Source organism: Corynebacterium sp. UMB6689 (genome assembly GCF_030215295.1).
GTDB lineage: Bacteria > Actinomycetota > Actinomycetes > Mycobacteriales > Mycobacteriaceae > Corynebacterium > Corynebacterium aurimucosum.
This window is the reverse complement of sequence record NZ_JASOLS010000008.1, coordinates 1-57,054: the sequence shown is the minus strand read 5'-3', so window position 1 is coordinate 57,054 and position 57,054 is coordinate 1. Positions and strand designations below refer to the sequence as shown.

The 57,054-nt window shown below is 60.0% G+C and carries 52 protein-coding genes, 1 tRNA gene and 3 pseudogenes (1 of these 56 only partly in view); 30 read left to right on the top strand and 26 right to left on the bottom strand.

Translation table 11 applies throughout. From position 1 onward, the window contains the following. A protein-coding gene (locus tag QP363_RS06160; protein WP_070646122.1) for an SAF domain-containing protein crosses the window boundary here: on the top strand, nt 1-448 show its 3' portion. The gene continues 197 nt to the left of window position 1, outside the view; the window shows 448 of its 645 coding nt (coding positions 198-645); its start codon lies off the left edge, out of view; its stop codon occupies nt 446-448. A 380-nt stretch (nt 449-828) separates the two neighbouring features. Further along, the gene (gene mscL, locus QP363_RS06155; protein WP_070447230.1) at nt 829-1,257 is read left to right on the top strand and encodes a large conductance mechanosensitive channel protein MscL; all 429 of its coding nucleotides are present in this window, start codon (nt 829-831) and stop codon (nt 1,255-1,257) included. A 91-nt stretch (nt 1,258-1,348) separates the two neighbouring features. Here the strand turns inward: mscL and QP363_RS06150 are convergent, their stop codons facing one another. From QP363_RS06150 to QP363_RS06120, 7 genes are all read right to left on the bottom strand, one after another. Further along, nucleotides 1,349-1,615, bottom strand: coding sequence for a hypothetical protein (locus QP363_RS06150; protein WP_070447232.1), 267 nt, complete (start codon nt 1,613-1,615; stop codon nt 1,349-1,351). Beyond that, nucleotides 1,615-2,208: a molybdenum cofactor biosynthesis protein B gene (locus QP363_RS06145; protein ID WP_010187605.1), complete on the bottom strand. Its 594-nt coding sequence runs from the start codon at nt 2,206-2,208 to the stop codon at nt 1,615-1,617. The genes QP363_RS06150 and QP363_RS06145 overlap by 1 nt, the downstream gene beginning before the upstream one ends. A 109-nt stretch (nt 2,209-2,317) precedes the next feature. After that, nucleotides 2,318-3,763, bottom strand: a complete 1,446-nt coding sequence (locus tag QP363_RS06140; RefSeq protein ID WP_070731063.1) for a S1C family serine protease — start codon at nt 3,761-3,763, stop codon at nt 2,318-2,320. Nucleotides 3,764-3,895: 132 nt separating this feature from the next. Next, a complete protein-coding gene (locus QP363_RS06135) occupies nt 3,896-5,344 on the bottom strand; it encodes a HAMP domain-containing sensor histidine kinase (RefSeq protein WP_246815767.1) in 1,449 nt (482 codons plus the stop codon). A gap of 158 nt (nt 5,345-5,502) precedes the next feature. After that, nucleotides 5,503-6,201, bottom strand: coding sequence for a response regulator transcription factor (locus QP363_RS06130; protein ID WP_010187613.1), 699 nt, complete (start codon nt 6,199-6,201; stop codon nt 5,503-5,505). Nucleotides 6,202-6,458: 257 nt separating this feature from the next. Continuing rightward, nucleotides 6,459-6,632, bottom strand: coding sequence for a 50S ribosomal protein L32 (gene rpmF, locus QP363_RS06125; RefSeq protein WP_010187615.1), 174 nt, complete (start codon nt 6,630-6,632; stop codon nt 6,459-6,461). Nucleotides 6,633-6,647: 15 nt separating this feature from the next. Next, nucleotides 6,648-6,917, bottom strand: a complete 270-nt coding sequence (locus QP363_RS06120; protein ID WP_005530151.1) for a type B 50S ribosomal protein L31 — start codon at nt 6,915-6,917, stop codon at nt 6,648-6,650. Between the two features lie 538 nt (nt 6,918-7,455). On the opposite strand from QP363_RS06120, the gene rpmB reads away from it, so the two are divergent. The 6 genes from rpmB (at nt 7,456) to QP363_RS06090 (ending at nt 10,278) form a co-directional block, all read left to right on the top strand. Continuing rightward, nucleotides 7,456-7,692, top strand: a complete 237-nt coding sequence (gene rpmB, locus QP363_RS06115; protein ID WP_010187623.1) for a 50S ribosomal protein L28 — start codon at nt 7,456-7,458, stop codon at nt 7,690-7,692. A 2-nt stretch (nt 7,693-7,694) separates the two neighbouring features. Then, nucleotides 7,695-7,859 carry a 50S ribosomal protein L33 gene (gene rpmG / locus QP363_RS06110; protein ID WP_010187624.1) on the top strand — a complete coding sequence of 55 codons (165 nt, stop codon included), beginning with the start codon at nt 7,695-7,697 and terminating at the stop codon, nt 7,857-7,859. A 3-nt stretch (nt 7,860-7,862) separates the two neighbouring features. Next, entirely contained in the window at nt 7,863-8,168 is a 306-nt protein-coding gene (rpsN, locus tag QP363_RS06105) for a 30S ribosomal protein S14 (protein ID WP_010187625.1), read from the top strand. A gap of 15 nt (nt 8,169-8,183) precedes the next feature. Next, nucleotides 8,184-8,438, top strand: a complete 255-nt coding sequence (gene rpsR, locus QP363_RS06100; RefSeq protein ID WP_010187626.1) for a 30S ribosomal protein S18 — start codon at nt 8,184-8,186, stop codon at nt 8,436-8,438. A gap of 240 nt (nt 8,439-8,678) precedes the next feature. After that, complete coding sequence (locus QP363_RS06095; protein ID WP_070447238.1) at nt 8,679-9,473, top strand: hypothetical protein; 795 nt, start codon at nt 8,679-8,681, stop codon at nt 9,471-9,473. An 88-nt stretch (nt 9,474-9,561) separates the two neighbouring features. Further along, nucleotides 9,562-10,278: a TetR/AcrR family transcriptional regulator gene (locus QP363_RS06090; protein ID WP_284763395.1), complete on the top strand. Its 717-nt coding sequence runs from the start codon at nt 9,562-9,564 to the stop codon at nt 10,276-10,278. Nucleotides 10,279-10,295: 17 nt separating this feature from the next. Here QP363_RS06090 and QP363_RS06085 read toward each other — a convergent pair whose 3' ends face one another. Together QP363_RS06085 and QP363_RS06080 are read right to left on the bottom strand one after the other, a co-directional pair. Beyond that, nucleotides 10,296-10,976, bottom strand: a complete 681-nt coding sequence (locus tag QP363_RS06085) for a DNA-binding response regulator (RefSeq protein WP_284763392.1) — start codon at nt 10,974-10,976, stop codon at nt 10,296-10,298. Nucleotides 10,977-11,110: 134 nt separating this feature from the next. Then, entirely contained in the window at nt 11,111-12,433 is a 1,323-nt protein-coding gene (locus QP363_RS06080) for a serine/threonine-protein kinase (RefSeq protein ID WP_284763390.1), read from the bottom strand. A 144-nt stretch (nt 12,434-12,577) separates the two neighbouring features. Between QP363_RS06080 and QP363_RS06075 the strand changes: the two genes are divergently transcribed. Then, a complete protein-coding gene (locus tag QP363_RS06075; RefSeq protein ID WP_070646108.1) occupies nt 12,578-13,246 on the top strand; it encodes a hypothetical protein in 669 nt (222 codons plus the stop codon). 23 nt (nt 13,247-13,269) lie between these two features. Here QP363_RS06075 and QP363_RS06070 read toward each other — a convergent pair whose 3' ends face one another. Both QP363_RS06070 and QP363_RS06065 read right to left on the bottom strand, forming a co-directional pair. Next, complete coding sequence (locus tag QP363_RS06070) at nt 13,270-14,196, bottom strand: hypothetical protein (protein ID WP_083308570.1); 927 nt, start codon at nt 14,194-14,196, stop codon at nt 13,270-13,272. Nucleotides 14,197-14,228: 32 nt separating this feature from the next. Then, nucleotides 14,229-15,152, bottom strand: coding sequence for a hypothetical protein (locus tag QP363_RS06065; protein WP_144657524.1), 924 nt, complete (start codon nt 15,150-15,152; stop codon nt 14,229-14,231). A 271-nt stretch (nt 15,153-15,423) separates the two neighbouring features. Between QP363_RS06065 and QP363_RS06060 the strand changes: the two genes are divergently transcribed. After that, on the top strand, nt 15,424-16,257 hold the full coding sequence (locus tag QP363_RS06060) for a hypothetical protein (RefSeq protein WP_284763385.1): 834 nt from the start codon (nt 15,424-15,426) through the stop codon (nt 16,255-16,257). Nucleotides 16,258-16,482: 225 nt separating this feature from the next. Here the strand turns inward: QP363_RS06060 and purH are convergent, their stop codons facing one another. From purH to QP363_RS06045, 3 genes are read right to left on the bottom strand one after another with little or no spacing between them, the layout of a single operon-like run. Continuing rightward, nucleotides 16,483-18,015, bottom strand: a complete 1,533-nt coding sequence (gene purH, locus QP363_RS06055; protein WP_010187644.1) for a bifunctional phosphoribosylaminoimidazolecarboxamide formyltransferase/IMP cyclohydrolase — start codon at nt 18,013-18,015, stop codon at nt 16,483-16,485. A 39-nt stretch (nt 18,016-18,054) separates the two neighbouring features. Next, on the bottom strand, nt 18,055-18,660 hold the full coding sequence (gene purN, locus QP363_RS06050) for a phosphoribosylglycinamide formyltransferase (protein WP_010187645.1): 606 nt from the start codon (nt 18,658-18,660) through the stop codon (nt 18,055-18,057). 41 nt (nt 18,661-18,701) lie between these two features. After that, nucleotides 18,702-20,444: a DUF6350 family protein gene (locus tag QP363_RS06045; RefSeq protein WP_284763381.1), complete on the bottom strand. Its 1,743-nt coding sequence runs from the start codon at nt 20,442-20,444 to the stop codon at nt 18,702-18,704. A 375-nt stretch (nt 20,445-20,819) separates the two neighbouring features. Between QP363_RS06045 and QP363_RS06040 the strand changes: the two genes are divergently transcribed. The 5 genes from QP363_RS06040 (at nt 20,820) to QP363_RS06020 (ending at nt 26,921) form a co-directional block, all read left to right on the top strand. After that, nucleotides 20,820-21,572, top strand: a complete 753-nt coding sequence (locus QP363_RS06040; RefSeq protein WP_070447261.1) for a M23 family metallopeptidase — start codon at nt 20,820-20,822, stop codon at nt 21,570-21,572. A 253-nt stretch (nt 21,573-21,825) separates the two neighbouring features. Further along, on the top strand, nt 21,826-22,368 hold the full coding sequence (locus tag QP363_RS06035) for a PadR family transcriptional regulator (protein WP_284763378.1): 543 nt from the start codon (nt 21,826-21,828) through the stop codon (nt 22,366-22,368). After that, nucleotides 22,365-23,081 carry an ABC transporter ATP-binding protein gene (locus QP363_RS06030; protein WP_070447267.1) on the top strand — a complete coding sequence of 239 codons (717 nt, stop codon included), beginning with the start codon at nt 22,365-22,367 and terminating at the stop codon, nt 23,079-23,081. The genes QP363_RS06035 and QP363_RS06030 overlap by 4 nt, the downstream gene beginning before the upstream one ends. Nucleotide 23,082: 1 nt before the next feature. Continuing rightward, complete coding sequence (locus QP363_RS06025; RefSeq protein WP_284763375.1) at nt 23,083-25,779, top strand: FtsX-like permease family protein; 2,697 nt, start codon at nt 23,083-23,085, stop codon at nt 25,777-25,779. Nucleotides 25,780-26,165: 386 nt separating this feature from the next. After that, complete coding sequence (locus tag QP363_RS06020) at nt 26,166-26,921, top strand: M23 family metallopeptidase (protein ID WP_070710665.1); 756 nt, start codon at nt 26,166-26,168, stop codon at nt 26,919-26,921. A 4-nt stretch (nt 26,922-26,925) separates the two neighbouring features. On the opposite strand, the gene pcrA is transcribed toward QP363_RS06020, so the two are convergent. Next, a complete protein-coding gene (gene pcrA / locus QP363_RS06015; protein WP_284763372.1) occupies nt 26,926-29,451 on the bottom strand; it encodes a DNA helicase PcrA in 2,526 nt (841 codons plus the stop codon). Between the two features lie 122 nt (nt 29,452-29,573). On the opposite strand from pcrA, the gene QP363_RS06010 reads away from it, so the two are divergent. From QP363_RS06010 to pgi, 3 genes are all read left to right on the top strand, one after another. Next, the gene (locus QP363_RS06010; RefSeq protein WP_284763370.1) at nt 29,574-29,936 is read left to right on the top strand and encodes a chorismate mutase; all 363 of its coding nucleotides are present in this window, start codon (nt 29,574-29,576) and stop codon (nt 29,934-29,936) included. 67 nt (nt 29,937-30,003) lie between these two features. Next, complete coding sequence (locus tag QP363_RS06005; protein ID WP_284763367.1) at nt 30,004-30,897, top strand: trypsin-like serine protease; 894 nt, start codon at nt 30,004-30,006, stop codon at nt 30,895-30,897. Nucleotides 30,898-30,998: 101 nt separating this feature from the next. Continuing rightward, nucleotides 30,999-32,633: a glucose-6-phosphate isomerase gene (gene pgi / locus QP363_RS06000; protein WP_284763365.1), complete on the top strand. Its 1,635-nt coding sequence runs from the start codon at nt 30,999-31,001 to the stop codon at nt 32,631-32,633. A gap of 162 nt (nt 32,634-32,795) precedes the next feature. Here the strand turns inward: pgi and QP363_RS05995 are convergent, their stop codons facing one another. From QP363_RS05995 to QP363_RS05975, 5 genes are all read right to left on the bottom strand, one after another. Then, nucleotides 32,796-33,863 (bottom strand): HNH endonuclease signature motif containing protein, encoded by a 1,068-nt coding sequence (locus tag QP363_RS05995; RefSeq protein ID WP_284763362.1) that lies wholly within the window; start codon nt 33,861-33,863, stop codon nt 32,796-32,798. A 52-nt stretch (nt 33,864-33,915) separates the two neighbouring features. Next, a complete protein-coding gene (locus QP363_RS05990) occupies nt 33,916-34,329 on the bottom strand; it encodes a YccF domain-containing protein (protein ID WP_010187667.1) in 414 nt (137 codons plus the stop codon). Nucleotides 34,330-34,339: 10 nt separating this feature from the next. Beyond that, nucleotides 34,340-35,161: a DNA-formamidopyrimidine glycosylase family protein gene (locus QP363_RS05985; protein ID WP_284763360.1), complete on the bottom strand. Its 822-nt coding sequence runs from the start codon at nt 35,159-35,161 to the stop codon at nt 34,340-34,342. Between the two features lie 27 nt (nt 35,162-35,188). Beyond that, nucleotides 35,189-36,457 (bottom strand): alpha-hydroxy acid oxidase, encoded by a 1,269-nt coding sequence (locus tag QP363_RS05980; protein WP_284763358.1) that lies wholly within the window; start codon nt 36,455-36,457, stop codon nt 35,189-35,191. A gap of 87 nt (nt 36,458-36,544) precedes the next feature. After that, a complete protein-coding gene (locus QP363_RS05975; protein ID WP_284763356.1) occupies nt 36,545-41,500 on the bottom strand; it encodes a DEAD/DEAH box helicase in 4,956 nt (1,651 codons plus the stop codon). A 34-nt stretch (nt 41,501-41,534) separates the two neighbouring features. Between QP363_RS05975 and QP363_RS05970 the strand changes: the two genes are divergently transcribed. From QP363_RS05970 to QP363_RS05950, 5 genes are all read left to right on the top strand, one after another. Next, on the top strand, nt 41,535-42,293 hold the full coding sequence (locus QP363_RS05970; protein WP_284763354.1) for a 3'(2'),5'-bisphosphate nucleotidase CysQ: 759 nt from the start codon (nt 41,535-41,537) through the stop codon (nt 42,291-42,293). 36 nt (nt 42,294-42,329) lie between these two features. Further along, nucleotides 42,330-43,136, top strand: a complete 807-nt coding sequence (locus tag QP363_RS05965; RefSeq protein ID WP_284763352.1) for a thymidylate synthase — start codon at nt 42,330-42,332, stop codon at nt 43,134-43,136. Then, nucleotides 43,136-43,681 carry a dihydrofolate reductase gene (locus QP363_RS05960; RefSeq protein ID WP_070447306.1) on the top strand — a complete coding sequence of 182 codons (546 nt, stop codon included), beginning with the start codon at nt 43,136-43,138 and terminating at the stop codon, nt 43,679-43,681. The genes QP363_RS05965 and QP363_RS05960 overlap by 1 nt, the downstream gene beginning before the upstream one ends. After that, entirely contained in the window at nt 43,681-43,974 is a 294-nt protein-coding gene (locus QP363_RS05955) for a mycoredoxin (RefSeq protein ID WP_010187687.1), read from the top strand. The genes QP363_RS05960 and QP363_RS05955 overlap by 1 nt, the downstream gene beginning before the upstream one ends. A gap of 71 nt (nt 43,975-44,045) precedes the next feature. Next, nucleotides 44,046-44,118: transfer RNA gene (locus QP363_RS05950), tRNA-Arg, on the top strand. A gap of 83 nt (nt 44,119-44,201) precedes the next feature. On the opposite strand, the pseudogene QP363_RS05945 reads toward QP363_RS05950, so the two are convergent. Beyond that, nucleotides 44,202-44,417: pseudogene (locus QP363_RS05945) on the bottom strand (IS481 family transposase); the annotation flags it as partial. Nucleotides 44,418-44,557: 140 nt separating this feature from the next. Here QP363_RS05945 and QP363_RS05940 point away from each other — a divergent pair. The 6 genes and pseudogenes from QP363_RS05940 to QP363_RS05915 all read left to right on the top strand — a co-directional run. Continuing rightward, nucleotides 44,558-45,193 carry an MptD family putative ECF transporter S component gene (locus tag QP363_RS05940; protein ID WP_012714931.1) on the top strand — a complete coding sequence of 212 codons (636 nt, stop codon included), beginning with the start codon at nt 44,558-44,560 and terminating at the stop codon, nt 45,191-45,193. Continuing rightward, on the top strand, nt 45,190-45,915 hold the full coding sequence (locus QP363_RS05935) for an energy-coupling factor transporter transmembrane protein EcfT (RefSeq protein WP_010187692.1): 726 nt from the start codon (nt 45,190-45,192) through the stop codon (nt 45,913-45,915). The genes QP363_RS05940 and QP363_RS05935 overlap by 4 nt, the downstream gene beginning before the upstream one ends. Further along, nucleotides 45,912-47,381: an ABC transporter ATP-binding protein gene (locus QP363_RS05930; RefSeq protein WP_012714930.1), complete on the top strand. Its 1,470-nt coding sequence runs from the start codon at nt 45,912-45,914 to the stop codon at nt 47,379-47,381. The genes QP363_RS05935 and QP363_RS05930 overlap by 4 nt, the downstream gene beginning before the upstream one ends. Nucleotides 47,382-47,388: 7 nt before the next feature. Next, a complete protein-coding gene (locus QP363_RS05925) occupies nt 47,389-49,137 on the top strand; it encodes an ABC transporter ATP-binding protein (RefSeq protein ID WP_012714929.1) in 1,749 nt (582 codons plus the stop codon). After that, on the top strand, nt 49,130-50,902 hold the full coding sequence (locus QP363_RS05920) for an ABC transporter ATP-binding protein (protein WP_029158873.1): 1,773 nt from the start codon (nt 49,130-49,132) through the stop codon (nt 50,900-50,902). The genes QP363_RS05925 and QP363_RS05920 overlap by 8 nt, the downstream gene beginning before the upstream one ends. Nucleotides 50,903-51,208: 306 nt before the next feature. Next, nucleotides 51,209-51,463, top strand: a pseudogene (locus tag QP363_RS05915) (DUF1990 family protein); the annotation flags it as partial. A 67-nt stretch (nt 51,464-51,530) separates the two neighbouring features. Here the strand turns inward: QP363_RS05915 and QP363_RS05910 are convergent. Genes QP363_RS05910 through QP363_RS05890 form a run of 5 tightly spaced genes read right to left on the bottom strand, consistent with a single transcriptional unit; the run spans nt 51,531 to nt 55,975 of the window. After that, complete coding sequence (locus tag QP363_RS05910) at nt 51,531-52,325, bottom strand: kinesin (protein WP_284763338.1); 795 nt, start codon at nt 52,323-52,325, stop codon at nt 51,531-51,533. Nucleotides 52,326-52,349: 24 nt separating this feature from the next. Beyond that, the gene (locus QP363_RS05905) at nt 52,350-53,162 is read right to left on the bottom strand and encodes an ABC transporter ATP-binding protein (protein WP_046646995.1); all 813 of its coding nucleotides are present in this window, start codon (nt 53,160-53,162) and stop codon (nt 52,350-52,352) included. A gap of 2 nt (nt 53,163-53,164) precedes the next feature. Then, nucleotides 53,165-54,148: an iron ABC transporter permease gene (locus QP363_RS05900; protein WP_046646996.1), complete on the bottom strand. Its 984-nt coding sequence runs from the start codon at nt 54,146-54,148 to the stop codon at nt 53,165-53,167. Continuing rightward, a complete protein-coding gene (locus QP363_RS05895) occupies nt 54,138-55,100 on the bottom strand; it encodes an iron ABC transporter permease (RefSeq protein WP_049157733.1) in 963 nt (320 codons plus the stop codon). Before QP363_RS05895 ends, QP363_RS05900 begins: the two co-directional genes overlap by 11 nt. Beyond that, entirely contained in the window at nt 55,100-55,975 is an 876-nt protein-coding gene (locus QP363_RS05890) for an ABC transporter substrate-binding protein (protein WP_049157735.1), read from the bottom strand. Before QP363_RS05890 ends, QP363_RS05895 begins: the two co-directional genes overlap by 1 nt. A gap of 251 nt (nt 55,976-56,226) precedes the next feature. On the opposite strand from QP363_RS05890, the pseudogene QP363_RS05885 reads away from it, so the two are divergent. Continuing rightward, a pseudogene (locus tag QP363_RS05885) lies at nt 56,227-56,980 on the top strand (IS1249 family transposase); the annotation flags it as partial. Nucleotides 56,981-57,054 lie beyond the last annotated feature (74 nt).

The window sequence follows — 57,054 nt, the reverse complement described above, 5'->3', positions numbered from 1 at the left end:
CGTCCCCTCCTCCGCTCTGCCCGCCACGGCGTTGGGGAGCAACCCGGAAGATGCAGTAGGGCGTGTTCTGGTGGCAGCGGCTAGCGCCGGTGAAATCCTCACCAGCACCCGCCTTCTCAGCTCTGATCTCATCGCGGATTTCGGGATGGAGGACGGCCACCTCATCCCGCTTACCCTGGCTGAGCCAGAAATTTCCCGGAACCTCCATCACGGCGATACAGTCAATATCGTCAGCACGGTCGACGACAGCGACGACATTTCTGCTCCCACTCGTGGCTCGACAATTGCACGGGGCGCACGCGTCGTATCGGTGGGCACTGACGAAGAAGATGCGCGCACGCACACACTCCTCGTCGCCCTTCCTGCTGAGGCAGCCGAAGCCGTCGCGGCCGCTTCTCTTACACAACCGCTCACGGTTGTCATTGTGGGCGACCGCGCCCACAGTTAAGCCATGTTGTGAAGATCATCGCGTTTGCACTGGTAAACCTCCACAAGATGTTGCCACGACATGAAAACTCTGCCTACTATAGGCACATCCACTCGGGCGCTTTATGCTCTTGCAGTCTCGTGACTGCCGCGCGACCCCCGCGGCACCACCTGCAGGATGGCGCACAGAAGTGGCTTTCGCTATTCCAGTATTTCCACATGCTTCGTCTTCCGTTGGAGTCCCTGCGCATCTAGAGCCTCTCTTAGAGAGCATTATTGCTCTATGCCTGCTTTTCTCCGACTTCTCTGAACAGCGCGCCTGCACACAGTGCGGACTACGCAAAGCAGACGCTTAAGACACAAGAAGCACCTACCCCCCCCGTAGATAGGACAACCACCACCATGCTCAAGGGCTTTAAAGATTTCATCCTGCGCGGCAACGTCATCGAGTTGGCCGTAGCAGTCATCATCGGTGCCGCCTTCACCGCGATCGTTACCTCCATCACCGATCACATCATCCAGCCGCTGATTAACTCCCTCGGCTCCCCAGACTTTGGTGGCTTGGGCTTCGCAATTACCGATAACCCGGAGACCTTCCTGGACTTCGGTGCAGTCATCACCGCCCTTATCAACTTCCTCATCGTTGCCGCTGTCATCTACTTCGTCATCGTTGCTCCGATCAACGCCGTCACCGAGCACGCAAAGCGCCGCCAGGGCGTTGACCCGGAGGAGCCGGCTCCGACCACCGAGCAGCTACTCGGCGAGATCCGCGACCTGCTCGCTGCTGAAAACGGTGGCACGACCACCAACAAGCCTGGCTCCAACATCTAAGCCAGAAGCCCCAAGCCTAAAAATCCCGCAGACCCGGCATTTCGCCGGAGTTCTGCGGGATTTTCTTTTGCCTTCACACGCTGCTCACGCACTACTGTGTGGTGCCAAAATGCGGCGGCATGTTCTCGCGGTAGAAGGCCTCCCCCGTGACCTCGTCCTCGTTGTCACCACCGGGGCCGCCTGCGTCCATATCAAAGCTCACGGTGCGCAGCTCATCGGCCCCTGCGGCGGAAGAAGAGCCAGCGGCCCCAGACATTGGCCCGTGAGGGACATCGAAGCTGCGGTCGTAATTCTTGGCGGTCGACGGACGTTTCACGCGACGGCGCGCCCGCGGGGTACGCGGTGTGGGCTCGGCCATTAGACGCTGGATTTCTGCAGCTGATCAACGAGGTGATGCACCAACGGCGTCAAAGTGGCCATGCCATCGCGCACCGCCGCGCGGGAAGAAGCGACGTTGACGATGACCGTTGACCCAGACACGCCCGAAATGCCGCGGGAGGTGCACGCATCCACCGCGCCACAAGCCTGGCCGGAAGAGCGCAACGCTTGCGCCACGCCCGGAACCATTTGGTCCAACACCGCGCGGGTTGCCTCCGGGGTCTTATCACGCGGGCCGACTCCCGTGCCGCCAATCGTGAGCACCAGGTCTACTCCCCCGACCACGCCGGTTTCGATAGCCTGCCGGATCTTGGACTTCTTCGAGCGGACGATCACTGCACCGTCAACGGTGAACTCGGCTTCAGCCAGCAATTCACCGGCCAAGCGCGATGTGTCCTGGGCCGCTTCATCCGGGTGATCGGTGACGATCACAACGAGCGCGCGGCGCGGCGCTTGAACGCTTTGCTCTTGTTCGCTGGCAATGAGGAAGGCGTCATCGGGTTCGGTAACATCATCGAGTTCGCGTGAGGCATCGCGCCCCAACAGCTCGGTTGCGTCGGTGTTGTCTGCCACGGAGGTTCTCCTTAAAGGTGGGACGGAATCTTCCGGAAGTAGTTTCTTGAAAAGGTGTCAGGGTGCGAGGTTCACGCGGTGCTGGCGCACCGCCCAAGTATTTGTAAACTTACTCGCTTGCCAGCGTTACCTCTACCTTTCTCGCATCTTCGCTGTCGCGACTCTTCACCTCGAGAGTGACGGTTGCACCAAACTCTTGGGAACGGGTTGCCGCGATCAGGGCATCAGAGCTTTCAATGAGGCGCTCATTAACGCGGGTGACCACGTCACCGGACTTCAGCCCTGCCTTATCAGCCGGGCTATCAGGTTCCACGTCGACGATTTCTGCGCCTTGGGTCTCGCTCTGCGCGCGAACCTTAACGCCCAAGGTGGGGTGCTTGACCCTGCCGTTATTGATGAGCTCATCGGCCATGCGCTTGGCAAAGTTCGAAGGAATTGCAAATCCCAAACCAATGGAACCGCCTTCGGAACTCGAGCCCCTCGACAGCGAGGCAATCATCGAGTTCATGCCAATGATGTTGCCCTCCATGTCCACCAAGGGGCCACCGGAGTTACCGGGGTTTACGGCTGCGTCGGTCTGAATAGCGTCGATCAGCGAGGACTCCCCGCCTTCCTGCGAGGCACGAACAGGGCGGTTCTTGGCTGACACAATTCCCGACGTTACCGTTGCGTTGAGCCCCAGCGGGGAACCAACTGCGACTACTTCTTGCCCCACTGCAGCAGCGTCCGAATCCCCAAACTGAAGGTAGGGCAGGTCATTGGCATCATCAATCTTGATGACGCCAACATCCGTCGTCGCATCCGACGCAACAAATGTAGCGCTATGACGCGAGCCGTCATTCATTGTCACCTCTAGGCGCCCTCCTTGGTCCGCACCGGCAACCACGTGATGGTTGGTCAGCACATAGCCATCCGGGGAAATGATGGATCCGGAGCCCTCAGCACCACCCGAGCGGGTTATGGAGTAAATGGAGACCACTGCCGGGAGAACCTTCGACGCTACTTCTTCCACAGAGCCATCAGCCGGCTCTTGGCCGGTGCTATTTGCCACTGGCTGACGTTCCAATACTTCGTTGACGGTCGAAGTGGAAGACTTGTCCTTGCCCGCCGCGCCGACCACCGCACCGGTGACACCGCCAGCAGCGACGGCTGCGACGAGCATCATTGCCAGCGCAGTGCCCAGACCTACTTTGCGCTTATTCTTCTGATCGCGGCCCGGCTGCACGCCGTGCACGCCCGCACCTTGTTGTCCTGCATAAGGCTGCGTCGGATTCTGCAACTGCTGGCTGCTCTGATTGGGTTGGCCGAAGCCGTAGCCCGCTCCGCCATAAGGCGCTTGCGCGCCGTAGGGAACCTGGGAGGGCTGAGCACCAAACAAAGGTCGGTTCCCCTGCCCCTGCTGGCCCCCATAAGGGGCCTGCCCGCCAGACTCCCACGAGTTGGTGCGCGGTTGATTCCAACCATTCGATTCGCTTCCCGCCGAAGATGCCTCGCCGCGCTGTTGCGCCTGCCCCCGTCCATCAGAGTTCAGCGGGTTATCCATGGGACTATCCATGTTCGAATTCCTCATATTCATATCAGGTAGTGTGCTCTTTCAAGCTGGTGCGCATCTGTCTCTGCTCTGCCAGTGTGCTAGGAAAGCCTGGACGTTTCCTGTGTGCTCTGAACTGGGGCGATCCACGGCACGTCAACCTTGATTGAACCACCGCTCGGCAAAGATTCGGCCGCGGTCATTGTGGTTCTCCGAGTATTCTCCGGAAGTCTCCTGCGCCTGTCCCGTCGCTTGTTGTGCAGCGGTCGAATCTAACTGAAACTCGTTCGGCTGCTCTTCCAGGCCGTCCACCATGGCATCGCCCTCGGTAGGATGTCCTGGCAGGATGACTTCCATGCGCGTTCCTCCATCTGCAGATTCCTTGATGGTGATGGCTCCGTTGTGCCGCTCAATCACGGATTTCACGATGGCCAACCCCAACCCAGATCCCGGCATCGCTCGGGCTTCCGCGGAACGGTAGAAACGCTCAAAGACCTTGTCGCGTTCCTCTGGGGCAATACCGGGGCCCGAGTCATCCACGCGCAGGCGCACCTTATCCTGGGCTACTTGCTGCATCGATACGCGGACGGTGCCCGTAGCCGGAGACCACTTCGCGGCATTGTCCATGAGATTGAGCGTGGCTCGGCCCAAAGCAAAGGGATCCCCGTCTAGGACCCAGGGGATAAACCGCACACGGAAGTCGACGTCTGGGCGGCGGCGCTTAGCTCGGTTGAGGGAATGCTCCAAAACTTCATGCAGCTCCACCGGCTCGGGTTCCTTTTCGGTGGCATCCTCACGCGCCAAATCCACGAGGTCACCAATCAAAGTCGACAGCTCGGACATCTGCGCCATCACGTCCTCTTCCAAATCGCGCCGGTCTTCCTCACTGATACCGAAACCGCCACCGGATTTATTCAGCATCATGAGGAGCTCAATGTTGGTCCGCATGGACGTCAGCGGCGTTTTGAGCTCATGGCCGGCATCGGCCACGAATTGCGATTGTTGCACGCGCGCGTGTTGGAGTGCGGACAGCATTCGGTTGAAGGACACCGTCAGCTGCGACATCTCATCGTTGCTCTCGACCGCAATCGGGCGCAGATCATTGGTTTGCGTCACATAATCGACTGCACGTTTCAGCCGAGCAATGGGCTCCATGCCTGTCTTGGACACCACCATGCCCGCAAAGACGGACAGCAAAACGCCAAAGGCCACGATGATAAGCAAAGCCGAGCCTACTGCGGAGACGAGGTCTTCGGTAGACCCCAAGTCCTTAGCTAGGACTACCGTCGCACCGCCTTCTTGGTACTTGGCCAGTACCCGCTCACCGCCCAAGGTACGGATGGAGCTTTCCACACTGTCCCCATCCGACTTAAAATCACCACCCACGGGCAATGCATCACCGTAGGAAAACGCAACCGCAGGCGGAGAGATAGAGACCCGAGTCGAGGGGTTATAGAGCTTAAATGTCGCGATTTCTTGATCGATATTCTCTACAAAGGCTGGGTCCTGAGCTTGCCGCATCAGCACATCCGCTTGTTGCATGATCTGCTTATCGACGCTCGCCGTCATCGACGCTGCAACCAACCAGTAGGTTAAAAAAGTCATTACGGCTACCGCAACGGCGACAACGACACCGGTAACAAGAGAAAGGCGCCACCGAAGCGGCGCCCGCGAAGCCCAGCCACGACGGCCTGAGAGACCCAACCACGCAGTGGTATCTAGGGCTTCAGAAGGCACCGCGTCGGGCGCGGGCCTCCGCAGAATCACGCGATAGCCTCCCTCATGACGTAGCCAACGCCACGCACGGTGTGAATAAGACGCGGCTCGCCACTTTCTTCAGTCTTCTTTCGGAGGTAACCGATGTAGACCTCAAGAGCGTTTCCGGAGGTCGGGAAATCATAGCCCCATACCTCTTCCAAGATGGTATTGCGGGAGAGTACCTTGCGGGGGTTCTCCATGAGCAGGCGCAGCAGGGCAAACTCAGTGCGGGTCAAAGAAATCTGACGCTCGCCCCGAGTCACCTCACGCGTATCGGCATCGAGCTTGAGGTCCTCAAAGCTCAACTGAGTTTCAACTGGCTGCTTCTTAGCAATCGACTCCGCAGCGGCACGGCGGACCAAGGAACGCACGCGAGCTAGCAACTCCTCCAGCGCGAAGGGCTTGGGAAGATAGTCATCAGCGCCCGCGTCAAGACCCGCAACGCGGTCCGACACTCCGTCGCGAGCCGTCAATACCAGAATGGGGCGGTCCCAACCTTCGCTGCGCAGGGTGCGGCAGACCTCCAGACCATCCATGTTCGGCATCATCACATCGAGGATGAGAAGCTCTGGGTGCTCACTGTGCACCATCTCGACAGCCTGTACGCCATCAGCGGCCAATATGACCTCGTAGCCATTAAACTTCAGAGAGCGGCGGAGCGATTCGCGTACAGCCTGCTCGTCATCGACGACAAGAATTTTCATAATCTCAATTATGTCCTATCGGGGCCCTATTCACGAAGTAGAACCCAGCCTGTCGCCCCCTAAAAGCCACCCCTTAAGCACCGCAATAGTTTATACGTGTGCTAAACAATTGTTCCAAGCTACATAAACAGTGGACACGACAACAAAAACAAAAATTTTCAGGCATAACAAAAATCCCCGCAAATCCACTTTTCTTTGTGGATTCGCGGGGTAACAGTCATGGCCCTAAGACCTCAACGCTGAAAGCGCTTCAGACCTTAGAACTGCTCGACGTCTACCAGGCCGAGCTTGGCAGCCTTAACCAGGCGGCGCGGAATGCGCACGGTCTGGCCGTCGATGGTGACTTCCTGGAGGGCGACATTGTCAGCCTTCCACTGGGAACGGCGAGAGTGAGTGTTCGCGCGGGACTTCTTAAACTTAGGAGTTGCCATCTTCTTCTATCCTCCTTACGCGTTCTTCTTCTTGCGGCGAGCCATTGCACCGAAGCGCTGGTTGAACTTCTCAACACGGCCAGCGGTATCCATAACGCGCTGCGCACCAGTCCAGAACGGGTGGGACTCAGCGGTCACGTCAACGACGATGAGCGGGTACTCGTTGCCGTCTTCCCACTCAACGGTGCGATCGGAGGTAGCGGTGGACTTGGTCAGGAAGGAGTGGCCGGTACCGGCGTCCTTAAAGACCACCGGGTGGTAATCCGGGTGGATATCTTTCTTCATATGTCGATTCCCTCAGGGTTGAACTACGGGTCGGTTCCTTCCGCGACGCTTCACTTTTCATACCACCGAGCATCGCCGCGATGACGGCGCTCGATGGCTTGTGGGAGCGTGAAAGGATCGTGCCCGAGTTGGGTCTCTATACTTACAAAATTGTGCGGCTCGCGCCGACAACTCGAAATATCCTACAGGCCAGCGGCATTAAAATCGAAATCGCCGCAGGACGCAGCCCACAGAGTTAGGCGCGGAAACCCGCCTCCAACGCCCCCGCCTGCAGCTTCACCACGGGAGAGCCGTGGGCGAGACACAAATAACAAGCGCCAAAGCCCGACGATAATTCAACGGTGATTAGGTTCTACAGTCCGTGGCATGTAAGATTTCCCCTTGCTGTTGTCAAAGTAATCGTTTTACGCCCTCATCAACTGGTGTTCAACGGATATATGCCTCCTACTCAACCTCACTTTTCGAGCGCCGCGCCTCACCGCGGAATAGGCACTCCGTTAGTCGCTTTCGATGTGGGCGGCTAGGAGAAAGAAGACCCATGTCGGCTATTTGCCAGGTAACGGGCCGCAAGCCGGAATTCGGCAAGCAGGTCTCGCACTCGCACCGCCGCACCTCGCGCCGTTGGAACCCCAACGTGCAGCGTCGTCGGTACTACCTGCCCTCTGAGGGCCGTACCATCACCCTGACCGTTTCCACCAAGGGCATGAAGATCATCGACCGCGATGGCATCGAGTCCGTCGTGGCTAAGATTCGCGCACGTGGGGAGAAGATCTAAAGATGGCACGTAATGACATCCGTCCAATCATCAAACTGAAGTCCACTGCGGGCACCGGCTACACCTACGTGACCCGTAAGAACAAGCGCAACAACCCGGATCGCATCACCTTGAAGAAGTTCGATCCGATCGTCCGCAAGCACGTCGAATTCCGCGAGGAGCGATAATTTATGGCTAAGAAGTCAAAGATCGCCAAGAACGAGCAGCGCAAGGAAATCGTCGCCCGCTACGCGGAGCGTCGCGCTGAGCTCAAGGCAATCATCAAGAACCCGAACACCCCGGACGAAGAGCGCCTCGAGGCGCAGTTCGAGCTGAACCGTCAGCCGCGCGACGCCGCCCGCGTCCGCGTCCGTAACCGCGACTCCGCTGATGGACGTCCGCGCGGTTACCTCCGCAAGTTCGGTCTGTCCCGTGTCCGTATGCGCGGCATGGCTCACCGTGGTGAGCTGCCGGGCGTTCGCAAGTCCAGCTGGTAAAGGGGTACCCATACAATGGCTGTCAAGCGTAATAATCACAAGAAGTTCCGTATGGAGCAGACCCGCCGCCCGAAGAAGAACCCGCTCAAGGCCGAAGGCATTGAGAAGGTTGACTACAAGGAGATCAAGACCCTGCGTCTGTTCATCTCCGACCGCGGCAAGATCCGCTCCCGTCGCGTCACCGGTCTGACCCCGCAGCAGCAGCGTCAGGTTGCTACTGCCGTCAAGAACGCACGCGAAATGGCTCTCCTGCCGTTCACGTCCCGCTAAACACTAGCTGGTTTCAACAGCGCACTTTTGCCGCTGTACTCGTGACACACTAGGACAGGACAAAAGAGCTTTTAGCCGCCGCCTACCTCCCCTACTGAAAGGGGAAAGTAGGCGGCGGCTTTTATTTTCCAACCAGCAACCTTGTGCGCCCGTATCCACCCTGTCATGTTCAACGCGCGCGTGCAGAGTGATAGATTGAAGGGCTAGAACGCCCCTGATGGAAAGGGAAACAAGGACCTTATGCCACTGCACGAATCCCTCACCGATCTCAGTGAACTCGCCACCCATTGCCACTCCCCTGCCCATGCCCGTGGCCTGCTAGAGGAGGCACAGGACCTGCTGCGCAACGCCACAGCCCACCGCGGAGATGGAGTTGAGCTCGCTGCCTGGTTTTCTCGCGTGGTGACCGATATTGTCCGCTCTCCCGGTCTGGCGAGCCCTGTGCGGCTCACCGGCGCCGCTGCCCGCGGCGATCTTCTCCCCTCGCTCCCCATCACGTGGCTGGGCACCGACGAACAGCTGGAGCAGATTATCACTGAAGCCGGTCTATCCTGTGGTGCGGTGCAAGACCTAGCATCGACGCGTGCGGACGCCGGCCTTCCCCTAGGCGCGGGCGGCGAGGAGGAACTCTACGCCGAGGCAGTGTCTCAGCGGCCGGCACCACTGAAGCTCGTCGACGGTCTCCCCGACCGCTCTGCCGACGTGTCCATTCGTCTCTCCTTGCTCGCACCGGTGTCTGCCATCGCCCGTTGGGCAGCTCCCGCGCCCCGCCCCACCCCAGACCGCCTCGCCATTGGCGTCGAGCGTGAGCTTCTTACCTCCGCCGAAGCGGAGGGGCTGAGCCTAGCTTGGGGCACGGGCATCGCCCTCGAGTTGGGTCGGTGGTACGAGGGCGTCGATCAGCACAGCGTTATGCTGGCAGATTTGCCGCCTTTGGACCGCACCGCCTACGGTTCGGCGTGCCGCACTGTCTCTGCTGCTATCGAATCCATCGTGGCTAGGCACGGTAGTGTGGTTAGCTGTAGTGAAAGCTAAGCGTTAACGATCGCCGTTCACGGCGGGGTGTAGGATTACTGACTTGCCGTCAGTTATTACATGAATTTTATCGAAGGGAGTCCGCCTCATGGCAGGGAGCGTTGGCAGGCCACGGAAGAACAGTCCGCGCCGCCGGGGAAACACCGCGCGCGAGGAGATCCTGGATGCTTCATCCGAGCTCTTCACCACCCAGGGCTTTGCGACAACCTCCACGCACCAGATTGCCGATGCCGTCGGTATCCGTCAGGCCTCGCTGTACTACCATTTTCCTTCGAAGACGGATATCTTCCTCACTCTGCTCAATTCCACCATTGAGCCTTCGCTGGAACTCGCGGATGAGCTCGCGGCCTCAGACGCTGCACCGGCACAGCGCTTGTGGTCCCTTGTGGCCGCAGAGTCGCGCCTGCTATTGACCTCAGCGTGGAATGTAGGCCGTCTGTATCAACTGCCGGTGGCCAACTCCCCCGAATTCGGCGAGTATCACGAACAGCGTGACCGCTTGAAAGAGCACTTCCGCACTGCCGCAGCGGGGATTGTGGGCGAGGATGATCCGCGCCTCGAGCTGCCCTTCCACATCGCGCTCTCCGTCATCGAGATGCGCCCCAACGATGGCAACGCGCCATTTGATGCTTCGCAGCGCGTACCGGAGCAGTCTGCCATGCTTGCCGACGCCGCCCTCGCAGTCCTCGGCGCCACCCCGTCTAAGGACGCCGAAGCGACCACCTTAGATCTGCTCAAGAACCGCAACGACTCTATTTCCTCCGCTGCCGCCGCCGCGGCCGACCGGAAGAAGTCGACTCGCTAGCGGCCGTAGCGGATGCCCTAGCGGCCGTGCCGGATGGCATAGTGCGCTAGGAAGGTCTTATAAGGCTTATACGCCTTTTCACCGTCTGCTCGGAGGCTGTCCACAAGGCGGTCCATCTTGTGATTCGTCTTCTTTTCCGTCCACTCCAGCTCCTCGGCGATCTCGCGGACCGAAGGGATATCAGCATCGGTGGAGCCCGGCTTCTTGAGGTAGCTGGCTAGCAGGCGCAGCAACTCTTCTTGTTCGTCATTGGGAACGTGGCGGGTGCGCGTGCGCTCCTCATCGACATCCTGCTCGCGTTTTGTGCGACGCGAGTAGTTGCTGTTTTCCACGTCTATATACAGCTCATAGGGGCATTCGGGAGTCTCAAAGGTAATCCGCGATGGCCCCGGGGGTACAGCCGCTACTGAACGCGGGCCCAAATCGATGCGGGAAAACCCCGTGACACCGCGCAGCTCGATGCGCAGTGGGATATGGCTGCCCACGTTGCAAATCATCCAGCCCTGTCCGCCGAACCACAGCTGAAAAAGCTGGCGGTGCAGGCTGAGGTCCTCCTCGCCTACCCGGAAGTCACCGGCGCGGCCGACAATGACTTCTTGGCCCGGGGACATGACCATCACGCCACCGATCAAATCATCAATGCGCAGCCGCGGCCCCTGAGGAGCGTTCTGCGGTGGGAGTGGCTGCTGCGAGCTCATAGACACCTCCGTAGGGCTGGGAAACGTGCGCACATCGCCATCCATCCCGGCGAGGCGCCTTCAAACAGTGTCTTTCAGTGTAGCGGCTCTCACTTTAGTTCCGCTCGCTAAGTTACTGCCCCACCCCGCTAGCGCTAGGCCACGATAGCCCACGTCACCACAAAGATGAGGATGATGACAACGACGGTCACCGTGATAATGAGAGCGTTTGAATTATCCCTCGCAGGCGGCTTGTTGTTTGCTTGCTGCGGCGTGGAACCGCGTTGGACGGTAGACCCTGGCATCGCCGGCGTAACCGGTGTGGAAGGTGACACAGTCCCTGGGGACGCCATCGGGTTCGAAGGAGCGACGAAACCAGTGGGCCTTGCCCGCTCCACGGATCCGAAGGAAGCGGCAGGTTCCGGCCAGCGTTGGGAGGGTTGAGGATGCCGGCCAAACTGGCTCGGCTGCCCAGCTCTTCCGGCATTTCGCGGTTGCTCCGGCTGTGCCGAAGGCTGCGGCGTGGGCGCTATACGCGGAGCATCGGCCGCCGGTGCCGCCACACGCTGGGCGGGGCGGGACTGGGAGACGTCGCCAAGCGCGGCAATGAAGTCCTGGGCCCGCGCATAGCGCTGCATGGGCACGCTGTTGAGTGCCTTATTCAGTACGGTCTGTACTTCCGACACAACTCGGCTTGTGTCCCCTGCCAGGAATTCGGCGAAGGCATCACTGGACAGATCCGGGATGCGCCGCTGCCCTTCCCACTCGCTGCGCGGCATCGTGTCCTTAAGATGATGCAGCGTAAGCATCTCGAAGGCGATAAGGGCCAAGGAATAGTCGTCCGCGCGCGCCGACATATCATCATCGCCATAAGCATTACCGTTATTTTCCGGGGCCAAGTATTTCTCAGTTCCCACAATGTGGCCGATTTTGGTCAGCCGAGACTGGCCCTCCTCAATGCTGATTCCGAAATCACTCAGCACAGCCGGTGGCAAGCTGCCGGGGTTCTTACGCAATAGAATATTGGCGGGCTTGATGTCCCGATGCACCCACCCAGGGTGCAGCTCATGGTGCATATAATCCAGCGCCGAGGCAATCGGTTTGAGGTAATACACAACCTCCGCCACGCTAAATCCCCGGCCCTGGTGGGCCCGCTCACGGATAGCATGCCCCAAGGTTTTGCCGTCGATGAAGGCCATGACCATCACGTCATCGCCGCGCGGGGTGGACTCCTTGGAATAAAACTGGACTACCCCTGGGTGGCTACCGATCTTCGTGAGCGCCTTCATTTCATTGTGGAAACGGGCGCAGGAGGCTTCATCACGGACGTCATCCAACAGCACCTTGACGGCGAGCTCACGGGAAAGGTCCGGATCCGTGGCATGAAAGACCTGCCCCATGCCGCCTTCACCCAGCAGGTACACGTTGGTGTAGCGCTTCTGCTGAGTCAGCCATTGCACGAAGTAGGAATTAGTCACTGCCCCATTGGACCATATGCACTGGGCAGCATGATGTTGCCATGTCCCATCGCCCCCAAATGGAGGGTACTTAAGCGCGGTTCCGTCCGGTGTTGCCAGGCCGGTTATGCTACGTGTTGTTCTCTACCGTTTTCCAAGGACCCTATGACGACCCCAGGATTTGGCACTAACCATCACGAGCATAAGCCCCCTACACCGGTGTCGGGCCAGTCTCGGCAGCCTCAATCGGAGCAGCGCAACCTCGTTCCGATTATCTGCGCGATCGCAATTCTCATTGCGCTGGTGATTGCAGGCCTCGTTATCTGGTACGACGCCCGCTCCACCAGCCAACAAACGTCCAGCACCAGCGAAAACTCGGAGCAGACAGCCCCTCAGGAGGAGGCTGCCTCCCCGGAGGAGACTGCTGCGCAGAAAGATGAAGAAACGGACGAGGCAGAAGCACCGAGCGAGCAGGCTCCGGGAACTTCAGTGAGCGCCGGGGCTGCCGACGTCCCCGAGGGACTCACTGCCGCCGGTTGGTCCGATTATCCTGAGGCACGCTGCCAACAGGGGGAGGATATGATCTTCGCTGCCCATGGCACCGATCCCGATTCCCACATTGTGGTCTGTGAGAAACAGGACTCCCTCTTTTACCGCGGTGTTTGGTCCAGCGGCGCTGCCTTTGGCCCGGCGCGTGGTGAAGGGGATTCCTTCAGCGCCACGATTCTTGATCCAACCAGCGGGAAAGACACCGGCTCCGTGCTGAACATTCGCGGCACGGACTATGACATCGACGGCGAGGCCGGCGAATTCGAGGACTATTGGCCGCGCTAGCGCCTTTACATCGCTCGTGCTTCTTAAACAGCGCCCTGCTGGCATCGCGCATCGGGCCACTCGACCTCTGCCGTGGCCAGCTGTTTGACCACGCGGCTCAGCATCTGCTGTGCTTCGCCATAATCGCCGGAAGGCGCTGCGGCATAGATCGCCACTGCCACCGTGTGCCCGCCTAGCGTGATTAATCCCATCTGGCGGGCTTCATAAGATCCGTCCTCGGCCGGCCCCCAGCCGCCTTTCATCACCGCGCCTTCTAAAGCCCGAAGACCATAGTTCTGCGCGGGATCCGGCTGTCCCATGGCTGCAAGGATCGGATCCGCGCCTTCGTGGCACCCCAGCGCGGCGATGAATTCTGCTTGCTCAGACACCGACCACTGTGTTTGGCCGAAGGCGCTAAAACCGGGGCGCGGTGGCGTAGCGGGGACCTCAGTTGTGCCAATGATGGCCTGGGTGGCTTGTGCGGCTTGTTCTCCCCCGCCGAGGGCCTCCCAGAGAGAATCGGCCGCGGCGTTATCGGAATAGGTGATCGCCCGGGATACGGTATCGGGATCCGCCACCCCAGCGCGTTCGGCGGCGATGGCCAACGGGACTTTCACGGTGGACCACGCAGGCAGCGGGCCGGTGTTGCCAGCCGCTGCGACGGTTCCTGAGCCGGCCACCGCGATCCCGGTACCGGGGTTGTCTGCAGCGATGGCGTCGACAGCTTCCTGAAGGTCGGTAGCATTAATCACGGTTGGTTCCTTGTCGAGGGCTGAATCAGCGGCGGGTCCATCAGATACCTCTGCCCCGGAATCAGGCAGCGTGGGCTGTGGGCTGCTCGCCGGAGTGCTGGTCTCAGGTGTGGAGACATCACCAATGGTGCAGGCGCTTAGCGACGCCCCCGCAATCCCCACCAGCGCTGCTAGTACTGCCATCCGGCGCCGCAGCTGTGCGGGGCTGTGACGTCGCATTGCTACCTGTTTCATTGTTGACCGCCTGAGCATTAGAGGATGAGCACAACCGCGTTGTTGCCGCCGGTACAGGTGACAAATTCACCGTTGTCGGAACAATCCATGGTGTAGGTGATCTCGGTGACTGGGCTGTAGGCCTTAATGGTGGCATCAAACTCGTGGGTTTCCACGTAGTGCTTGACGTACTCATCGCGCACAACGTTGGCGAAGGATTCCGTCGTTACCACTGTTCCACGGTAGACACTGTTGAAGTTGCCACCCGGTTCGTTGTTGCGCGCGGCGTCGTTCGCCGGAATCGCCCCCTCCGGCAAGTCCGGGTACTCGGGGCGCTTGTGAGACTGCGAGGTCGTCGTGGTCTGTTCTGTCGTTTCTTCAGAGTTCTCCTCGCTCCCCGCGCTCTCTGCGTCTTCCTGTGCACTCTCATTCTGCTCGGTGAGTTGCGCGGTGGTCAGGGGCGAGCCGGCTTGAGAATGTGAGTCGGCATGTTTGAAGAAAAAAATGTAGGCCAGCGCGGCCATAACGAGGACGACCGCCAGGATCAGCACGGCGATAAGCACAAACTTGCCGGAGTTGGAGGAGCTGCCACGTCCGCTGCTCTCCTGAGAATAGCCAGCGGGGTACCCTGCTGGCTGCTGGTCATACTGTCCGCTACCGTCCTGCGGCACCTGCTGGGACGCGAAGTGCTGCGTCTGGAACTGCTGTTGCTGGCCGTACTGGCCTGATGCACCGGAGGCGGCAAAAGGGTTCGAGTAATTGCGCTCGCCGGAGTGCGCATAACTCTGATTGTTTCCCGTGTTCTGCGGGTAGCTCTGGGGCGGCAGGGGACGCTGTTGCGTTGGCGGCGCTTCAAAGTCCGCGGTTTCCGGGTGGGTATCTTTACGGGAAGGCTGCGGCTGGCCGCTATTTCCCTGCGGGTACTGTGCGCCGAATCCATGGTTGCGATCTGAGTCAGTCACCGAAGCCTCCGTAGATCTAGACGTTCTGGTTATGCCGTATAGGCGTTTTCTATCTTTCTTATCTTTGCACAGCTACCACGATTGCGGTGAGGTTCGTGCATCGTGCTTCATTCACGACGCCGTGTTTCCACGACTTTTCTGATTCTGATGGGGAGTATTCCCACGAGTTTGCATCTCTGCCCGCGCGGACAGCGGTGGAGGGTTTAGATTATTAGAGGTATCTCAAAGCTCTATCTCCCCTGTGCACGGAAAGGTTGTTATTCTCCCAGCCATGACGTTTCCTACCGGCCCTTCGGGCACTCCGCCACGCAATTCCGGTTCCTCCGGCTTCGGTTCACCCGCTCCGGGGTTTGGCCACCCCGGCGCCCCCGGCGGTGCTAACGGCCCACACCAGTCCGGCCCGGGCGGTTCTCCGAGCGGGTTCGGCAACACTCCGCCGTTTGGTGGGCAATCTGCTAGCCCCAGCTCACAGCCTTTCGGCGGGAGCGCTCCAACTCCGCCGAGTCCACCTCAACCCACCACGTACACCGCTCCACAACCGCCGAAGGGCACAGGTCGTTTCAGCGGTGCCATCGCCGCGCTGATTGCTCTGCTCGTCATCCTCGCGGTCATTCTCGGCGTCGGTGCATGGTTTATCTGGGGACGCGAGTCGTCCGGCTCAAGCCACACCGCTGCATCCTCCGAACCGACCTCAACAGCTACGCTTCCGGGAACTCCTCTTGCCACCAGCGGCCGTATCGATACTGACCTGGAGGCTGACGGCGTGGTCATTGCCCGCACCTTCTTCCCGGATTCCTATGTCTCGCGCTCCGGCAGCACTAACATCGCTGATGTGCAGCTGGCCGAAAGCCATAGCCAACTCAACGCGGTCTTTGGTTTCAGCGATGACCGGGAGAATACTGATGTTGCCAGCGCCACCGTTACCGTCAACGGAGCTGACGGTGCTGAGCTGGCTTCCTTCGAGGTCCCGGCAGAGGAGGCTCTCGAGATGCCCATCAACATCGCAGACCACCAAGCCCTGCGCTTTACTTTTACGTATAAGGACGCCAACGGCAATCCTGCGGACAACACTGGCTTCGCGGCGGCTTCCCTCCACGCGCAGTAGCGCACACCCGACGGCCCCTCGCGCGGTAGCGCCAAAGCTGCCCTAGTTGCCAAAGTTATAGCCTCTGACTGCAGTGGCGGCGCATAACTTCGTCGTTTAGGGCAGTTACTGCCCTCTAGGGAAAGCTGCCATATATACGAAAGCCGCCTCCTTCCCCGCGCGGCGAAACAGCAACGGCGAAGAGAGACGGCTGCGCGCTGCCTACGGCAGCGGGCTATCCAGGATTTAGTGGAAGAAGTGGCGGGTTCCCGTGAAGTACATGGTCACCCCTGCCTTCTTAGCGGCCTCGATGACTTCCTCATCGCGGATGGAACCACCTGGCTGCACCACGGCCTTCACGCCGGCTTCAAGGAGAACCTCCAGGCCATCGGCAAACGGGAAGAAAGCATCGGAAGCAGCGAAGGAACCTTCGGCGCGGTTGGCGCCGTCGGCCAGCGTGTTAGCACGCTCCACCGCGAGCTTGGCGGAATCGACGCGGTTGACCTGGCCCATACCGACACCCACGGTGGCGTTGTCCTTGGCCAGCAGGATGGCGTTGGACTTCACCGCGCGCACGGAACGCCAAGCGAATTCGAGCTGCGCCAAGTCGGACTCGTTCAACGCCTCACCCGCAGCCAGCGTCCAATTGGCCGGGTTATCGCCCTCTGCCTGGTAGGTATCCGGCTCTTGGGTGAGCATGCCACCGGAGATGTACTTAACTTCCTCCTTGGGCGCTTCATGCTCTGCCTGCAGCACGCGCAGGTTCTTCTTGGCTTTGAGAACTTCGATGGCGCCCTCCTCGTAAGACGGAGCCACAATGACCTCAGTGAAGATCTCCTTGACCTGCTCGGCCATCTCGACGGTGACCTCGCGGTTCACCGCGATGACTCCGCCGAAGGCAGACATTGGATCGCAGGCGTGTGCTGCGCGGTGGGCAGCCGCGATGGACTCCTCAGACACCGCGATGCCGCACGGGTTGGCGTGCTTGATGATGGCCACGCACGGGCGCTCATGATCCCAGGCAGCGCGCCAGGCGGCGTCAGCATCCTGGTAGTTGTTGTAGCTCATCTCCTTGCCGTTGAACTGCTTCGCATTGGCCAAACCAGTGGTACCGATGCGGGTCACGGTCGCGGACTGGTGGGAATTCTCGCCGTAGCGCAGCGGAGTGGTCACGTCACCGTCGCTGAGCTGATCGACGAACCATGCGGACACCGCGGCGTCGTAATCAGCGGTGTGCAGGAAGGCATCGCGGGCGAGGCCGCGACGCTCTTCCAAGGTGAAGCCACCGTTGGCCACAGCGTCAGCCACATCACCGTAGCGGGCTGGATCCACGACGACTGCGACGGACGGATGATTCTTCGCGGCAGCGCGCACCATGGATGGACCACCGATATCGATCTGCTCCACGCAGCCATCAAAGTCCGCGCCGGAAGCCACAGTCTCGCGGAAGGGGTACAGGTTGACTACGACGAGCTGGAAGGGCTCTACCTCCAGCTCCTCCAATTGCTTCAGGTGGTCCTCCTTGCGGGTATCCGCGAGGATTCCTGCATGCACGCGCGGGTGCAGGGTCTTTACGCGGCCTTCGAGGCACTCCGGGAAGCCGGTGAGCTTCTCGACGGGCGTGACATCAATGCCCAAGTCCGCGATCTTCTTCGCGGTGGAACCGGTGGAAACGATCTCCACGCCAGCGTTATCAAGTGCCCGGGCAAGGTCTTCCAGACCGGTCTTGTCATAAACGCTAATTAGCGCGCGCTTGATGTTCTTAGGATCTTCGCTCATGGTACGGGGACTTAAGCCTTCCTTGCGGTAATGAGATAGTTAGAGCTGAATGCTGAGCGTCTCGCCCTCCACGCGCATCGCGCGGAGAACATCGACGATAAGTTCTCTTTCGACCACTTTGATGCGCTCGTGCAAACTGGCTTCATCATCCTCTGGCAGGACCCGGACGGGTTCCTGGGCAATGATGGAGCCGGTATCGACACCAGCATCAACGAAATGGACAGTCGAGCCTGTGACTTTGGCGCCATAAGCCAGCGCATCGCGCACGCCATGCGCGCCTTTGAAGGCAGGCAAGAGCGCAGGGTGAGTATTGATGGTGCGACCTTCGAAGCGATCCAGAAAATCCTTACCCAGGATCTTCATAAAACCTGCGGAAACAACAACGTCTGGTTGCGCAGTATCCACTGCGGCAACCAGACGCTTATTCCAATCGGTGCGGTCAGCACCCATCTCTACGACCTCGGTGGCAATTCCCGCCGCCTGCGCGCGCTCAATGCCTTGGCAAGGCACGTCCGCGATGACTTTCACGACGCTGTAGTGCTCATCCTGGCCATCCAAGATGGCCTGCAATAAAGAGCCGGTTCCAGAAACCAGAACCACGACGTTGAGGCGGGCAGTAGCAGCGGGCTGATGCGGTGTAGTCACGCGCTACAGCCTAGCCGCTACCGCTGCGAACCGGGGAATTTTCACTCTTTAACGGAACCTTCAGGCTCTTCGCTCTCCTCTGTTTCTGGAGCGCGCTCCGCATCGCCGTCTTCATCCGCTACTGCTTCGTCCTCGACTTCAGCTTGGGTGTCGACGTCAACATCGCCCGTTTCCACGATTTCTGCATCACTCACATCAGCCTCAGGCACAGCCTCCGTCTCAGCGTCAGCCTCTACTTCGGGATCGGCTTCCTCCGTGTCAGTCTTCGCCTCGACATCAGCCTCGTCCTCGGTGTCGGCGTCTATGTCGGTGTCTATGTCGGTATCGGTGTCGGTATCGACACCGATGTCGTCGTCAAGCGCTGCCTGTTCCTGCTCGTGCTCTTCCTGAGCGGCGCTGGTGGAGTCCTCAGTGACCTCCTCAACGTCCTCAGCTGCAGCCGAAGCTTCCGGCTCAGTAACCGGGGCGGTGGCGCGGCGCGCACGCCACGCCGTCACTGCCTGTGCGGCGGCAAAAGCACATCCCACGACGAGGCACCACAGGGAGCTCAAGCCCACTGCGGTCCAGACCTCAGGGCCTGTGTATCCATACACTCCCAACGTTCCGGAAACACCGTAGATTGCCACGAGGGCGGTCACTGCCACCGTGATGGTTGCAACGAGCACGACCTGGAAAGACACCAGGGCGCGGCGACGAGCAAATGCCGCCACGGCTGCGATTGCTGGGACCACCAACAACACCGCGAACCAAGGGCTAATGGAAGGCGGAACCGCGGCGGCCAAAGGTAGCGGAGGAAGCGGAACTACATGGCCGCTAAAGAGGCTCACACTGGTTCCCTCACCAATGTGCACCTCCGAGCCGCTCAGCACTGCGCCGGCTGCCACCGCGGCGTTGGGCAGGTACACAATGCTTACTAGAAACAGGCCGATTGTTCCCAGCGCATTGAGCACCGGATAGCTGGCAAGCATCTCGGCCTGGCGCGACCAACCGAATCCCCACAGAACCACCACGAGGACGAGCCCAGCCGCAACCAGGTATCCGAGGTAGCTCAGGCCGATGCGGGCGGCGTCGACGAACACGCGCGGAATGCCGCTGCGCTTGGCCAAGGCCTTCCACAAGCGCGGCCCCATGCCACCAATTAGGGCAACCGCATGAAGCAGAAGCATGCGGGGAAGAACGCGATAGAGCTCCGGAGGAGAAACATCATAGACTTTCCCGGCATCCCACAACATCAACCACGCAATGAAAGTCAGGACGAGTGGCACCACCAGCACGCAGGCGCTCAAGACAAGCAGGTCGTTGATGCTCACCCTATCCTTCACCGCCGCGCGCACACGGCGACCCACCAACCAGGCCAAGAGCAGTGCAGGTAGGGCTGGAACGAAGCCCACATCAATTCCACCAGCGCGGATAGGCGCAAGGTTGAACACCATCCAAGCCTCCCCGACGATGGTGTTCAGCCACGCCGACGGGGAGCTGGTGAGAAGAAGTGCTGCGATGGCGACCACCAGGATGCCGAGGACAACAACGAGGTGCGGAACACCGACGACGATGAGCATGCGACGGATGCGCCCGCGCAGTGTTGTTGGGGCCTGTGCGCGGCGGGCACGTGCCTTGTCTGACTCGATTCCTTTAATACGCTGCGCAGGATCCCGGCGATCCCGCCGGTGCCCGCGCTCAGAGTGCTCAGCACCATCACCGCGTCCACGCACGTGCGCGCGTGGACGGGCAGACGACCTAGACTGGGGACTCGTGTTCTTATTCATCGGCGTCCACTTTGCCACGGGCACCTCCCCCACCGGGGGTGGCGCGACGAGGTCTGATTTAAAAGGTCGCGCACACCCCCGAACGGATACTCTTTATCAGCTATATCCTTAGCTGCATCCGCCCATGAGAACTACCCACGCGCACATCGCTACCGGAGATCGAAAGCACCGCCAGGGATTCACTTCATTCACAGGAATCAGCTACCGCATCAAAACAAGCAAATCTTTCGACGTATCAAGAAGAAAACCGCAATCCGGGTTGCTCCGCTCTCGCCGAGACGCTACTGTTACATCTCGTTGGTAACAGGAAGGTCACAATCGGATAACCAACCAGGTTTGGATGTAACGATTGTTCTGGCTGGACGATAGTGAATTAGGACGGAAGTAGAGTTCATGCGAAGCAAGACTCAGCGAAGCACAGGTCGCCACCGCAAGATCACCACCTCGCAGACCGCGAAGGGGCGCTTGGCGGTAATGACCGTCGCCGCAGGCGCCGTATCCACCGCAGGTGTTGGAGGCGCCGCAGCCGGCACCATTCAATCCGCTGGCACTGGTGAGACCAAGGCACAGTCCATCGACTACACCTTGCAGGCAGATACCGATCCGCTCAAGGGCGCACAGGCCGCCGTTGAGGATGCCGCACCACAGATCCTCTCCATAGCTGAGACCAAGCCGGTCGCTGACCTGGCTACCCAGCTCGATAAGGCCATTCAGGCCGCCGATGCGCGCGCAGCTGCTGACGAAGCCAACCGTGCACCGTCCGTTGCTCGCCCGGCAGAAGGTACTTTCACCTCTGGCTTCGGCCCCCGCTGGGGCTCCTTCCACTCCGGCATCGACATTGCCAATGCCGTAGGCACCCCAATCCTCTCCGTTATGGACGGCACCGTCATCGATTCCGGCCCGGCTTCCGGCTACGGCCAGTGGATCCGCATCAAGCACGATGACGGCTCCATGAGCGTCTACGGACACATGCAGACCCTCGACGTCGCTGTGGGCGAGCGCGTCCACGCCGGCCAGAAGATCGCGGGCATGGGCTCTTTGGGCTTCTCCACCGGCTCCCACCTGCACTTTGAAATTCACCCCACCGGTGAGGGCGCTGTGGACCCGATTCCGTGGCTTGCAGAGCGCGGCGTCAACATTTCTTAGGCCCTACCCAACCTAACCTTCCAACAACTTTTAGGCGGCATAGAGCACTTTTGCTCTGTGCCGCTTTTTGCATCTCTACCACCCCGCCCTTGCCTTCGAGCACGCTCCACCACCTACTCCACACCGGGCAAGCGGACGGGGGTACTGAAAGATTCCTTTCCCGAAAACTCTTGACCGCCCCAAAGGTTACCCGGTAACTTACCGGGTATGTACCGATCGTATTCTCCCTCTTTCCTCCGCGCAGGAGGTGACCATGTCCGTCAAACACTCCGTGCTTGCTCTGCTGAGTGAAGAACCCGCCACAGCTAGCCACATAAAAACGCGCTTTGCCGAGACCTTCGACAGCCTCTGGCCGCTCAACATGGGTCAAGTTGCCCAGACCGTAAGCCGCTTGGAACGCGATGGCCTTATCGCCACCGACGGTGAGCTCACCGGCCCCACCGGGCGCCGCGCCACCAGCTATGCCATAACCCCAACTGGCCGCGAAGAGCTCTCACAGTGGTGGATGTCCACCCTGCACAACGACGCCATCGAGCGCGATGAACTCGTGCTCAAAGTGTCGCTTGCAGCGCGACGCTCCGACGTCGACGTCATTGCCGTGCTCGACGCCCAGCGCTTTGCCACCGTCCGCCAGCTGCGTGAGCTCAACCGCCAAGCCTCGGAACTGCCCGCAGAGCGCAGCGCCCAGCGCTTGGCTGTTGAGCGCCAAATCTTCGACCTGGAATCTCTCTCACGCTGGCTCGACCGCGTGGAATCCCTAGCCAACCCAACCGCCACCGAGGAGGCCCCGCGATGACCCCCGACTCTATCCCCACGTCCCAGCACATGCCTTTCCCGCTCGAACTCGAGAACATCACCTGCGTCTTCGGTAGTGGCGCCCGCCAGGTCACCGCCCTGGATTCCGTCAACCTGCAGCTGAAACCGGGTGAACTCGTCGCGGTCATGGGCCCTTCTGGTTCCGGCAAGTCCACGCTGCTCAACGTCGCGGGGCTGTTACAGCCACCGACGTCGGGACGCGTGCTTCTCGACGGTGCCGATGCATCCCAGCTTTCCAAAGCCAAGGCCGCCATCGCCCGCCGCCGCCACTTGGGGCTCGTGTTTCAGCACTTCAACCTGGTGTCTTCCCTCACCGTGGGCGAGAACGTGTCCCTCCCTCTTGAGCTGGACGGGCTCTCGCCTGCGCAATGCCGAGAAGCTGCAGAGGAAGCACTCAGTGAGGTCGGTCTCGACGGCACCATCGACCGCTTCCCGGAAGAAATCTCCGGTGGCCAAGCCCAGCGCGTGGCGATTGCCCGCGCGCTCATTGGACCGCGCAAGGTGCTTTTGGCGGATGAGCCTACCGGTGCCTTGGATACCTCAACGGGTGAGGAGATCATGAAGGTTTTGCGCGCACGTATCGACGCCGGCGCCTCAGGCATACTGGTCACTCACGAGCCGCGTTTCGCCGGCTGGGCTGACCGTGTTGTCATGGTTCGCGACGGGCGCCTCACCGGCGAGGAGGTGCGTTAGTATGTCCGGCATTAATGCCGCCACCCGCCCGACGAGGCGCGATCTCAAGCTTCATCCATGGCGCACTTTGGCTGCCGTGATGCTCATTGCGCTACCGGTGGCCCTTGTCATCGGAATGGCACTCTTTGATAATTCCTCTGGTCGGCTCTCCGCGGCCTTGAGCTCACCCGAGCGAACCCTGCAGATCAGCGCCGAACACCCGGAGATTAGTTATGAAGACGTGCCAGGTCTGGTTGCCGACGTGCTTCCTGGAGGCCTCAGCGTCAGCCCGGTCACCGCTTTTTCTAGCACGTCACTAATCCATAATGGGAAGTCAGCCAGCTCCTGGGTAGATCAATTCGACGCAGAGAATCCGCCGGAGCCTGCACAGGAGGCCGTCGATAAGTTCAATCTTGGCCCCAACCAGGCAGTTCTATCGCGCTCTACCGCACACAAGCTCGACGCCTCCGTTGGAGACGTCATCACCGTGCGCACCAGTGCTCTGAGCGGCGACCACCAAGTCACGGTCGCGGCTATTGCTCCCGAAAACTATGACTTTGTCACCTCCCCCACCCTCAATGACGCTCTCAGCGACCCGTCCTTTCAGATAAACACCTCCTGGGTCATCGTGGGTGATACAACGCTGACCAAAGAGGATGCCGACCGTGCCCGTGAAGCTGGGCTGGAAATCTGGGCACCGGAGCTGCGAGATACGGACCGACCCGATTCTGAGTCGGATTCCTTTGGTGGAATCCTGAGCAGCATTCTTTTCGTGCTCTTCTTCTTCGGCCTCTACGCCATCGCCGGATTGCTCATCCTTTTCCTTCTCGCGCCCGTCTTCACGCTGGCTACCGGACGCAATACGCGCCTGTACGCGCTGATGTCGAGCCAGGGTGCGCTGCCGCGCCACATCATGTTCGCAGTGATGGCTTATGGCCTGCTGATGGGACTAATCGGCGCCACCATCGGTGTAATCGTTGGCCTAACGGTCTCGTGGGTGTGGTGGACAGCCCGCTATCCGGACTTTGCTGCACGCCCGCCCTTCCTAGCTATTGGCCTCGCATGGCTCGTGGCGGTGGCAGGCTGTGTCATTGTCTCCATCGTTCCCGCGTGGTTGGCGCAACGTGGCGCCCTGTCCACGGCAATTCAAGGCGCCGCCCCCGACCGCCTCTTGCGCTTCCGTCGGTGGATGGCCATCGGCCCGGCATTCTTGCTTCTGCTCGTGCTCTTCAGCTTCAGCCCATGGGGCGGGTATATCCCCACGGTGCTGGCTCTCTTCGGAGTCATCGCGGTTGCCGCGTCTGCCCCCGCTTTGGTCTTCCTATGCTCCTTGCTATCTCATCGCGGCCCCCTCGCGTTGCGTCTGGCTGGACGCGGCCTGACCCGGCGCAGCATGCACGCCTTGCCGACGTCCATCGCTCTCGTCTCAGTTGCCTTCGTCTCCTCCCTGTTTGGCGTGGGCATCATGACGGATAGCGCAAAGTCCGCCGCTGAGGAAAAACTCGTCATGCCACCTACTTCTGCGCTGATCGAGGAGACGACCTTTGACCAACCAGCGCAGGTTTCTACGCCAGAAGAACGCGCGGCGATAGAGGCAATCCAGCAGACCACCACCGCCCGCTCCTATCCCTTCTATGCTTTCCCCTCGTGGACGACGTCTTTCAGCCTTCCGGAGGATGACACTTTTTACGAGCTCACCACCGAATTTGATTACCAGTGCGAGCAGGTCGATTTCAGCAAGCCGGTTGAGAGGGCTGTGTTCGTGGATAATCAGGGGCGGCGCACCGATGATTCCGAAGAGGCTCGCCAGGAGTGTGCGCACGAGTTGATGACGTCATTTCCTTATAACCCGTTGATCTATCAAAGCAGGATGGTTCAAACCGATTCTTCCCAGCTTGAGCTCTGGCAATTCGACTCGGAGGAAGATCGCCGCGCGGCGGCACAGACGTTGGATGCCGGCGGCATCGTGCTCCCCCACAGCAGCCACGTCGGCAATAACACGCGCGGCACGGTGACCGTAAAAACCTACAACCGCATTGACAGCCCAGAACCGAGCGGAACGCAGGAGGCTGATCTGCCGATTGTGGAGGCACTGCCTACCGCGGCCCGCGATGTGGTCTTGATTAGCCAGCAGGCAGCAGAGAAGCTGAGCATGGAGCCCTTCTACGTGGGCCAAGCCCTCGCGTTCGACGAACCACCGAGCGAGTCAGAGCGCGAAGAGCTGCGAGACCTGACAGCGAGCGCTTCGCAGTCGCAATACTCGCTAAGCTTCGCAGTCTCTACTCCCGAAAGTTTCCGCTACTACCTAGGCCTCGGAATGGGGATCATCTGCCTCATCGTGCTGACGCTCATCATTGCCAACGCAGCGAGCAGCATGCGCCAGGAAAGCACCGTGCTGCAATCCATCGGCGCCCACCCTTCACTGATGGCCAAGGTAGCAGCGTGGCAGACCTGGATGCTGGCCACCGTAAGCATGCTTTTCGGCGTGATTGCCGGTCATCTCGGCACGTACTTCTTTGCCGATAGTTCTGGATTCGTTTTCTCGACGCCACCTTATGGTCTGCGCCCGCAGGACTACTTCACCCCGGATTGGTGGCAATTCCTCGCCGTGCTTATCGTGCCGCTTCTGGCCGCCGCACTGGCGGCTGCGGTCAATCGCAGCGACAAGACGGGACCGCTGACCGCACGGGATCGCAGCGAATCACGTTCGCTGACATAGCCCTCGTGGCCCACCGTTCCCCGACCGAGCCTTCGGCCGGGGAACAACTCTTTTCACACCCCCCAACCCCTACCCCCATTCTTTAAACCTCTACTTTACCCCTGTAACAATTTTCACTTCTTTCACACATGTAACACGCTGGGCTGTTCGATAGTTTTTCGAACAATCCCTGTATTTACCTGCATTTTTAGACGTTGCGCAGGGTGATAGCTCGGGATAGTTTGTATCTCGTTGCCACAGAGCCTCAGCACGCGGCCGCACCCGCGCCGGCGTGTCGCAGGCTTCAAGGCGCATAACGGCTGTATGGCCGTGCCCTATCGCTCACAAGCTTCCTGCCGCTGACGCCGGCGGAAGCGAGCCACAGCAGGACTTAAGGACGTGAAGTTATGAAGCGCACGCTCAGCGCACTCGCCGCCGTGGCGGTCACCACCGCTACCGTGACGGCCCCAGCGTTCGCCGCCGAACCGGCAGCAAGCGTGGATGTCTCCGACGGGTCCTCCCAGGGCCCTAACGCCGGCGACATCGAAGTCAAGGAAGACTCCAAGGCCGACCTCTTCAAAGCATTCTCCGGGCTAATCGTTTCCACGGCCGGAGCCCTCAACGGGGCCTCCACCCCGGAAATCAACTCCACGCAGGACGGCTTCGATATCGTCCTCGATCCCTCCAGCATTCCTGGTCTCGCCGAGGCCTTCGCCCCACAGGGCGATCACTCCGGCCTCACCCCTATGCGCGGCCAGGATGCCAACGGTAATACCGTGGTCTTTCCGACCTCCGGTACTTTTACCTCTGGTTTTGGCCCGCGGTGGGGTTCCTTCCACAACGGAATCGATGTAGCGAACCCAGTCGGCACGCCCATCTACGCAGTCATGGACGGAGAGGTCATCTCCTCCGGCGCAGCCCAGGGCTTCGGAAACTGGATCCGCATCCAGCACGACGACGGCACCATCACCGTCTACGGCCACATGCCCGGAGATCAGCTCTTGGTCAACGTCGGTGACCGAGTCACGGCCGGCGACCAGATCTCCGTCATTGGCAACGAGGGCCACTCCACCGGCCCACACCTGCACTTCGAAGTGCACCCGGGCGGCGGCGCGGCCGTTGATCCGGTGGATTGGTTCAGCGAGCGCGGCATCCTCATCTAAAGCTTTAAAGCTTTTCCATCGGCACACCGCCGATGAGCATGAGGCGGACCTTGCCCGCTGAACCGAAGTCCACGGTGACCGTCGCCCGCGCGCCGGTACCGGAGGCTTCGATGACCGTGCCCAGCCCGTACTTCGCGTGGTTGACACGGTCCCCCACAACTAAATTGAGATGGTTATTCTTCGGCATCGATGTTGCCGGAGCTGGCTTGCGCGAGCGCTGCGAAGGGGAAGACGCAGCGCCCCGCGAGCCATAGCCGCCCCCACGGGAACCAAAGAACCCGCTATCTGAGCCGAAGGTTCGCCCGTATTGATAGGAATCATCTCCACCCCACGCGCTGGACAGCGAGCTGTCTGGTTCTTCACGGCGCCAGTCGATGAGGTCCTCTGGGACCTCGGCGAGGAAGCGGCTGGCCGGGTTCGTCACCGGGTTACCCCAGGACGAGCGGAGAATAGCGCGCGTGAGGTAGAGCTGTTCCCTAGCGCGCGTAATACCCACGTATGCAAGGCGGCGCTCCTCACTGAGCTCCTTCGGGTCCCCCAGGGAGCGCATGTGCGGGAATTGGCCATCCTCCCAGCCGGTGAGGAAGACAACGGGGAACTCTAGGCCCTTCGCGGTGTGCAGGGTCATCAACGTGACTACCCCAGACTCATGATCCGGAATCTGGTCAGCATCCGCCACCAGCGAAACCTTTTCAAGGAAGGCTTGAAGCGAGCCCGGCGCGGCTTCACCTTCCGAGAGCTCCGGGGCTTCCTCTGCATCTGCACCCAAGAAAGCCATCTCATTGGCCGCCTCAGAGCTGAACTCGCGCGCCACCGACACCAACTCGTTGAGGTTGTCGAGGCGTGCCCCGTCTTGCGGGTCATTAGAGTTTTCAAGCTCCGCGCGGTAGCCGGTGGCGTCAAGAAGCGCGTTGAGCAACTCCCCCAAATCCGGTTGACCCGTCACTTCGTTGACCATGCCCGGAATCTGCGCGCGCACGCCCTCCATCATCTCGTTGAATTTGCTTACGGCATTCACTGCCCGTGTGCCAAGCCCGGCAACCTTGCCCGCTGCCGCATCGCGGAGAGCAGCCCCAAAGCTAACACCAAGGTTCTCCGCGTGCAGAGCAATCTGTGCCTGTGCCTTGTCACCAATAGCGCGCTTCGGCACGTTGATAATGCGGCGCAAGCTCACCGTGTCATCCGGATTATCCATGATGCGCAGGTAGGCCACCAGGTCCCGGATCTCGCGGCGTTCGTAGAAACGCGTGCCACCGACCACCTTGTACGGGATGCCCGAGCGCACGAAAATATCCTCCAACGCGCGGGAGGCATTGTTGGTGCGGTACATCACCGCAATATCCGAATAGGCCGTGCCTTTATCCGCCAAGGAATCAATTTCCGAGGCGATATACCGCGCCTCGTCGTGCTCATTATCCGCCACGTAGCCGACAATTTGCTCACCCTGACCGTGGGCGGTCCACAGGTTCTTCTCGCGGCGACCCTCATTCTTCGCAATGACCGCATTCGCCGCGTTCAGGATGGTCTGCGTCGAACGGTAGTTTTGCTCAAGCAGAATCGTGTGCGCCTGCGGGTAGTCCCGCTCGAACTCCTGAATATTCCTGATGGTGGCTCCACGGAAGGCATAAATTGACTGATCAGAATCACCCACCACGCATAGTTCCGGGGCATCCGGCGGCAGCTCGCCCCGGCCCACCAAGGCCGAGACAAGCGCGTACTGCGCGTGGTTGGTGTCCTGGTATTCGTCGATAAGCACATGCTTAAAGCGGCGGCGATAAAACTCCACTACCTGCGGGTGCTGGTTAAAGATGCGCACCACTTCCCCGATGAGGTCATCGAAGTCCACCGCGTTCGCGGCACGCAGGCGGCGCTGATATTCCTCGTACACGCTCGCCACAGTGAGCTCGAAAGGATTCTTCGTCCTCTCTGCCTCCGCGCGCGCCTGCTCTGGAGAGATAAGCTCATTCTTGCGGTTGGAAATCTGATTCGCCAGAACACGTGCCGAGTACTTCTTGAGATCCAGCTGCATGTCCTTGGCGATCATGGTGAGCAGCCGACGCGCATCATCGCCGTCATAGATGGTGAAATTGGTATTCAACCCAGGCACCAGTTGGGCGTTATTACGCAAGATACGCACACAAATGGAGTGAAAAGTGGACACCCACATTCGTTCTGCCACAGGCCCGACAAGCTGGCCCACGCGCTCCTTCATCTCCGCGGCTGCCTTATTAGTAAAGGTGATGGCAAGGATCTGCCACGGGGCGACCCCGCGCTCGCGCATGAGATATGCAATGCGGCGGGTCAACACGGCGGTCTTGCCCGAACCCGCGCCGGCCACGATGAGCAACGGTGAGCCCGAATGCGTCACGGCCTCTTCTTGTTGGGGGTTTAATCCTTCCAGCAACGGATCAGAAGCCTGACCGGAAGGGGTATCCGCGTTGGGTCCGGGCACGGGGGAAAAACCACCGGCGGAGGCGTCGGTGGAAGGAGCGGAAGAAGAACGGGGCCTAAACGGAGAATTGTTATTCATAATGCTCTCCAACCTACTAGCACCACCGGACATTGCCTTCCCACACCACTTCCTACCGGCGAAGACCAACGTCACGACTCATAATTCCCCTTTGCTCGAACGTGGTGGCACAATCTGAAGACATGAGCGCTTCACAATCTGGCACCCCTGACTCGGGCTTGAGCCCCGAACACCACAACCCCAACGTCGTGGACAACGGCCTCGATATTCGTATGCCCTCGGGCACCGATGATCCACTGAGCGATGCCGAGATTCAGCGCTACCGCGAAGAAATCAACCGCCTCGACCGCGTTATTCTCGACGCCATCAAGCGCCGCACCGATATTTCCCGCACCATTGGTAAGACGCGCATGAACTCAGGTGGTACCCGTTTGGTGCATACCCGCGAAATCGCTATCCTCAACGAGTTCCGCAACGAGTTGGGCGAGGAAGGCCCCGCCATCGCCTCTGCCCTGCTGCGGTTGGGACGCGGCAAGCTTGGCTAGCTGAGCGACCCGCGGAATAATCCCCAACGCACGCGCCTCACGCTAGGTCGTGAGCTACTCTCTCTTCATGCGCTTTTTCTCTCGTCTCGCTGCAACTCTCACCGCAGCTACTTCCGCCTTCGTGCTGACCGCCTGCAGCGGTTCTTCCTCCCACGTCGCTACCATCACCACCACAACCCTGAACCTTCCTGCCATCGCTGATTCCGGCCGCGCACAGAACTCCGGAACAAATAGGGGTTCGGAAGAAGTCCTCGACAGCGATTCTCTCTGGGATAACACCACTGAAATCCCCCAGGCGGAACGCCCCGATCCCCGCGTGGATCTGGCCCAACCGGAGGCAGCTGAATACTTCATGACGGCTGGTGTTCTCACTCCGGGGGTCGCAATTTACAACGCAGACAGCAGCGGACGATGCTCCGCTGGTCATTTCGTTGGCGACGGCGAGCGCCTCTTTATCCTCACCGCCGGCCACTGCGGGGATCAAGGCGACACCTTTTTCTACAAGGATCGCGCTGGAGACAACGTGAAGATCGGCGAGATGGTGTTAGAGGCCCGCAATACCAATACGGACAGGATTAACTCAGCCGACATCGCGCTCATCGAGGTCTCCAACCCAGCCGCCCAAGTCTCGACGTCACCCGCTCTGAACGCGCCTTTGGCGGGATGGATGCCCCTTGAGGAAGTTGCTTTGACGAAGCCCACAATTTGCCGCGCCGGCTCCACGCGAGGAGTCTCCTGTGGCAACTTCATCGACCGCCACGAGGATCAAGGGCTGTTTACTTTCGGCAATGACAGCGCCCCGGGAGATAGTGGCGGACCAGTCTATGCTTCCATCGACGGCAAACTCTGGGCCGTTGGTGTGCTGTCCTTCGGCAACGACCAGGACCCCTCTGACGTCGAAGTGGGCGCCATGGAGATCGGAAACACGATGAAGCAATTCGATTTAAAGCTCTACGCCTAGTTCATCGCAGTGCAGCCTTCTGCTTCGGCAGCGAAGGGATTTCTGGACTACGGTGGACACAGTAAGTTTCATGTCTGCTACCTGCCAGAAAGGCTTTTGCAATGGACATCACCGCTCAGCCGCAGTGGGCCGCGCTCACCTCGCTTTTTGAAAGCAAGAAGGACCTCAACCTGCGTGAGCTTTTTGCCAACTCCGCTTCCCGCGCCGCAGACTATTCTTTCGACGCCGCGGGCCTGCACGTGGATCTGTCGAAAAACCTCATCGATGAGGAAGTAGTCACCGCGCTGGTGGACCTCGCCCGAGCTGCCGACGTCGAGGGACGCCGCGACGCCATGTTCGCCGGCGAGCACCTCAACAACACCGAGGACCGCGCCGTGCTGCACACCGCGCTGCGCCTGCCTGTTGAAAAGGACTTGAGCGTCGACGGCCAGGACGTCGCTGCCGACGTCCACGAAACTTTAGGCCGCATGCGTGACTTCGCCACTGCGCTGCGCTCCGGCACGTGGCTGGGACATACGGGCCACACCATCAAGAAGGTGGTCAACATCGGCATCGGCGGCTCCGACTTGGGCCCGGCCATGGCCGCGAAGGCCCTGCGCTCCTACGAAGTAGCGGGCATTAGCGCAGAGTTCGTCTCCAACGTCGACCCGGCAGATCTCGCCGCAACTCTCGACGGCCTCGACGCAGGCTCCACCCTCTTCATCGTCGCTTCCAAGACCTTCACCACTCAGGAAACCCTGGCCAACGCTCACGCCGCGCGCCGCTGGCTGATTGAGCAGTTTGATGGTGACGAGTCGGCCGTCGCCAAGCACTTCGTTGCGGTCTCCACCAACGCGGAGAAGGTCGCGGAGTTCGGCATCGACACCCAGAACATGTTCGGGTTCTGGAACTGGGTGGGCGGACGCTACTCCGTCGATTCCGCCATCGGCCTGTCCCTGATGTGCACCATCGGCCCCCTGGACTTCATGCGTTTCCTCGAAGGCTTCCACGCCATGGATGAGCACTTCCGCACCGCTCCTCTGGAGCAGAACGTGCCGGCTCTGATGGGCCTGCTCGGTGTCTGGTACTCGAACTTCTTCGGTGCGCAGACCCACGCGGTGCTGCCCTACTCCGAGGACCTCGGCCGCTTCCCTGCTTACCTGCAGCAGCTGACCATGGAATCCAATGGTAAGTCCGTGCGCCGCGACGGCACTGCGGTGAGCGCTGGCACCGGGGAGATTTACTGGGGCGAGCCAGGCACCAACGGCCAGCACGCTTTCTTCCAGCTCATGCACCAGGGCACCAAGCTCATCCCGGCGGACTTCATCGGCTTTGCCCGCCCGAAGGAGGACTTCCCCACTGCCGGCGGCACCGGCTCGATGCATGACCTGCTCATGGGTAACTTCTTCGCGCAGACCAAGGTTCTGGCCTTTGGCAAGACCGCTGAGGAAATCGCTGCTGAGGGCGTGGACGAAGCCCTCGTTCCGCACAAGGTGATGCCGGGCAACCGTCCCACCACCACGATTCTGGCGGAGGAGCTCACCCCGCAGACCCTTGGCGCGCTCATCGCGCTCTACGAGCACATCGTCTTCACCCAGGGCATCATCTGGGACATCAACTCCTTCGACCAGTGGGGCGTGGAGCTGGGCAAGCAGCAAGCTAATGACCTAGCACCGGCAGTCTCCGGCAAGGAGGAAGCCGCATCCGGCGACGGTTCCACGGATGCTCTGATTGGCTGGTACCGCAGCCACCGCTAAGCACTGCTTGGCGACGTCCCCCGGCCGAACGGTCGGGGGTTCACGCGTTTTCAAGCGCTGATCGGAAGCTCGGATCGCCAACGCCGCGGAGGCCCTGTGGGCGTCCGCGTGGTGTTTTACCTTCCTGCGGGCATCCGCGTGTCTTTTGTGTTGCGTGGCGGTTTAGCTGTCGGGCGGTCCAAGTCCGTGCTGCGCGGCTTGATAGGCAACCTGGGCGGTGATTGGTTCTCCCCAGGGTGGGATGTAGTCCACATCACCTCGTAGTCGGAAGACGTAGCCGGCACCGGTGGGTTTCTCTGGGTCATCATCATTGACGCCGTTGTGATAAGCGCACAGCATCGTTAGATTCGGCGGGTCGGTGGTGCCTCCTGCTTTCCACGGGATGAGGTGGTGGACCTGGGCATAATCAGCAGGCTTATTGCAGCCCTTTCTGGCGCAGGTCGGATGCTCGGCGCTGGCCATCATGCGTTGTTCAAACCCGGCCAAGCGCTTCATGCGGTGCAGCCACACCGGCCCGATCGTGGGGTGGATGAGGGTGACGTAGCCGATCTCGGCGAACTTGTAATTCAGAAACTCCGTGCCGGTCATGCGACCGCCATTGGTTAGCTCGAGCACGATGTCATCACCGTCGCCGCTGACAATTTTGTCGAGCTTATCCAAGGTCACCACCACGCTGGTGAACACAGCTGGTTTGGTTCCGCCGTGGGACTTGTTGAAGAAGACGTGGTTGGCTGCTTCCAGCAGGTTGTTCTGGTTGATGGATTCCAGCACGCCGCGCATCTCGGTCACGGTCATGGGGTCATCGGTAATGGTCAGCGAGTGCGGACCATCAGCACGGTAGGTCATGCGCACCCCAGGTTTCGGCACGCGTTTAGGCTTAAGCTCTTTTAAGCGCTTGGCTGCCACGGCTGGGATGCTGTGGGCGGGTGTGCCGGCAAGCTTGACCCGTAGGTTCCACGCGTGTAGCTGGTTCTTCAGCTTCTTGGTGTAGGCCTCAATCAGGCTTAATGTGGCTAGGTCGTGGCGTTGCTCTGCGGCCCGGGTACAGGCGGTGCGTTGCTTACCCGTGAATTTCGTGGCGCCGAAGTAAATGTGGTTCAGGCGTGCCAGTTCGGCGGCGTCAGCAGCCGAAGCGCCGAGCGCGCGCAAACGTTTCTCCCCTCCTACCGCCTGCTCCACTAAAGAAATCCCCGAGTTACGGTAGGAGAAATAGGTCTCTAAATCCCCCATGACCCAGAACATTAAAGCACCCTGACCACCCCCGCAACCGGAGAGAGAATCGTTAAAGCTTGATCATCGACTCCCAGCCGAAGGGGATCTCATCTGAGTCGACAATCTTGCGGCCGAACGGGAAGCATGTCACCGGGATCATCTTCAGGTTGGCCAGAGCCACCGGGATGCCCACGATGGTCACGGCCTGCGCCGCTGCAGTGGTGACGTGGCCGATGGCCAGCCACAGGCCAGCGACAAGGAACCAGACAACGTTAGAGAACCGAGACATGCCACCGGTACCTTTGACCGGTTGAATGACGGAGCGTCCGAAAGGCCACAAGGCGAAATTCGCCATACGCATCGAGGCCACACCGGCAGGAATCGTCACGACGGGGATGCAGGCCAGGATGCCTAGGAGAAAGTAGCCCAGTGCGAGGACAAGGCCACCAGTTGCCAACCAGATGATGTTCAAAATGATCTTCATGCATCCCAGCCTAGCGGTGCGGCTGGCAGTGCGGGCACCACCAGATGACGCGCTCCAACTCGCCTTCGTCGCCGCCGGCGTCCACGCCACCCAGCGTGGATTTCTCAATCAGCGTGCCGCAGCGCCGACAGCGCCGGCGGTTGCGGCCAAAGACATACGTGGTCTCCCCCGCCCGCTTCACACCGGTGGTGACACGCACCGGCGAGTCCCGGTTAGCCCAGATGAGGCGGCGGGAGAGGGTGAGGATCTGGGGGACGTCGACAAGCGCTACAGGTGTTGCTGGATGAACGCCGGCCAAGAAACAGATTTCGGCGCGGTACTCGTTGCCCAAGCCCGCCACGTTGCGCTGGTCCAAGAGGGCCGCACCGATACTGCGCTCAGAGCGGGACTCGATGCGGCGCACGGCCTCCTCGAAGCCTCCTTCTTCCCATTCTGGCGCGAGGATGTCGGGGCCAAGGTGCGCCATGCGCTGCTCAAATTCGCGGGCAGGGAAAACCTCGACCAGCCCCAGCCAATGCCCCACCAGCTCGATATCGCGCGGGGTGTTCTCCATCTGTAGCACTACGCGCGCGCTGTGGCCGGGCTTGCGCCAGCGGTCACCGGTGTAGTGAATGGCCCACGTGCCCTCCATCTTGAGGTGCGTATGCAAGATCAGCTCGCCGCCGAAGTCCATGAAGAGGTGCTTGCCATAGGGCCAGACTTCCTCGCACACCAGCCCATCGAAGCGCACGGTGGCATAGCGCGGCACGCGCAGGGAGGAGGAGGTCACGCGCCGGCCTTCCATAAACTGCAGCCGGTTCGACAACTGCAGTACAGAATCGCCCTCTGGCACAGTAGAACCTCCTCACCGAACGGGTGCCTACTCTACCGGTGCGTTCCTTCCCGCACCGAATGCCAGCGCGCCCGGTTCCCACGGGGTGACCACGTGCTGGCGGCCCAGGTCTTCGATCTTCTTCACGCCGAGCAGCTGCAGGGTGTTTTTAAACTCCTCCGCCAGCAATTCGACAACGCGGTCCACGCCTTCCTTACCGCCGGCCATCAGGCCGTAGAGGTAGGCGCGGCCGATGAGGACGAAGTCCGCCCCCAGCGCCAGCGCAATGGCGATATCGACGCCGGACATGATGCCGGAGTCGTAGATGATCTCCACGTCCGGGCCCACCTCGGTGCGCACGGCCTCCAAGGCTTGCAGGGTGTTGACCACGCGGTCGAGCTGGCGCCCGCCATGGGAGGACACCACGATGCCGTCGGCGCCGAGGTCGATGACCTTGCGGGCGTCCTCGGGGTTGACGATTCCCTTGACAAAGAGCTTGCCCTGCCAGGACTCGCGGATCCACGCCAGATCCTCGAAGTTGAGGCCCGGGTCGAACATGGTGTTGACCAGCTCGCCCAGGGTGCCGGTGGTCGAGGTCAGGGAGGCAAAAGTAACCGGGTCCGTGGTGAGGAAGTTGAACCACCACTCCGGGCGCCAGGCGGCGTCGAAGACGGTGCCTGCGGTCAGGCGAGGTGGGATGCGCATGCCGTTGCGAGTATCGCGCAGCCGCTGGCCGGCCACGGGCGTGTCCACGGTGACCACCAGGGTGTCATAGCCGTTGGCCGCCGCGCGTTCGATGAGCTCTTGGCAGGCGGAGTGGTCCTTCCACAGGTAGAGCTGGAACCAGCGGCGGCCGCTATTGCCTTGCGACGCCGCGACCTCCTCCACCGAGCGCGTGCCCATCGTGGAGAGCGTAAACGGGATGCCTGCGTCGCGGGCGGCTTGGGAACCGGCGTCCTCGCCTTCGGCGTGCATGAAGCGGGTAAAGCCGGTCGGCGCAATGCCGAAGGGCAGGGCCGCGGGCTCGCCGGCAATCTCGGTGCTTAAGGAAATGTCGTGTGCGCCGTTGAGCACGTTCGGCATGAGGCGCACGTCGCGGAAGAAATCGCGGGATTCGCGGTAGCTGACCTCGTCGCGGGCTGCGCCGTCAACGTAGTCGAAGGCGGCCTTGGGTGTGCGACGCTTGGCAATCTTGCGCAGATCCCACACATCAGCAGCCTCCGCCAGGCGGGCTACCCGGCGGTCGAGGTTGGGTGCTTCGAACCGCATGAGGTTCTTCAGCTCGGACACGTTAGGCAATTGGCGCTTCAGCCGCATGGCGACAAGACTCCTTTTCTATCGGACTATCAGCTTCTGAGGTTAGACCTAGGAAATGCGCGAAGCCGAAAAGCTGCGGATTAAGATTCAGCGCCGGCGGCGGCGCGGGCGGAAGCCACCCGGGCTCCCCGGTGTATCGGGCGCACCCGGGTCCCCCAAGTCCTCAGAAGCTCCGTTCTCCGGATCATCGAAGGACAGTTCCTCCATCGCCTCGACGGCGCGACGCCCACCGCGACGTGCGGGACGGTAAGGTTCGGCGGAGCGCGCGGCTTCTCCAGAGTGGCCGTGCTGTCCTGCACGGCCGGAAGAGGCGGTGTGGGCAGATCCAGTAATCCGCACGCCCTTCGGGGTCAGTGCCGCCCCCAGTGCGCGCAGCTCACCGCCCAGCTTCGACTCGAAGATGGGCCGCCCGTTTGCCTTCTCGATGACCAGCTTGCTCAAGCGTCCGGCGGCCACCAGCTCGTTGAGGCCCGCGAGAACTGCGGCAAGTACCTCGGTGCGCTCGATACCCTCGGGCAGAGCGTTAAAGAACGTCGTCAGCGTCTTCCCGCCGCGGGTTAAGTGCGCCACCGGCAGGCCATCCATGAGCACCACCAAGGCACCCGCGGCGCGGGTGGGGCGGGCCGCGGATTCGCCGACATCAGTTGGCGGCCAGGGCAGCGCCGCGCCATAAGGGTTGGCGGGGTCCGTGGCGGCCAGGACATACGTCTGCGGCTCGCGAGTTCCGGAGGGCCAGCCCGTAACATCGGGGGAATCATCCACCCCGCGCAGGCGATCGATGACCGCAGGCGTGGAGAACTGCGCCGCGCCCAAGCCCTCAATGACGTAGCCGCGCATCGCCTTGCCGGATTCCTCGAAGCCGGAGAGCACCTTGTAGGCCAAGGCGAAACCACCCAGGACATCCTCGGCCACCACTGACCCGCGGGTAAGCACGCCGTAGCGGTCCAGCCAGGCCTCGCCGTGGGCAATGGAGCGCGACGTGGCATCCGTAGCAGCTGGAACGGAGAGCGACCAGCGTCCCACCACGTCCGGTGCGGTCGGTGTACCGGAAGCATTGTGTGCTTGCGCAAAGGACGTGCGCCCCATGCGCAGGCGCGAGCGCGTTGGCCGACGCCGCGCGCGATGCGCCGCACGCCCGGCAGGCCCACCTGCGGCCAGGTGGGCCCGGATAGGAGCGAAGGAATCGGGGCTGACCAGACCTGCTTCCACCAGGCCCCAGAGCGCCTCTCGGACCTCCTGGGGTGTGCCGCTGAGCTGCGGTTGAATATCGGAGATGAGGTAGCTGCCGCCGCCCTGCAGGGCCTCCAGCAGCTGGGTCTGCAGCAGGGACACGCCCGCCTCTTCCGCAGAGACCTGCGGGGCGAGCTGTGCGGCATAATCCACCGGCAGCAGCATGATCCACGGGTCGTTGGAGCCGGCCTTGCCCGCGCCCACGATGAGGACCTCGCCGCTGGCGGTGAGTTCATCGAGCATGGTCGGCGAATAATCCCCGACGCGCGCAGGAAGGATGAGGCTCTCCCAGGCCGAGGCCGGCAGGCGCACGCCGGCCAGCTGCTCGATGACGGCGAAGACGCCGTCCACCCCGCGCAGCACCGGGCGCCGGCCCACCGCGGCCACCTGCTGCCAGTCCGGCAGGAAGCGCCCGAAGGCCGCGGGAGAAACAGGCTGCGTGGCAGCTCTGGCAGCCGCCAGCGAGCGCGAGCGGATGACCTTGAGCACTTCCGCCGCGCAGTACTCCTGTTCCTCCACGCCTTGGCGGTAGTGCCCCGCCAGGATGGAATCCAGCCCATTCAGCGTCGAGTGCGCCACCGCGGCTGACAGGCCAAAGGCTTCCTGCACATCGCGCGCTACAAAGGGCCCGCGCGTGCGCGCCCAGCGGCTGACCAGCTGATCGACGGCATCGGTAATCGTGGCCTGCTGTGCAGGAATACCGGGCGGGACGGGGATGCCCAGGCCGTCGCGAAGCAACGGCGCATCGAGCGCTTGCGCCACGTGCTCGCGACCGTTGATGCGCACCCGCATGATCCGCGCGCCGAGCGCATCGAGTGCGCTGGGTGGCACCGTGGCGTGCGCGCCGAATTCCTCGACCGGGATGGGGCCGAGCACGCGCAGCAGATCCGCGACCTCCTCAGTGGTGCGCGCCTGACGTTCCGGAGTGGTGCGCTGCAGCTGGGCGTGGACTTCGGCGATGATGGAGCCGTCGAGAAGCTCGCGCAGCTCCACCGTGCCCAACAGCTTCGCCAACAGCGCCGGGTCCAATGCCAAGGCCGCTGCACGCTTTTCCGCTAGGGGCGAGTCCCCCTCGTACATGAACGCGCCGGTGTAGTTGAACAGCAGCGAGGACGCGAAAGGTGAGGGCTGCTCCGTGGTGACCTCCGCGATGCGCACGCGGCGGTGCGCTAACTCCCGCATGACCTCCGTCAGCGCCGGCAGGTCATAGACATCCTGCACGCACTCGCGCACGGTCTCCAGGATGATGGGGAAGGATGGGTAGTTGCGGGCGACGTCGAGAAGCTGCTCCGCGCGCTGGCGCTGCTGCCACAAGGGCGCGCGCTTGCCGGGGTTGCGCCGCGGCAGAAGCAGCGCTCGCGCCGCGCACTCCCTAAACCTAGAGGCGAAGAGCGCGGAGTTGCCTACCTGTTCGGTGACGATGTCCGCGATCTCATCGGCGTCGAAAAGAAAGAGCGCGGCATCCGGGTCCTGCTCCCCCTGCGGCAGGCGCAGCACGATGCCGTCATCGCCCGCCACGGCCTGGGCATCCATCCCGGTGCGCTCCGCCACGCGCTGCCCCACCGCCAGCGCCCACGCCGCATTCACCGGCCGGCCAAACGGGGTGTGCAGCAGCACGCGCCAATCCCCCAGCTCGTCCGTGAAGCGCTCCAGCAGAAGCGTCTTTTCATCCGGGATAAGCCCGGTGGCCTCGTTCTGCTCCTGCAGGTAGGCGGCGATATTGCGCCGCGCATTCTCATCCGCACCGCGCACCACCGACGGATCCGCGAGCGCCTCCCGCCGGAATGCACCCAACGCCTTGCCCAGCTCATAGGGACGCCCAGCTTGGTCACCGTTCCAGAAAGGCAAGCGCCCGGTGTGCCCCGGCGCGGGTGTCACCAACACCTGGTCGCGCGTGATCTCCTCCACACGCCAGCTCGTCGCACCGAGGGTGAAGATATCCCCCACCCGGGTTTCATAAACCATTTCCTCATCGAGCTCACCCACGCGGCGCGGCGCGGAACCGGCCTCACCAGTACCCACCAGGAAGACGCCGAACATGCCGCGGTCCGGGATGGTGCCGCCGTTGGTCACCGCCACGCGTTGCGCGCCGGGGCGCGGGGTGAGGATGCCTGTCACGCGGTCATAGACCACACGGGGTTTGAGCTCTGCAAAATCCGTCGACGGGTACACGCCGCTGATCAGGTCCAGAACGGAGTCAAAAACCTCGCGCGCCAAATCCTTATAGGGCCAGGCGCGGCGCACGGTGTCGTACCAACTGTCGGCCTCGAGTCCCTCGCTCGTGCCCGCGCTTGCCGACGCCACCACCGCCGCTACCGTCTGCTGTGCCAAGACATCCAACGGGTTGCGCGGTGCGTGCATCTCCTCGATGAGGCCCTCCTCCATGCGGGCGACTGTGAGTGCTGATTGCACGAGGTCCGCGCGGTGCTTGGGATAGAAGGAACCATGGGAGACCGCGCCGACGGAGTGCCCGGCGCGGCCCACGCGTTGCAGGCCAGAAGCCACCGAGGGTGGGGATTCTACCTGCACCACCAGCTCCACCGCGCCCATGTCGATGCCCAGCTCCAGGGAGCTCGTGGCCACCACGGCTTTGAGCGTGCCTTCCTTGAGCATCGTCTCCGTCAGCGCGCGCTCGTCCTTGGATACCGAGCCGTGGTGCGCGCGGGCGATGACGGCAGGGGCCTTGCCGGCGACGTCGACCTGCTTCATCAGCTGGGCTGGGTCGCGCCGGGTCGCTGGGCTCAAGGACTCTGGATCGTGTTGCTGGGCATAGAGCTCGTTGAGCCGGCTGGTGAGCCGCTCGGCGGTGCGGCGCGAGTTGACGAAGACGAGGGTGGAGCGCTGTTCCATGATTTCGGCGTAGAGCTCTTCTTCGATGAAGGGCCAGATGGATTTCGCTGTGGGCAGGGCGGAGTCGCCAACAACGCTCTCTTCCTTGCGTTGCGCGTGCACGTGCAGGGCGTCTTGGGGGCCTTGGGTGATGCCCAGGGGGTCGTCGACAGTCGCCTCCCCGATGGGGGATCCCTGCTCCGGGGTGGGCAGGTCCGACATGTCCTCGACCGGCACGTGGACGTCGAGCTGCCAGCGCTTCTTGGCGGGTGGTGCGATGATGTCGACGGGACGGTCGCCGCCCAAGAAGTTCGCGACAGCACTCAGCGGCCGCACCGTGGCCGACAGCCCGATGCGCTGGAACTCCCCGGCGATAAGCCCGAGGCGCTCCAAAGTCAGCGCTAGGTGCACGCCGCGCTTGGTGCCGGCCAGGGCGTGGATCTCATCGATAATGACGGTATCCACAGTCTTCAGAATCCCCGCCGCTTTGGAGGTGAGCATAAGATAGGCCGATTCCGGCGTGGTGATGAGGATGTCCGGCGGCTTGCGCACCTGGCGGGCACGCTCGGCTTGCGGGGTATCCCCCGAGCGCACGCCGACGGTAATATCCGGCACTTCTAGGCCCAGCCGCTCGGCGGTGCGGGCGATGCCGTTGAGCGGGGCGCGCAGGTTATTCTCCACGTCCACGCCCAAAGCCTTGAGTGGTGAGATATACAGCACTCTCACGCCATCATGAGCACCCTCGCGGGACGGTTCATTACTCAGCGGCAGGGCGGTCTGGCCTTCGCGCTCCACCAAAGAATTCAGCGCCCACAGAAATGCCGCGAGCGTCTTACCGGAGCCGGTCGGTGCCACAACCAGCGCATTCGCACCGCCGGAAATCGCCTCCCATGCCTGCTCTTGGACGGGGGTGGGGGCGGCGAAAACGTCCTGGAACCACCCGGCCACCTGTGGGCGGAACTTCGCCAGAACGTTTTTGGACATGCCCTACTGTATCGCGCGCGCTAATCTGGTCACTATGACCGTTGAGATTTCTGATTCCCGTCTAACCAACTCCCTCGCCGATGGCTGCGGCGAAATCCTCAAAGGTGTGCGCAACGGTGGCCTGCTGCGCGGCTTGGCGCTGGGTGATGCCGGCGATGAGGCCGCTCAGGAGTGGATCTCCCGCGTCCTTGAGCAGCACCGCCCCAAGGACGGCGTCCTGTCGGAGGAGGCTGCCGATGACTTGAGCCGTTTGAAGAAGGACCGTGTGTGGATCATCGACCCGCTCGACGGCACCAAGGAGTTCGCTACCGGCCGCCAGGACTGGGCCGTCCACATCGCGCTGGTGGAAAACGGCACCCCCATCCACGCGGCCGTCGGCATGCCGGACATGGGCGTGACCTTTAAGTCCTCCGACGTGCGCGCGGTAACCGGCCCGTTGTCAAAGAAGTTCGTGGTTTCTCGTAACCGCCCGCCGAAGGTAGCGGATTACGTCGCGGAGAAGATGGGCTTTGAGACCGTCGGCGTAGGCTCCGCGGGTGCGAAGGCCATCCACGTGTTGTTGGGTGACTATGACGGATACATCCATGCCGGCGGCCAGTACGAGTGGGACCAGGCCGCCCCGGTGGGCGTGGCTCTGGCGGCGGGTCTGCACTGCTCGCGCCTGGATGGCTCGCCCATCAAATTCAACAATGAGGACACCTTCATCCCGGATCTTTTGATCTGCCGCCCGGAGTTGGCAGACGAGATTCTGGAGCACGCCGCCGCCTACGCGGAGGCCAACGGCGGCTACTAAGCCCCGCGCACATGGCACGGACGCAAGGGCGCTATCATGGCGACCATGATTGAGACTCCGTACGAGGACCTCCTGCGCCGCGTCTTGGAAGAAGGCGCTCCCAAAGGCGACCGCACTGGCACCGGCACCCTCTCCCTGTTCGGTGCCCAACTTCGCTATAACCTGGCGGAGTCTTTTCCCCTGCTGACCACCAAGAAGGTCTACTTTCACGGCGTGATTGGTGAGCTGCTGTGGTTCCTGCGCGGCGAGTCCAACGTGACGTGGCTGCAGGAGAACAAGGTTCGCATCTGGAACGAGTGGGCCGATGAGGACGGTGAGTTGGGCCCTGTCTATGGCGTGCAATGGCGCTCCTGGCCCACGCCGGATGGCCAGCACATCGATCAGATTCAGGTCGCGCTGGACACGCTCAAGAACAACCCGGACTCGCGCCGCAACTTGGTCTCCGCGTGGAACGTTTCTGAGTTGGACAAGATGGCGCTCATGCCCTGCCACCTGCTGTTCCAGCTCTACGTCGCTGACGGGAAACTCTCCATGCAGGTCTACCAGCGCTCAGCCGACATGTTCCTCGGTGTCCCCTTCAACTTAGCCTCCTACGCGGCGCTGACTCACATGTTTGCGCAGCAAGCAGGCCTTGAGGTGGGCGAGCTCATCTGGACCGGCGGGGATTGCCACATCTACAACGACCATATTGAGCAGGTTAAGGAACAGCTCTCCCGCGAGCCGCGCGAGTACCCGCAGCTCAAGCTCCACAAGGCTGAGAGCCTCTTTGACTATGACTTCGATGATTTTGAGGTCATCGGCTACGACCCCCACCCCACCATCAAGGCACAGGTGTCCGTCTAATGCTGGGCGCAATCTGGGCCCAGTCCCTCGACGGCGTCATCGGTGACGGCGTGGTCATGCCCTGGCACGTGCCGGAAGACCTGAAGCACTTCAAAGAAGTGACCATGGGTGCGCCTGTCATCATGGGCCGCAAGACGTGGGAGTCCCTCAACCCCAAGTTCCGCCCGTTGCCAGGCCGGGAGAACATCGTGCTCTCTAGCCGCGAGCCCGGCGAGTGGTCTGCGGGCGCCACCGTGGTGGATAACCTCGACGCCGCGCTTGATGCTGCGCCTGGCGACGCCTGGATCATCGGCGGCGGCCAGCTCTACCATTCCGCCCTCGAGCGCGTGGATACCATCGAGCTCACCCTCATGGGTGTACAAGTCGGCGATGCCTACGGCGCAGATGTCGTACTGGCCCCCACCGTGCCTGAAGAGTTCAGTCTGTCTGCCGATAGTGACTGGCTGACCTCCGAATCAGGCCACCTCACCATTCCCGGCCAGCCGCCCAGCGAGCTGCCGATGAAATACCGTTTCCTCACCTACGACAGAAAGGCTGCTGCTTAATGAGCACCAACGTTGCCACTCCCGAAACCACTGAGCACGTCACCATCTTCTTCGCCGATTGGTGCCCGTTCTGTGCCAAGCTGATCAAAAACCTGGACCGCACCGAAACCCCATACGAGCTCGTCAACGTCGAAGCGGATTCCCCCGACACCGCCGACATCAACGCCTGGATCGAGTCCGTCAACGACGGCAACCGCATCGTGCCCACCGTCCTCTACTCCGACGGCACCCACGCCACCAACCCTTCCGCCAGCGAGGTCCGCGCCAAGTACGCGGAGCTGGCCGGCGAATAAACGAAAGGCGACGCATTTAACGCCGCCCCACGCGGGGCTGCTAGTCTTACCTAGGTGCGCAACGCACCCCCGCCCCAGTAGCTCAGGGGATAGAGCACGGCTCTCCTAAAGCCGGTGTCGGAAGTTCGAATCTTCTCTGGGGCACGCTGTGAAGTCTCGAGACATCGTTCCGGTCGGTGTCTCGAGATTTTTTAGTTGCCCCGACTGGGGTTGAGTTCGTTGTCTTTCTAGTTGTAGTAGATCTTTTCTTCGGTGAGTGTGTAGGCGGCGATTTGTGCCCCAGTGATGGCTATTTTGACGTCGACGTGGTTGTCGATGCAGACCATGGTGATTGGTTCCCCGCCCCATCTGCGTCCGATGTAGAGGCGGCGTAGTTTGCCTCCCCATCGCAGGGTTGTCTTGCCGTTGGTGCCGATTTTGTCGGTACTTAGTCGGTAGTCGTGGTCTGGTTTGATGTCTACTTATCTGCATTCACCCCCATTAAGGGTGAATCTTCAGATCAAAACTTGAAATGTTTTATAAACAGTATTACCTAACTTAGGTAAGCCTTACCTTTCCTGCTGTTCATAAATCGAGGTTTACTATGACCCAACAGTCCTCTACGCCCGCACGGAGTGCAAGCTCATCCAGTGGGTCGACGGCACGTTTAAACACCAGAGATCTCATCAACGCTGGCATCTTTGCTGCACTTTACTTTGTAATCACCTTTGTAAGCGGAATGATTGGATTCGCAGGACCACAATTCATGTTTATTGGATGGTTCATCGCGGCAATCGCAAACGGAATCGTGCTAGCGCTTTATGCCGCCCGCACGCCCAAAATGGGTGCTTTCACCCTCGTCGGTGGTATTAACGGACTAGCATTCATGCTCACCGGACACTACTTCTGGACCCTGCTGGGAAGCATAATTCTAGGGTTTATCGCGGATTTGATTATTACAAAAAGCCACCTCAGTATTGCCAAATCCTTCCCTATTGCCTACAGCGTCTTCTGTGTCTGGATTTCTATGCCTTTTATCCCGCTAATTCTGGATACGGACTCCTACTACGTCGATATCGCAGACCAAATGGGTCAAGAATATGCCGATGCCATGTCGGATATCTTCCAGCCATGGACCATTGGAGTACTGGCCATTTGTGCGCTCATCGTCGGCTTTATCGGAGGAAAGGTCGGAGTTCGCGTCAGCCGCAAACACTTTGAAAGCGCTGGTCTCCTGTGAGCCTGCAAAAACAGGGCGTGCTTCATCGATCTTCGATCGATCCACGGACCGTGCTGCTTTCTGTTCTAGTAATCAATGCGGTAGCTCTCAGCCACGGCCACCTACCGACACTGCTGATTTCTATCGCTTTCAGCTCCATCGCACTAGCTACAGTAAAGCCACACTATGGTCTTATTTGCCTGTTCGCTTTTGCATTATCCTATCTAGGGTACTGGGGCCTATTACAGCTTCCTGGCTCCACATTTTTCGCTTTTTCAGCGGCAATTTTTTCGTGGCTAAGCCGTTTTGTCATCAGCATGTCCATCGGCACATTCGGCTTGCTCACTCTCACACCATCCACGTTGACCTCAGCACTGCGGGACCTGCGTTTACCAGGCTGGGCCACCATTCCACCGGCGGTTTTCCTGCGCGTTTTGCCGATCATCGTGGCAGAAGCCAAAGCCATCCGCGATGCCATGGTCCTTCGGGGTCTCCAGCCTGGAGTAAAAAGCTGGATCACACAGCCCACACAATCGTCCGCGATGTTGATCATCCCCTTATTAGGTGCCGTCGTCCGCGCTGGTGATGAGCTCGCTGCCTCTGCTCTTGTCCGGGGATTGGGAGGACCCGCACGCCCAACCACCACCGCCGATCTTTCCTTCAAGCTTGTCGATGCAACTGCACTAGCTGGGTTGGGCCTCGTTGTTGCCTCTGTCTGGCTTCCCACGGAGGTCCACTTATGAACGAACGCAGTATCGCAACCAGTGTAGACGCCCACAACGTTTCTTTTACATATCCATTGGGAGCTCGGCCAGGTATTCAAGGTGTATCTGATGTGTCTTTTTCTGTCTCTCCAGGACAGTGTCTACTGATTACCGGTGATTCCGGATCGGGAAAGTCCACGGTACTCAAGTTGATCAACGGACTCATCCCCCATTTCAATCCAGGAGAGCTACTAGGCACCATCACTATTATAAAGGATGACCAGGCTTTTACCCCTGCGGAAGAACCGCTGTCCCGAGCCATCGAGTTCAGCGCCTCAGTATTCCAGAATCCAAGGACACAATTTTTCACTGAAAGCGTCAATGCAGAATTGGCCTTCGGGCTAGAAAACCTTGGTGTAGATCCCAAAGAAATTGAGTCGAGGATTCAATCAGCGGTCGAGCTACTAGGCATTAACGATCTTCGGGGCCGGCGATTCAAAGAATTATCCGGTGGGCAGTTACAAACCGTGGCATGCGCATGCGCGCTTGTGTCCCCGGGCAGTCTCGTGCTTCTCGATGAACCCACGTCCAATCTCTCTATGGAAAGCATCGATATTCTTGCACGCGTGCTACACCGCTTGAAGGAATTAGGCACAACGATCATTATCGCTGATCACCGTCTCTTTTTCTTAAAAGATATCGCTGACCAAGTTATTTACTTGACTCAGGGAAAAATAACGCGGAGTTTCCGCGCTCAGGAGTTTTATGCCTTAGACGAACCCGAACGCAAACAATTGGGGCTACGCAGCTTACACCATGTTCCCCTGCCCGCGAGCGTGCCGGTACCACCCACGCTCGAAAACGCCGATCCCCAGCGGAGCGGACTCGAGCTAAGCAACATCTGTTTTTCTTATGGCGCACATGAGGTATTAAACATTGACCACGCATTTTTCCCCAGCGGCGAAGTCACCGCCTTAATCGGGCCCAACGGCGCTGGAAAAACCACCCTCGCCAGGATCATTTGTGGTCTTGCTTCTCCCAAACGCGGCGGTAGTCTCCGTTTGAACAGCAAACGAGTAGGAGCGGCTGCCCGCAGACGTGCCGCGTACATGGTGATGCAAGATGTTGGCCGCCAATTATTCGCAGCCACCACCGAAGAAGAAGTCACGCTCGGACTGGCAAAGAAGAAGCGGGACCACATCGATGTCAATGAGATTCTCCATCGCCTCGATCTGGCAGGAATGGCCCAACGGCATCCGCAGTCTCTGTCCGGTGGGCAACGGCAACGCTTAGCCATAGCTTCAGCCCAAGCCGAGCAAGCAGCGATCTACATCTTCGATGAACCTACCTCTGGCGTGGGCTGGCGCCAACTGCAATCCATCTCTGCGCTACTTCGATCTCTTGCAGCAAGCGGAGCAGTGGTCATCGTCATCACCCATGACCACGAATTCATCCAAGAATCAGTCACCAGAATCATCGATATGACTGACATCAACAAGAATTGAGAAAGAAATGTCTGAACTAAAACAAAGTTCCACAGAATCAAGCGGAACCCACGCACCAGAATCACACGGTGCGTCACCGGAAGAAGAGGCTCGCGCAAAACTAAAAGCCGGCCAGGTCGCTCTAAAAAAACTACTGGCCCCAGTGCAAACAACCATCTACTTCGCACAGTTTCTCGCGCTTATATCCTCGGTACTCGCCGTAGCACCCTACGTCGCGTTGGTGGCACTGGGAAATGCTCTAATCGACGGCAATACTGATGACGTCGCGTCCATTGTGAAATGGCTACTTGCTGCATTTTTGGGCCAGCTATTCTTCTATTTCCTTGCCCTTGCAATCACCCACTTCGCTGATGCAAAGCTGGTGGGGATTAACCGGCGCCGAATTATTACCGCTATTGCGAAAGCACCACTCTCGTGGTTTAGCCAGACTAATTCCGGCAAAGTCCGCAAAGCCGTCGAGGACGATACGTTAACTCTGCACACCCTGACAGCCCATGCTCCTGTAGAGAAGGTCGCCGCGATCTTTACGCCCCTCGCGCTTCTGGTTTATGCCTTTATCTTGGATTGGCGCCTTGGTCTACTTTCTATTGCCACTGTGCCCATTTTCCTAGCAATCCAAGCATATTCAATGAAAGATATGGGCACAAAAACTGCGGAAATGGATAATTATCTGGGTGAGGTCTCTGCGACTGCGGTGGAGTTCTCCGAAGGTATTTCCGTCGTCAAGGCTTTCGGCACCGTTGGCAAAGCCCACGCTCGATATCGCGAAGCTGCCCAAAAATTCGCGGAATTCTATTACGAGTGGGTACGTCCGCTTCTGCGTGTTTCCGCAATCTCAGAGTCTGTGGTGGCGGTTCCTGTCCTCATCCTTATCAATCTAGGAGTCGGTTCCCTGCTGATAGCTGGTGGCTATGTCACGGTCGCTGAAGTCATCGCAACAACGTTAATTGCGCTGGTGCTCCCGGGCACGATTCAAACCGTCGGCCAAATGATGTGGTCTTACCAGCTCGCTGGCAATGCGGCGTTGCGCCTTGATGAAGTCATGACAATTTCCCATGTGAAAGAAGGCCAAAAGAGCCTCGACGCCAATAGTCAAGACATGGAGGTGGAGTTCCATAAGGTCAGCTTTAGCTACGCCCCAGACACACCAGTCCTCCAAGACTTTTCTGCGCAACTAAATGCAGGCACTGTCACGGCATTGATTGGCCCCTCCGGGTCTGGCAAATCCACAGCAGCAACGATGTTGGCGCGTTTCCAGGATCCAGATTCGGGCACAATCACTATCAACAACGTGGATATCCGTGATCTCACTTTCGACAGTTTGTACCGCACTGTGGCTTTCGTCTTACAAGATCCTCACTTACTGCGTATGAGTATTCGGGAAAACATTCGCCTTGCACGCCCAGAAGCCCGCGATGAAGAGATCTGGCAAGCCGCAGAGGCTGCGCACATAGCTGCTGATATTCGCGCTTTACCGGCTGGGCTCGACACCGTTGTTGGTGAGGACACCTCTTTATCCGGTGGACAACAGCAACGCATTTCTATTGCCCGGGCAATCATTACCAATGCCCCAATCTTGATCCTGGATGAAGCTACTGCGGCAACTGATCCTGACTGCGAAGCAGAAATTCAAGCAGCTCTAGCCACACTCGTCAGAGGCAAGACCGTCTTAGTCATCGCCCACAAGCCGGAGTCCATCCAAGGAGCAGACCAAATAATCTGCCTCAAGCCTATGAAGGATAATTCTCATGTCTAATGCCACTACGCCTGTTAGTTCGCGTCTTCGTGATCCGCTACTCACTCGCAGTGTCAAAAAGCTGCAAAGTCCTGTAGGCCATAAGCTCAATAAAAGGTATGCTTGTCTATCGCTTATCGTTGGCGTGCTTGATGGCCTCGCCGTTCTCACGCTCGTGCCACTTACAAAGGCACTCGATGGGGATACGACGATCGCACCATGGATGTGGACGCTTTTGGCAATTGCGCTCGTAGCTTTTGCGCTACGATTTTTCGCAACCATGGCCTCTTACCACACGGCCTTGGATTTCATCCGAGCCGCGCACACGACTGTGGGCGATAAATTAGCAACGCTACCGCTCGGCTGGTTCGTACCGGCTAATACCGGCGGCCTATCTCGCCTCGTTTCAGATCGCTTTATGGTGGCGGCCGAGACCATTGCGCATATTCAAGGAACGATATACCGCGATAGCGCGGCACTTGTCACCTTGTTAGTAGGAGCGTGTTTCTGGAACCCGAAGCTGGGCTTGGTCCTTCTTATCATCGCACCATTGGCGCTCGTGGTGATGCAGTTGGCTGCATGGATTCGTGAGAAAGCATCGAACCGCGCACTGGGGCCGAGTAAAGAGCTCTCCCAGCGCATCGTAGAATTTGCTAACCGTCAACCAGCCCTGCGCGCGGCAGGACAATCACAAGTTTTTGCGCCACTAGAGCAAGCGCTAGAAATCGACCATAAAGCACGAATACGCGAGCTATGGGTATCCACATTAGCTTTGCTACTCAACGGCATAGTAGTGCAGATCTTCATTGTGGCTCTCATTATGGTCTCCGCGGATCTTGCCGTTGAAGGCGCCCTATCGCCACTAGAAACAATTGCGATCATCGGAATCAGCTTGAGGTTTACCCGCACGCTTGAGCAGCTGGGTTCTTCTTTCGTCGGTTTAGATGCCGGCCGTATCGCGCTCACAGAAACTGAGCTCATCACCGATGCCCCGTCCCTACCGGAACCCACTACTCCGCGCCCAGGCGATGGTTCGGGAAGTGTAGAGCTGCGTAATGTCACGTTTGGATACGGCGATAAACCAGTATTGGTAGATATCGCTTTCCATGCTCGACCAGGCACCGTTACCGCCATTGTCGGTCCTTCTGGCTCCGGAAAGACCACAATTGCGCGCCTTATTTCGCGATTCTGGGATGTAGATTCCGGGGCGGTGATGGTTGACGGCGTAGATATCCGCGAGCTTGGAACCGAACAGTTAATGTCCAGACTGTCCATGGTTTTTCAGGATGTCTACCTCTTCGACGACTCGTTAATCGCTAATATCCGCGTTGGTCGTCCCGACGCCTCCGATGAGGAAGTCTTCCGCGCAGCTGATCTTTCAGGCGTGACTTCTATTGCCAACCGCCTAGGGTGGCATACTCCTGTTGGTGAAGGCGGTCGGCTTCTATCCGGTGGTGAACGCCAGCGCGTATCTGTAGCTCGCGCGCTTCTCAAGCAAGCGCCGATTGTACTCTTTGATGAGGCTACCTCCGCGCTCGATGCAGAAAATGAGGCAAACATTCTTGCTGCGATGGACGAGCTACGGGAGCAATCTACTTTTATTGTCATCGCCCATAAGCTGGATACAATCAAATCTGCTGATCAAATCGTAGTCTTGGATGAACACGGGCAAGTCAGCCAGCTGGGCACGCATTCTGAGCTTTCCGATGTCCCCGGTATCTACCGTCACTTCTGGCAGCAACGCAAAGCAGCACGCGGGTGGAAAATCAGTTCGGGACGCGATTAACGCGGGCACCGAGATCGGCGTTGTTTGCGGGGGCACCCTTCTCCCCCCCCCCCGCAGCACGGAGCACCCTAAGTGCACCGACAAAGCTCAGAGCGAAGAATGCGGTAGCGGCTACGAGCGACCACTGCGCGGCGTTGGCCATGCCTTCGCCAGTTTGTTGTTCATGATGGTTCTCCTTAATCTTCAGTTCCTTGCGCACGGGCAAGCACATGCTGCCCTAGCGATTTCGGGCCCACGAAGCACTGTGAAGCCGAATCAGTCAAGCGACCTTTCTAACAAATAGAGGCCGCCGCGAAACGTGGCTTTGGCCCATGGGATTTTCGCTGCCGCGTGGTCGATGTATTCCACAAGGACGGCCGCTGCGGGTTCACCTACGGCACCCTTCCCGGACACCTTGAGCGCGGCGAGGAGACCTTTGCTCTGGAGCGCCTGCGCGATGGCCGCACACTGCTGCTTATCGACGCCGCCTCAGAGCCCTTCCTCCCCTCCCTGCGCCCACTTGTGGACGTGCCAAGGCGCCTGCTGATTAGCCAACTCTACCTTCACGCCTTAGACGATTAGCAGGATTGCGCATACGACAAAAGCCGCCTCCCCGAGCCCTGGGAAAGCGGCTTAGTATCAGCGCTGGTTAGTTCTTGCGCTTGTCTTCGATGGACTCGCGAGCATCACGGACAGCGCCCTTGACGCGGTCAAAGAAGCCACCCTTCTTCGTGGACTCCTCTTGGTACTCGTGTGCCTTGTCCTCCACGAAGCCCTTAGCGCGCTGGAACGCATCGCCGACGGCGCTACCAGCCTCGGATGCCTTGTCCTTTAGCTGATCCAGGCGCTCAGAGGACTGCTGACCGTTGACGTTGTCCTGGTTCGGCACAGTAGCAACACGCTCTTCGTTTGCTTCGCCTACGATGTGCTGGCTCGGGGCGTAGTCAGAGTTACCCTCGTCCAGCTTCTCCTGCAGGTCCGGTTGCTGCGGGGCGGAACCAATGTGCTCTTCCTGCGCGCCGCCTACGATGTGCTGGCTCGGCGCATAGTCCGAGTTCTCCTCGTCCAGCTTCTCCTGCAGGTCCGGCTGCTGCGGGGCGGAACCAATGTGCTCTTCCTGCGCCTCACCTACGATGTGCTGGCTCGGCGCGTAGTCAGCGTTGTTCTCATCCAGCTTCTCCTGCAGGTCCGGCTGCTCGGAGGCAGAGCCTACATGCTCTTCGTCGGCGCCAGCAACGACGTGATTCTGCGGCTCGTACTTGCTGGCGGTAGATAGGCCGGCTGTGCCCGCGGCGCCTGCCGCTGCAACCCCTGCACCTGCTGCAGCCGCGCCGGACCGAGCGGAGGTGCCAGAGTTAGCTGCCGAAGACACAGTGTCCTCAGATGCCAGGTACTTGTATTCGTTGCGATCCAGGTCAACTTCGTGGCCTAGTTCGTTTGCCATTGCTACGTACTCCTTTAAATAGATTTATCTTCTTCCTTCTAGGGTTCCAGAAAATTCAGGAGCGTGCACGGAAATGGGTATGGGAAAGCGTCGACCGGTGGAGGGATCAGTCATCTCTAAACACTCAACATGGAAGGTTTCGCGTACGAGTTCAGCGGTCATCACCTCCTCGGTGGCCCCTTCGGCCACAATGCGTCCCTCACGCATGGCTACGATTCTATCGGCGTAACGCGCGGCATGGACCATATCGTGGACCACCATGACCACTGTGACCCCGGCGCCATTGAGATCTCGAATCAGATCCAAAATGGACAATTGGTGCGCGGGGTCGAGGTAAGTAGTCGGCTCGTCAAGCAAGGTAATTGGCGTTTCTTGGGCCAAAGTCATAGCGAGGAAGACGCGCTGGCGCTGACCACCGGAAAGGTCTGCCGCGGGGGCGTCGAGAAGCTCGCTCACCCCAGCACGCGAGGCAGCACGCTCAACCGCTGCATGATCTCCGGCCCGCATCGTCGCTAGCGCCCCTGTATAGGGATAGCGGCCGTAACCGATGACGTCACGCACTAATACCCCTTCCGGAGCCACGGGATGTTGTGGCAGAAAAGAAACTTCACGGGCAAAGGCACGCGAGGAATACTTGCTGATATTTTGGTCCGAGAGGTACACCGCACCTGCGCTGGGCGTAAGTTGGCGGCCCAATGTCTTGAGAAGCGTCGACTTGCCGCAGCCATTCGGCCCGATCAGAGCGGTTACTTGACCGCTGGATAAGTGAAGATTTACGTCCTTGACCACATCGGGTCCACCGTAGCCCACGGTTAATCCGCTGCACGTCAGTGTCATGTCTAGCCTCCGTTTCGCACTCGGGTCAGTCGAGTCAATAGGAAAATGAAATACGGTGCACCGATCAGCGCGATGAGCGCGCCAACGGGGATTTCCGTGGGGGCGAAGGCCCAGCGACCGAGCGTATCGCATGCGGTCACAAGGACCGCGCCGCCTAGGGCTGCCACGGGTATTTGCCAGCGCAGGTTCGCGCCAACAACCAAGCGAGCAGCATGGGGGACGATGAGTCCGGCGAAGCCCAAGACCCCGGCCGCGGCGACTCCCGCGGCACCGAGGATGACGGCTAAGGCTACTGCTATTAGGCGCCATATCTTGGTGCTCACGCCGATGCCGGCCATGGTGGAATCATCCAGCGCGAGCATATCCAGGTGTTTTGCCACCACCATCGCGACGGTTAGGGCGAGAAGGATAAAGGGGGCGACAATGGTGGCATCGCCAAGCGAGCGGGCGTAAAGCGAACCTTTCAACCATGTCATGGCCGCTCCTGCCTCTGGGGCAGCCCGCACCAGGAGCAATTCGGTGATGGCGCCCAGCCCAAAAGATACCGCCACCCCGGTAAGCGGCAGGCGCACCGGATCACTTGCCCCGCGCCCGGCGAGGAGAAGAACCAGCCCAGTTCCAGCCAACGCTCCAATAAAGGCTATGAAAGTCAGCAGGTGGGCCGGCAGGGCGCCTGATCCCATGAGTACCGCAACGGCCGCGAGTCCGCCGCCGGAGGTAATACCCACCGTATCTGGTGCGGCCAAAGGATTGCGTAGCGCGGACTGCAATAGACAGCCAGAGACGGCCATGGCAATACCAGCGCAGATTCCCACCAAGATCCGCGGGGCGCGGTACTTCCAGATGAGCGGCTCTCCGGTAACGAAGGCGGTGATCACCTCGCCCGGCGGTTTCATCACCGCACCGACGCCCATGCCGATGATTGCGCTCAACGCCAACGCCAGGATGAGTCCTACTAGCACCCCAACAAATCTCTTATGCCGCATGCTTCCTCCTCCCCAGCGCATGGACGGCCCACAACACTAATGGCATGCCAGCCAAAGAAGTCACGATGCCCACTGGGGTCTCGGCTGGCGCCCAGATTGCCTGGCCAACCGAATCGGCCACCAAAAGCACCGCTGCTCCAACAATTCCAGCCACGCACAGCCCCATGCGGTGGTGTGAGCCGCACACCCGCCACGCTACGGCCGCGGCCATCAACCCCAAGAAGCCAATCGGCCCAGTTGCAGCTACGGCCGGAGCAATAAGCACTACCGCCGCCACAATGGCTGCCAACCGAATGCGCTCCGGCTTCGCGCCGACAGCACCAGCCACGGCATCGCCTGCTACGAGCAAGTCCAGCGTTTTTGCACCGACTAAGGTCAAGGGAACCACGACCAGCACGGCAATCAGCGCCGGCATGATACCGCTTAGGCGCACACCGGCAAGCCGACCAGAAAGCCATGACATCACCGTAGCCAGTTGAGCTTCATCTACTACCAAGAAAATGGAGGTCAATGCGCTACACAGCGCGGAAACAGCAACGCCAACGAGTACCATGCGCTGGATCGCACCGCTCTTACCGACGCCCACCGTCACCCCCACAGCAATCCCCGCACCCAACAGCGCACCGGGCAACTGGTCAACACTCGAGGTTTCGCTTCCTATAAACATTGCTGTTGCGACTGCGCCGAGTGCCGCACCGGAGTTCACACCAGTGATGGACGGATCGGCTAGCGGATTCGCAGTTGCCGTCCGCAGCAATAACCCGCCTACCCCTAATGCGATACCGACGACCGTGGTGGCAAGGAGACGGTCAAAGGCCACGCTATGCAGCTCTTCTTCCAGCCACGGGGTATCAGCTGGCACCTGAACATGGCGAAGCCGCCACCACCACACGAAGGCGACGGCAGCGGTTGCAAGGACCAGGCAGACGCTGGTTTTAGTTCGAGGTGCCACTACTCTTCGGCGGCGATGATGTCATCGAGCATATGCTCGGCGGAAAGCGGCCCGCGGGCGCGCGACCAGATATCTTGGTCCACCTCTACGATGTCGCCGCTACCCTTGGCATAGGGCGTCTTTTTAAACGCATCGACGTCCTTGTACATAAAGACTAGGTCAGCCTTCATACCAGGGAGCTTATCGCCGGTCAGTTCCGCTACATCAGTCTTAGATTCGATGGATGACTTCTCACCTTCGAAGGCATAGTCATAGCCCACCTCACTTAGTAGCGACTGGGGGAAGGAAGGGTTGACCCAGGTATAGAGCATCTCACTGGACCAGCCAGCCACGACCGCACGACTCCCCGGCTTTACCGCGTCCTTGGTATGAGCAATCTTGTCCTCGATGCGCTGACGGACTTCTTTGGCCTTTTCCTCTTTACCTAGCTTGGCCGCGATCTCATCCATCGAGTCCAGCACGTCCAAGTAAGTCTCATCTGGGTAGGATTCGGTCTGCCCAATCTCTTCCAACTGCGGCATGATATCGGCTTGACGGGTAGGGCTAGCCAGGATCAGATCCGGCTCCAAGGACTGGATAACCTCTAGATTCGGCTGCTTGGCCTGGCCCACAGAGGTCGCTTGACCCAGCTGCCCTTTCAAAGTGGTCGGTGCCTCCGACTTACCGATTTCCACGATTCCCACTGGGTCCACATCGAGGGCCTTGAGAATTTCCTCGTAGCGCCAATCAAGCGCCACAACTCGCTCGATCTTCTTTTCTCCGTTTCCTTCCTTAGAAGAAGAATCAGAAGAACACGCAACAAGGCCTGCGCCTAGGGCTAGAGTGGCTACGAGTGCGATAACTGCACGCACATTCATGAAGTCTTTCTTTTGCATAGCCTTACCTTACTCAGGTAAGGGTTTGCTGTCTAGGGTCTGATTGCCACGTTCCCGATACGGACCATGTTGCCGCACGTCCGCTAAAATGGGTTAAGGGTCAGAAAGTGTGTCTGGGATCGGTGATTTATAGTCACTGTCCAGTGTGATTGTTGAAAGTATAGGCTTCACGACCGTATATCGCTGTCCTTGACGGTAAATCCCCGGTGTTTCTACCTGGATGTGGTAGGCCCTGGTGGTGTGGTGGCTTGATGCCGAAGAATCGACCACGCTGCCACTGCGGCGGCGACATGAAACGCAACGGAACTACCAGCAAAGGAACCACACGATGGCGATGTAAAGCCTGTGGGGCATCAGGCATCAAACGTCGCCCCGACGTCACCAACGCTAGAATTTTTGCGGATTTTATCGAGCATTGCACCACCACAATCTCGCTAACTGCACTGGCTAAACGCAACAATGTAAGCCATTCCACTATGAAGCGCAGATTTACATGGTACTGGCTTATTGACGTACCGGATCCCACCGTGGCACATACAGGCCGAGTCTATGACCAGATATTTCTCGACGGTACCTACACCGCTGGCGGATGCTTGATTGTAGCTTCCACCCTCGATCATGTTGTTGCTTGGCACTGGTGCCAAACACGAAACCGCTCCCGATTACACACGCCTGCTCGAACGCATCCCCGCCCCGTTAATCGCAACGACAGATGGCGGGCAAGGAACAGCAAGTGCAATAAAAACCTGCTGGTCAACAACACATGTGCAGCGTTGCCTCGTCCACGCACAGCGTGTAGTTCGCCGCTATACAACCTCACGTCCGCGCACTGATGCCGGCAAAGCTATCTACACGCTAGCGCTGAAACTCACCCGAGTGCGAACTAAAGAAGAGGTAGCTGACTGGGGTGTATTGCTCCATAACTTCAACACTGTCTACCGCAGGTGGATGGACGAGAGGACCAGGGTTAAAGACCCTGATACAGGAAATTGGACATGGGTATGGGGTTGCCCGCAAATCGTGGACACGTAGTGGAGCTACCTAGTGGTTAGGCAGCTATTTCTTTTCTGCTGTTGATT

Bases quoted from the DNA above. Each gene is read 5' to 3' on its own strand.
- rpmF (WP_010187615.1), bottom strand. From the start codon at position 6,632: ATGGCAACTCCTAAGTTTAAGAAGTCCCGCGCGAACACTCACTCTCGC.
- pcrA (WP_284763372.1), bottom strand. From the start codon at position 29,451: ATGAATAACAATTCTCCGTTTAGGCCCCGTTCTTCTTCCGCTCCTTCC.
- QP363_RS05940 (WP_012714931.1), top strand. From the start codon at position 44,558: ATGACCCAACAGTCCTCTACGCCCGCACGGAGTGCAAGCTCATCCAGT.
- QP363_RS06150 (WP_070447232.1), bottom strand. From the start codon at position 1,615: ATGGCCGAGCCCACACCGCGTACCCCGCGGGCGCGCCGTCGCGTGAAA.
- QP363_RS05965 (WP_284763352.1), top strand. From the start codon at position 42,330: ATGGCGACCATGATTGAGACTCCGTACGAGGACCTCCTGCGCCGCGTC.
- QP363_RS06095 (WP_070447238.1), top strand. From the start codon at position 8,679: ATGCCACTGCACGAATCCCTCACCGATCTCAGTGAACTCGCCACCCAT.
- QP363_RS06090 (WP_284763395.1), top strand. From the start codon at position 9,562: ATGGCAGGGAGCGTTGGCAGGCCACGGAAGAACAGTCCGCGCCGCCGG.
- QP363_RS06005 (WP_284763367.1), top strand. From the start codon at position 30,004: ATGCGCTTTTTCTCTCGTCTCGCTGCAACTCTCACCGCAGCTACTTCC.
- QP363_RS06040 (WP_070447261.1), top strand. From the start codon at position 20,820: ATGCGAAGCAAGACTCAGCGAAGCACAGGTCGCCACCGCAAGATCACC.
- QP363_RS05890 (WP_049157735.1), bottom strand. From the start codon at position 55,975: ATGCAAAAGAAAGACTTCATGAATGTGCGTGCAGTTATCGCACTCGTA.
- QP363_RS06130 (WP_010187613.1), bottom strand. From the start codon at position 6,201: ATGAAAATTCTTGTCGTCGATGACGAGCAGGCTGTACGCGAATCGCTC.
- rpmG (WP_010187624.1), top strand. From the start codon at position 7,695: ATGGCACGTAATGACATCCGTCCAATCATCAAACTGAAGTCCACTGCG.
- QP363_RS05920 (WP_029158873.1), top strand. From the start codon at position 49,130: ATGTCTAATGCCACTACGCCTGTTAGTTCGCGTCTTCGTGATCCGCTA.
- QP363_RS05905 (WP_046646995.1), bottom strand. From the start codon at position 53,162: ATGACACTGACGTGCAGCGGATTAACCGTGGGCTACGGTGGACCCGAT.
- QP363_RS06140 (WP_070731063.1), bottom strand. From the start codon at position 3,763: ATGGATAGTCCCATGGATAACCCGCTGAACTCTGATGGACGGGGGCAG.
- rpsR (WP_010187626.1), top strand. From the start codon at position 8,184: ATGGCTGTCAAGCGTAATAATCACAAGAAGTTCCGTATGGAGCAGACC.
- QP363_RS05955 (WP_010187687.1), top strand. From the start codon at position 43,681: ATGAGCACCAACGTTGCCACTCCCGAAACCACTGAGCACGTCACCATC.
- QP363_RS05995 (WP_284763362.1), bottom strand. From the start codon at position 33,863: ATGGGGGATTTAGAGACCTATTTCTCCTACCGTAACTCGGGGATTTCT.
- QP363_RS06020 (WP_070710665.1), top strand. From the start codon at position 26,166: ATGAAGCGCACGCTCAGCGCACTCGCCGCCGTGGCGGTCACCACCGCT.
- QP363_RS06075 (WP_070646108.1), top strand. From the start codon at position 12,578: ATGACGACCCCAGGATTTGGCACTAACCATCACGAGCATAAGCCCCCT.
- QP363_RS06085 (WP_284763392.1), bottom strand. From the start codon at position 10,976: ATGAGCTCGCAGCAGCCACTCCCACCGCAGAACGCTCCTCAGGGGCCG.
- QP363_RS06025 (WP_284763375.1), top strand. From the start codon at position 23,083: ATGTCCGGCATTAATGCCGCCACCCGCCCGACGAGGCGCGATCTCAAG.
- QP363_RS06010 (WP_284763370.1), top strand. From the start codon at position 29,574: ATGAGCGCTTCACAATCTGGCACCCCTGACTCGGGCTTGAGCCCCGAA.
- purH (WP_010187644.1), bottom strand. From the start codon at position 18,015: ATGAGCGAAGATCCTAAGAACATCAAGCGCGCGCTAATTAGCGTTTAT.
- QP363_RS05990 (WP_010187667.1), bottom strand. From the start codon at position 34,329: ATGAAGATCATTTTGAACATCATCTGGTTGGCAACTGGTGGCCTTGTC.
- QP363_RS06030 (WP_070447267.1), top strand. From the start codon at position 22,365: ATGACCCCCGACTCTATCCCCACGTCCCAGCACATGCCTTTCCCGCTC.
- rpmB (WP_010187623.1), top strand. From the start codon at position 7,456: ATGTCGGCTATTTGCCAGGTAACGGGCCGCAAGCCGGAATTCGGCAAG.
- QP363_RS05930 (WP_012714930.1), top strand. From the start codon at position 45,912: ATGAACGAACGCAGTATCGCAACCAGTGTAGACGCCCACAACGTTTCT.
- mscL (WP_070447230.1), top strand. From the start codon at position 829: ATGCTCAAGGGCTTTAAAGATTTCATCCTGCGCGGCAACGTCATCGAG.
- QP363_RS05970 (WP_284763354.1), top strand. From the start codon at position 41,535: ATGACCGTTGAGATTTCTGATTCCCGTCTAACCAACTCCCTCGCCGAT.
- QP363_RS05925 (WP_012714929.1), top strand. From the start codon at position 47,389: ATGTCTGAACTAAAACAAAGTTCCACAGAATCAAGCGGAACCCACGCA.
- QP363_RS06035 (WP_284763378.1), top strand. From the start codon at position 21,826: ATGTCCGTCAAACACTCCGTGCTTGCTCTGCTGAGTGAAGAACCCGCC.
- QP363_RS06120 (WP_005530151.1), bottom strand. From the start codon at position 6,917: ATGAAGAAAGATATCCACCCGGATTACCACCCGGTGGTCTTTAAGGAC.
- QP363_RS06135 (WP_246815767.1), bottom strand. From the start codon at position 5,344: ATGACTTTTTTAACCTACTGGTTGGTTGCAGCGTCGATGACGGCGAGC.
- QP363_RS05975 (WP_284763356.1), bottom strand. From the start codon at position 41,500: ATGTCCAAAAACGTTCTGGCGAAGTTCCGCCCACAGGTGGCCGGGTGG.
- pgi (WP_284763365.1), top strand. From the start codon at position 30,999: ATGGACATCACCGCTCAGCCGCAGTGGGCCGCGCTCACCTCGCTTTTT.
- QP363_RS05900 (WP_046646996.1), bottom strand. From the start codon at position 54,148: ATGCGGCATAAGAGATTTGTTGGGGTGCTAGTAGGACTCATCCTGGCG.
- QP363_RS06060 (WP_284763385.1), top strand. From the start codon at position 15,424: ATGACGTTTCCTACCGGCCCTTCGGGCACTCCGCCACGCAATTCCGGT.
- QP363_RS05960 (WP_070447306.1), top strand. From the start codon at position 43,136: ATGCTGGGCGCAATCTGGGCCCAGTCCCTCGACGGCGTCATCGGTGAC.
- QP363_RS06070 (WP_083308570.1), bottom strand. From the start codon at position 14,196: ATGCGACGTCACAGCCCCGCACAGCTGCGGCGCCGGATGGCAGTACTA.
- rpsN (WP_010187625.1), top strand. From the start codon at position 7,863: ATGGCTAAGAAGTCAAAGATCGCCAAGAACGAGCAGCGCAAGGAAATC.
- QP363_RS05910 (WP_284763338.1), bottom strand. From the start codon at position 52,325: ATGGCAAACGAACTAGGCCACGAAGTTGACCTGGATCGCAACGAATAC.
- QP363_RS05980 (WP_284763358.1), bottom strand. From the start codon at position 36,457: ATGCGGCTGAAGCGCCAATTGCCTAACGTGTCCGAGCTGAAGAACCTC.